The organism is Corynebacterium sputi DSM 45148 (assembly GCF_000427865.1).
Lineage (GTDB): Bacteria > Actinomycetota > Actinomycetes > Mycobacteriales > Mycobacteriaceae > Corynebacterium > Corynebacterium sputi.
On record NZ_ATYV01000005.1, the window covers coordinates 115344 to 171997 of the forward strand.

Annotated in this window: 46 protein-coding genes, 1 tRNA gene, 1 pseudogene and 1 riboswitch (1 of these 49 only partly in view); of the genes and pseudogenes, 35 read left to right on the top strand and 13 right to left on the bottom strand. The window is 61.3% G+C overall.

Annotated elements, in window-relative coordinates:
* The 7 genes from YWU_RS0104405 to YWU_RS0104435 form a co-directional block, all read left to right on the top strand.
* Window positions 1–260 carry the 3' portion of an electron transfer flavoprotein subunit alpha/FixB family protein gene (locus YWU_RS0104405; RefSeq protein WP_027019509.1) on the top strand. 685 nt of this gene lie to the left of the window's left edge, so 260 of the gene's 945 nt are visible here — the last part of the coding sequence; its start codon lies off the left edge, out of view; it ends in the stop codon at window positions 258–260.
* Window positions 261–480: 220 nt separating this feature from the next.
* Window positions 481–1686 carry a cysteine desulfurase family protein gene (locus tag YWU_RS0104410; protein WP_084141780.1) on the top strand — a complete coding sequence of 402 codons (1206 nt, stop codon included), beginning with the start codon at window positions 481–483 and terminating at the stop codon, window positions 1684–1686.
* Between the two features lie 19 nt (window positions 1687–1705).
* Window positions 1706–2818, top strand: a complete 1113-nt coding sequence (mnmA, locus tag YWU_RS0104415) for a tRNA 2-thiouridine(34) synthase MnmA (RefSeq protein ID WP_027019511.1) — start codon at window positions 1706–1708, stop codon at window positions 2816–2818.
* A complete protein-coding gene (locus YWU_RS17420; RefSeq protein WP_156892711.1) occupies window positions 2815–3852 on the top strand; it encodes a uroporphyrinogen decarboxylase/cobalamine-independent methonine synthase family protein in 1038 nt (345 codons plus the stop codon). Before mnmA ends, YWU_RS17420 begins: the two co-directional genes overlap by 4 nt.
* Before the next feature lie 100 nt (window positions 3853–3952).
* A riboswitch (cobalamin riboswitch) is annotated at window positions 3953–4118 on the top strand.
* A 49-nt stretch (window positions 4119–4167) separates the two neighbouring features.
* Window positions 4168–5241 carry an ABC transporter substrate-binding protein gene (locus YWU_RS0104425; protein WP_027019512.1) on the top strand — a complete coding sequence of 358 codons (1074 nt, stop codon included), beginning with the start codon at window positions 4168–4170 and terminating at the stop codon, window positions 5239–5241.
* Between the two features lie 9 nt (window positions 5242–5250).
* Window positions 5251–6291: a FecCD family ABC transporter permease gene (locus YWU_RS0104430; protein ID WP_027019513.1), complete on the top strand. Its 1041-nt coding sequence runs from the start codon at window positions 5251–5253 to the stop codon at window positions 6289–6291.
* Window positions 6288–7052 carry an ABC transporter ATP-binding protein gene (locus YWU_RS0104435; protein WP_027019514.1) on the top strand — a complete coding sequence of 255 codons (765 nt, stop codon included), beginning with the start codon at window positions 6288–6290 and terminating at the stop codon, window positions 7050–7052. The genes YWU_RS0104430 and YWU_RS0104435 overlap by 4 nt, the downstream gene beginning before the upstream one ends.
* On the opposite strand, the gene YWU_RS0104440 is transcribed toward YWU_RS0104435, so the two are convergent.
* On the bottom strand, window positions 7049–7726 hold the full coding sequence (locus YWU_RS0104440; RefSeq protein WP_027019515.1) for a 3'-5' exonuclease: 678 nt from the start codon (window positions 7724–7726) through the stop codon (window positions 7049–7051). The genes YWU_RS0104435 and YWU_RS0104440 overlap by 4 nt on opposite strands.
* A 94-nt stretch (window positions 7727–7820) precedes the next feature.
* Between YWU_RS0104440 and ligA the strand changes: the two genes are divergently transcribed.
* Complete coding sequence (gene ligA / locus YWU_RS0104445; RefSeq protein ID WP_027019516.1) at window positions 7821–9911, top strand: NAD-dependent DNA ligase LigA; 2091 nt, start codon at window positions 7821–7823, stop codon at window positions 9909–9911.
* Window positions 9912–9969: 58 nt separating this feature from the next.
* On the opposite strand, the gene YWU_RS0104450 is transcribed toward ligA, so the two are convergent.
* Window positions 9970–10629 carry an ACT domain-containing protein gene (locus tag YWU_RS0104450; protein ID WP_027019517.1) on the bottom strand — a complete coding sequence of 220 codons (660 nt, stop codon included), beginning with the start codon at window positions 10627–10629 and terminating at the stop codon, window positions 9970–9972.
* A 184-nt stretch (window positions 10630–10813) separates the two neighbouring features.
* Between YWU_RS0104450 and gatC the strand changes: the two genes are divergently transcribed.
* The 4 genes from gatC to YWU_RS0104470 are packed head-to-tail and all read left to right on the top strand — an operon-like array spanning window position 10814 to window position 15145.
* On the top strand, window positions 10814–11113 hold the full coding sequence (gatC, locus tag YWU_RS0104455) for an Asp-tRNA(Asn)/Glu-tRNA(Gln) amidotransferase subunit GatC (protein ID WP_027019518.1): 300 nt from the start codon (window positions 10814–10816) through the stop codon (window positions 11111–11113).
* A 2-nt stretch (window positions 11114–11115) separates the two neighbouring features.
* Window positions 11116–12615 carry an Asp-tRNA(Asn)/Glu-tRNA(Gln) amidotransferase subunit GatA gene (gene gatA / locus YWU_RS0104460; RefSeq protein WP_027019519.1) on the top strand — a complete coding sequence of 500 codons (1500 nt, stop codon included), beginning with the start codon at window positions 11116–11118 and terminating at the stop codon, window positions 12613–12615.
* Window positions 12616–12666: 51 nt separating this feature from the next.
* On the top strand, window positions 12667–14103 hold the full coding sequence (locus YWU_RS15170) for an MFS transporter (protein ID WP_034647039.1): 1437 nt from the start codon (window positions 12667–12669) through the stop codon (window positions 14101–14103).
* A gap of 10 nt (window positions 14104–14113) precedes the next feature.
* Window positions 14114–15145, top strand: coding sequence for a 6-phosphofructokinase (locus YWU_RS0104470; RefSeq protein ID WP_027019520.1), 1032 nt, complete (start codon window positions 14114–14116; stop codon window positions 15143–15145).
* Window positions 15146–15175: 30 nt separating this feature from the next.
* Here the strand turns inward: YWU_RS0104470 and YWU_RS0104475 are convergent, their stop codons facing one another.
* Together YWU_RS0104475 and YWU_RS0104480 are read right to left on the bottom strand one after the other, a co-directional pair.
* Window positions 15176–15871, bottom strand: a complete 696-nt coding sequence (locus YWU_RS0104475) for a hypothetical protein (protein ID WP_156892712.1) — start codon at window positions 15869–15871, stop codon at window positions 15176–15178.
* Between the two features lie 427 nt (window positions 15872–16298).
* Window positions 16299–17021, bottom strand: a complete 723-nt coding sequence (locus YWU_RS0104480; protein WP_156892713.1) for a hypothetical protein — start codon at window positions 17019–17021, stop codon at window positions 16299–16301.
* Window positions 17022–17161: 140 nt separating this feature from the next.
* On the opposite strand from YWU_RS0104480, the gene gatB reads away from it, so the two are divergent.
* Both gatB and YWU_RS0104490 read left to right on the top strand, forming a co-directional pair.
* Window positions 17162–18670, top strand: a complete 1509-nt coding sequence (gene gatB, locus YWU_RS0104485; protein ID WP_027019523.1) for an Asp-tRNA(Asn)/Glu-tRNA(Gln) amidotransferase subunit GatB — start codon at window positions 17162–17164, stop codon at window positions 18668–18670.
* Between the two features lie 58 nt (window positions 18671–18728).
* Entirely contained in the window at window positions 18729–20678 is a 1950-nt protein-coding gene (locus YWU_RS0104490; protein WP_027019524.1) for an arabinofuranosyltransferase, read from the top strand.
* Here the strand turns inward: YWU_RS0104490 and YWU_RS0104495 are convergent.
* Window positions 20675–21433 carry a siderophore-interacting protein gene (locus YWU_RS0104495; protein ID WP_027019525.1) on the bottom strand — a complete coding sequence of 253 codons (759 nt, stop codon included), beginning with the start codon at window positions 21431–21433 and terminating at the stop codon, window positions 20675–20677. The genes YWU_RS0104490 and YWU_RS0104495 overlap by 4 nt on opposite strands.
* 49 nt (window positions 21434–21482) lie before the next feature.
* Window positions 21483–22541, bottom strand: a complete 1059-nt coding sequence (locus tag YWU_RS15175) for a hypothetical protein (RefSeq protein ID WP_051260027.1) — start codon at window positions 22539–22541, stop codon at window positions 21483–21485.
* A gap of 80 nt (window positions 22542–22621) precedes the next feature.
* On the opposite strand from YWU_RS15175, the gene YWU_RS17425 reads away from it, so the two are divergent.
* A complete protein-coding gene (locus YWU_RS17425) occupies window positions 22622–23704 on the top strand; it encodes a DoxX family protein (RefSeq protein ID WP_169718877.1) in 1083 nt (360 codons plus the stop codon).
* Window positions 23705–23801: 97 nt separating this feature from the next.
* On the opposite strand, the gene ilvD is transcribed toward YWU_RS17425, so the two are convergent.
* The 3 genes from ilvD to YWU_RS15190 form a co-directional block, all read right to left on the bottom strand.
* The gene (ilvD, locus tag YWU_RS0104510) at window positions 23802–25649 is read right to left on the bottom strand and encodes a dihydroxy-acid dehydratase (protein WP_027019526.1); all 1848 of its coding nucleotides are present in this window, start codon (window positions 25647–25649) and stop codon (window positions 23802–23804) included.
* A 127-nt stretch (window positions 25650–25776) separates the two neighbouring features.
* Window positions 25777–26355 (bottom strand): PH domain-containing protein, encoded by a 579-nt coding sequence (locus YWU_RS15185; RefSeq protein ID WP_051260029.1) that lies wholly within the window; start codon window positions 26353–26355, stop codon window positions 25777–25779.
* Window positions 26356–26388: 33 nt separating this feature from the next.
* Entirely contained in the window at window positions 26389–28047 is a 1659-nt protein-coding gene (locus tag YWU_RS15190) for a mechanosensitive ion channel family protein (RefSeq protein ID WP_156892714.1), read from the bottom strand.
* Between the two features lie 309 nt (window positions 28048–28356).
* On the opposite strand from YWU_RS15190, the gene YWU_RS0104525 reads away from it, so the two are divergent.
* The 4 genes from YWU_RS0104525 (at window position 28357) to YWU_RS0104540 (ending at window position 33769) form a co-directional block, all read left to right on the top strand.
* Window positions 28357–30243: an acetolactate synthase large subunit gene (locus YWU_RS0104525; RefSeq protein ID WP_027019527.1), complete on the top strand. Its 1887-nt coding sequence runs from the start codon at window positions 28357–28359 to the stop codon at window positions 30241–30243.
* A gap of 28 nt (window positions 30244–30271) precedes the next feature.
* On the top strand, window positions 30272–30778 hold the full coding sequence (gene ilvN, locus YWU_RS0104530) for an acetolactate synthase small subunit (RefSeq protein WP_027019528.1): 507 nt from the start codon (window positions 30272–30274) through the stop codon (window positions 30776–30778).
* A 97-nt stretch (window positions 30779–30875) separates the two neighbouring features.
* Window positions 30876–31889: a ketol-acid reductoisomerase gene (gene ilvC / locus YWU_RS0104535; protein ID WP_027019529.1), complete on the top strand. Its 1014-nt coding sequence runs from the start codon at window positions 30876–30878 to the stop codon at window positions 31887–31889.
* A gap of 269 nt (window positions 31890–32158) precedes the next feature.
* Window positions 32159–33769: a hypothetical protein gene (locus YWU_RS0104540; protein ID WP_051260031.1), complete on the top strand. Its 1611-nt coding sequence runs from the start codon at window positions 32159–32161 to the stop codon at window positions 33767–33769.
* 455 nt (window positions 33770–34224) lie between these two features.
* Here the strand turns inward: YWU_RS0104540 and YWU_RS0104545 are convergent, their stop codons facing one another.
* The gene (locus tag YWU_RS0104545; protein WP_027019531.1) at window positions 34225–35577 is read right to left on the bottom strand and encodes a CitMHS family transporter; all 1353 of its coding nucleotides are present in this window, start codon (window positions 35575–35577) and stop codon (window positions 34225–34227) included.
* Between the two features lie 333 nt (window positions 35578–35910).
* On the opposite strand from YWU_RS0104545, the gene serA reads away from it, so the two are divergent.
* From serA to YWU_RS0104560, 3 genes are all read left to right on the top strand, one after another.
* The gene (gene serA / locus YWU_RS0104550; RefSeq protein ID WP_027019532.1) at window positions 35911–37506 is read left to right on the top strand and encodes a phosphoglycerate dehydrogenase; all 1596 of its coding nucleotides are present in this window, start codon (window positions 35911–35913) and stop codon (window positions 37504–37506) included.
* 194 nt (window positions 37507–37700) lie between these two features.
* The gene (locus YWU_RS15195; protein WP_169718878.1) at window positions 37701–39290 is read left to right on the top strand and encodes an ABC transporter transmembrane domain-containing protein; all 1590 of its coding nucleotides are present in this window, start codon (window positions 37701–37703) and stop codon (window positions 39288–39290) included.
* Window positions 39287–41101, top strand: coding sequence for an ABC transporter ATP-binding protein (locus YWU_RS0104560; RefSeq protein WP_240484051.1), 1815 nt, complete (start codon window positions 39287–39289; stop codon window positions 41099–41101). Before YWU_RS15195 ends, YWU_RS0104560 begins: the two co-directional genes overlap by 4 nt.
* A 100-nt stretch (window positions 41102–41201) precedes the next feature.
* Here YWU_RS0104560 and YWU_RS0104565 read toward each other — a convergent pair whose 3' ends face one another.
* Window positions 41202–42713 carry an acetyl-CoA hydrolase/transferase family protein gene (locus YWU_RS0104565; RefSeq protein ID WP_027019534.1) on the bottom strand — a complete coding sequence of 504 codons (1512 nt, stop codon included), beginning with the start codon at window positions 42711–42713 and terminating at the stop codon, window positions 41202–41204.
* A gap of 332 nt (window positions 42714–43045) precedes the next feature.
* Between YWU_RS0104565 and YWU_RS0104570 the strand changes: the two genes are divergently transcribed.
* From YWU_RS0104570 to YWU_RS0104585, 4 genes are all read left to right on the top strand, one after another.
* Complete coding sequence (locus YWU_RS0104570; RefSeq protein ID WP_027019535.1) at window positions 43046–44065, top strand: 3-isopropylmalate dehydrogenase; 1020 nt, start codon at window positions 43046–43048, stop codon at window positions 44063–44065.
* 108 nt (window positions 44066–44173) lie between these two features.
* On the top strand, window positions 44174–46060 hold the full coding sequence (locus tag YWU_RS0104575) for a DUF294 nucleotidyltransferase-like domain-containing protein (protein ID WP_027019536.1): 1887 nt from the start codon (window positions 44174–44176) through the stop codon (window positions 46058–46060).
* A gap of 25 nt (window positions 46061–46085) precedes the next feature.
* Window positions 46086–46712 (top strand): 3'-5' exonuclease, encoded by a 627-nt coding sequence (locus YWU_RS0104580; protein ID WP_240484052.1) that lies wholly within the window; start codon window positions 46086–46088, stop codon window positions 46710–46712.
* A 57-nt stretch (window positions 46713–46769) separates the two neighbouring features.
* Window positions 46770–47558 (top strand): fumarylacetoacetate hydrolase family protein, encoded by a 789-nt coding sequence (locus YWU_RS0104585; RefSeq protein ID WP_027019538.1) that lies wholly within the window; start codon window positions 46770–46772, stop codon window positions 47556–47558.
* An 80-nt stretch (window positions 47559–47638) separates the two neighbouring features.
* Here the strand turns inward: YWU_RS0104585 and YWU_RS15200 are convergent, their stop codons facing one another.
* Window positions 47639–48799, bottom strand: coding sequence for an isochorismate synthase (locus YWU_RS15200; protein WP_051260042.1), 1161 nt, complete (start codon window positions 48797–48799; stop codon window positions 47639–47641).
* A 264-nt stretch (window positions 48800–49063) separates the two neighbouring features.
* Between YWU_RS15200 and YWU_RS15205 the strand changes: the two are divergent.
* The 6 genes and pseudogenes from YWU_RS15205 to YWU_RS15220 all read left to right on the top strand — a co-directional run bounded on the left by YWU_RS15205 (window position 49064) and on the right by YWU_RS15220 (window position 53321).
* A pseudogene (locus tag YWU_RS15205) lies at window positions 49064–50326 on the top strand (alkane 1-monooxygenase).
* 4 nt (window positions 50327–50330) lie between these two features.
* On the top strand, window positions 50331–50693 hold the full coding sequence (locus YWU_RS15210; RefSeq protein ID WP_034647046.1) for a hypothetical protein: 363 nt from the start codon (window positions 50331–50333) through the stop codon (window positions 50691–50693).
* Window positions 50694–50707: 14 nt separating this feature from the next.
* Window positions 50708–50875: a rubredoxin gene (locus YWU_RS0104605; RefSeq protein ID WP_027019539.1), complete on the top strand. Its 168-nt coding sequence runs from the start codon at window positions 50708–50710 to the stop codon at window positions 50873–50875.
* A 114-nt stretch (window positions 50876–50989) separates the two neighbouring features.
* Window positions 50990–51166, top strand: coding sequence for a rubredoxin (locus tag YWU_RS0104610; RefSeq protein WP_027019540.1), 177 nt, complete (start codon window positions 50990–50992; stop codon window positions 51164–51166).
* Window positions 51167–51234: 68 nt separating this feature from the next.
* Window positions 51235–52443 carry an NAD(P)/FAD-dependent oxidoreductase gene (locus YWU_RS15215; RefSeq protein ID WP_051260033.1) on the top strand — a complete coding sequence of 403 codons (1209 nt, stop codon included), beginning with the start codon at window positions 51235–51237 and terminating at the stop codon, window positions 52441–52443.
* A 32-nt stretch (window positions 52444–52475) separates the two neighbouring features.
* Window positions 52476–53321 (top strand): PaaI family thioesterase, encoded by an 846-nt coding sequence (locus YWU_RS15220; protein ID WP_051260034.1) that lies wholly within the window; start codon window positions 52476–52478, stop codon window positions 53319–53321.
* Here the strand turns inward: YWU_RS15220 and YWU_RS0104625 are convergent.
* Window positions 53305–54063 carry an SDR family oxidoreductase gene (locus tag YWU_RS0104625; protein WP_027019541.1) on the bottom strand — a complete coding sequence of 253 codons (759 nt, stop codon included), beginning with the start codon at window positions 54061–54063 and terminating at the stop codon, window positions 53305–53307. The two genes, YWU_RS15220 and YWU_RS0104625, sit on opposite strands and share 17 nt — an antisense overlap.
* A 40-nt stretch (window positions 54064–54103) precedes the next feature.
* On the opposite strand from YWU_RS0104625, the gene YWU_RS0104630 reads away from it, so the two are divergent.
* The 3 genes from YWU_RS0104630 (at window position 54104) to YWU_RS0104640 (ending at window position 56631) form a co-directional block, all read left to right on the top strand.
* Complete coding sequence (locus YWU_RS0104630) at window positions 54104–54850, top strand: TIM barrel protein (RefSeq protein ID WP_027019542.1); 747 nt, start codon at window positions 54104–54106, stop codon at window positions 54848–54850.
* A 64-nt stretch (window positions 54851–54914) separates the two neighbouring features.
* Entirely contained in the window at window positions 54915–56402 is a 1488-nt protein-coding gene (gene gltX / locus YWU_RS0104635) for a glutamate--tRNA ligase (RefSeq protein ID WP_027019543.1), read from the top strand.
* 157 nt (window positions 56403–56559) lie between these two features.
* Window positions 56560–56631, top strand: a tRNA-Gln gene (locus YWU_RS0104640).
* Window positions 56632–56654: the final 23 nt, after the last annotated feature.

A 56654-nucleotide genomic window follows, 5' to 3' on the forward strand; every position in this document is an offset into this window, starting at 1 on the left:
GTGCTTCCCGTGCAGCTGTCGACGCCGGTTACTACCCGGGCCAGTTCCAGGTTGGTCAGACCGGTAAGGTCGTCTCCCCGGATCTGTACATTGCCCTGGGTATTTCCGGAGCAATCCAGCACAAGGCTGGTATGCAGACCTCCAAGACCGTCATCGCGGTCAACAAGGATGAAGAGGCTCCGATCTTCGAGATCGCTGACCTCGGCATCATCGGCGACCTCTTCGATGTCGCCCCGGCCGTCACCGACGCACTGAAGTAAATCTTCGGCTAACTGACGCCACGTAAAGCGGCGGGTTCCCCAGTGGAACTCGCCGCTTTACGCGTGCCCGGACCTCCGTACGGACCGCTACCTCTCTCAAGTGACCCCGATCGGTGATATTGGCTTAATCTGAACTGGGGAAATGCAAATTTTCGTTATCGAATGGGGGCACCGGTGGCCGGGTTCTGATCCGACGATGAACCCGACTAACCTCACATCCATGTCCAACACCTTCTCCGCCGCCACCGGCCAGCGTTCGGCGAGACCCTCCGCACTGGAGGCTCTCCGTGCGCGGGCGCAGAAGCCCCGCCATTACCTGGACCATGCAGCGACATCTCCGCTTCTTACGGAAGCACGCGACGCCATGGTCGAGGCATATAGTCTGGGTAATCCCGGTGGTCAGTATGACTCTGGCCGTCGGGCACGGCAGGCGTTAGAGGATGCCCGGGAGACCGTGGCGCGGATCCTTGGCTGCGAGCCGATCGAGGTGATTTTTACCTCTGGCGGCACCGAGGCAGACAACCTCGGAATCCAAGGATTGTACCTGGGTCTGGGGGCGCCAGGCACGATCGCACTTGCACCTATCGAGCATGATGCGGTTCTGAAATCCGCCGCGTTCTGCCGGGATCGACTCGGCGCTACGCTGCTGGATCTGCCGGTCACTCCGGAAGGGAGGGGCGACGCTTCCGCTCTGCCAGCGATCACCGGACCGGCGATGCTGACCTGCATGTGGGCCAACAATGAGACCGGCGCGATTCAACCGATCAAGGAACTGACCGATCTTGGGCTGCCGACGCACATTGATGCAGTGCAAGCCGTCGGACATGAGGATATCAACTTCCACGCCACTGGAGCGGCCACGCTTGCATTGTCGGCGCATAAGTTCGGTGGTCCCCGTGGCGTCGGGGTTCTGCTGGCCAGGCGTGACGCGAAAGTCATTTCCCATGTCAATGGTGGCGGCCAGGAGCGGGGATTGCGCTCTGGAACCGTTGACGTTGCCGCAGCAGTCGGACTAGCTGCTGCTCTCCAAGCGGCAACTACAGACATGGAAGCGGAGAACGCTCGGTTGGCTCGTCTGCGGGACCGGTTGTGGGAAGGAATTCGTGGGGAGGCTGGGGACGTCGTGAAGCATACGAGTGAACCGGCCCTGCCAGGGCACCTCCACATCAGCGTGCCTGGCGCGGAAGGCGACAGCCTGATCATGCTTCTCGACGCCGCCGGCATCGAATGCTCCACCGGCTCCGCATGCAATGCCGGCGTCAATCGACCTAGCCACGTGTTGCTGGCAATGGGCGTTCCGGAGGACGTAGCGCGTGGCGCGGTGCGATTCAGCCTCGGACATGCGACGACAGAGCAGGACGTGGATGCGGTTCTGGCCGTGGTCGGTGATACCGTCGCACGAGCGAAGGCTGCGGGGATGGCCTAGGGAGTATGGAGGAAATGTCATGAGGGTTCTGGCGGCGATGAGCGGCGGGGTCGACTCGTCGGTTGCTGCGGCACGTGCGATCGCGGCGGGGCATGACGTCACCGGCGTGCACCTGGCGTTGTCGAAGGACCCGGAGACATTGCGTGCCGGCTCGCGCGGCTGCTGTTCCCTGGAGGATTCCGGAGATGCTCGCCGAGTCTGTGACGCGTTGGGGATCCCGTTCTACGTGTGGGATTTCTCAGAGCGATTCCGCGAGGAAGTTATCGGCGACTTCACCGAGTCCTACGCACGCGGCGAGACCCCCAACCCGTGCCTGCGATGCAATGAACGAATCAAATTCCAGGCTCTGCTCGAGCGTGCTTTGGCGCTCGGTTTCGATGCCGTTGTCACCGGGCATTATGCGGTCTTGGACGAGGCGGGCCGGCTGCGTCGCTCCTCCGACGAGCAGAAGGACCAGTCCTACGTGCTGGGCGTGCTGGACCGTGAGCAGATGGCCAAGTCCTTGTTCCTCTGCGGCGACACTGACAAGCCGCAGATCCGCGAGGAAGCTCGAGAACTCGGCCTGACCACGGCGAACAAGCCAGATAGCTACGACATCTGCTTCATCCCTGACGGCAACACTCAGGCATTTCTCGGTCGCTCCATTGGTATGCGACCCGGCGCGGTCAAGGACGGCGTGACAGGCGAGGAACTCGCTACCCACGAGGGCGTGCACCAGTTCACCATCGGTCAGCGCAAGGGCCTCGGTCTGCCGGGCCCGGCCAAGGACGGTCAGCCGCGCTATGTCACCGGCATCGATGCTGAGTCGGGTGTGGTGACTGTCGGCCGTGCTGAGGATCTCAACATCCACACCCTGGAGGTTGACCGTGCGATCTGGCTGGAGGACCCTGCGGTCATCGCGGATGGCCCGTTGCAGGTCCAGGTCCGCGCCCATGGCAAGGCGCATCCCTGCCGCATCGAGATCCTAGAGGGCCCGACGAATTCGGAAACCGGTCGCGGTGGTGCATTCCGACTGCTTCTCGACGTCCCCTTCCGCGGCGTTGCCCCCGGCCAGGCCGCAGTCCTTTATCGTCCGGATGCTGAAGGCGACATTGTGCTTGGCTCCGGCACGATCCGGGACACCGGAGCATGACCGGTTTTAGCGGTCTCGGGTCGATGCCGGGGACGGATATGGCTGTTGCCGCTGATGTGATCGGCGGGGAGTCCACCGATGGTGAGGTCATCATCCCGTTGCTGCCGGCGCGTGGTCTTGGCGCGGATGCGGTTGGCCGTACCGGAGTGGTGCTGCAAGACGTGGTCCTTGATCGAGGACCACGTAGCTGGCGCATTGCTGACGGTCCCTCGCGGGTAACGTGGCAGGCCCGAGATCTGCTGACTCGGGATCTCGATGTCTGCGAGGAGCTGTGGAACGGCGCTGCGGAGACGATTCGTTTTTCAGTGGTCGGTCCGTGGAGCTTGGGCGCGTCGGTGGAACTTCCCGGCGGGCATCGGATGCTTACCGATCATGGTTCGGTGCGGTTCTTGGCGGAGTCATTGTCGGCAGGTCTCGACCGGCTCCTTGATGATCTGGATCGCCGCTTCAGCGGCGCTCGCTACACCGTTCAGATTGACGAGCATCTGCTTCCCGACGTTCACCTCGGCCGAGTTCCCGACGCCGTCGGCACCAGATTCCTCCGTCCAGTGGGCCATCGCGAGTTGTCCGACATGTGGCGCCGGATCACGGAGCCGCTGGCTGCGCGTGGTGTTCGCGTTGTGGTGCGCCCCGGCGGGAAGGTCTCGGAATTGTCGATGGAGGCGGTACGCGACTCCGGTGCGAACGCTCTGGCTGTTCGCGCGGATGCTGTGGTCGGCTCGACGGCCCTGGACACCCTTGGCGCCCTCATCGCCGATGGTATTGATCTGGATCTCGGTGTTGTCCCCTCCGTACCGGACCGGGGAACTGACGATCACTCCGGAGCGTGGATCACCCCGGACGAGCGAACCGCTGCCAAGCGGGCCGCTCGGCTGTGGGATGAGTTGAGTTTCCCCCGAGTCGACATGATCGAGCGGATAAACCTCACACCGATGTCCGGCTTCGACCGCTCACCATTGAAATGGCCGGCGCCAGCCTTGCGGTGTGGGCGTTTGGCGGCTGACCTCGTGAATCGAGCCGCAGGCGACCTGTAGCCGACTCTTTTGCTGGCCGGATGCTCATCCGCGAGTCCCTGCCTGGCCAGGAGTACTTCTTGGATTAGAAGTAAATTCCTATCAATTGACCTGATAAAGTGCTGAGTGCACAAGGATCGGTGCAAGGGAATCCGGTGAAAATCCGGAACTGGCGCGCAGCGGTGAGAAGGGACCGACCCCACACGAGGCCACTGGATCACTCCGGGAAGGCGTGGGCGAGGGACTGACCTTCAAGTCCGAAGACCTACCGATTCATAGTCCACGTCATCGTCTCGCGCACAGACACTGACGGATCTCCACGAAGGTGGATTCCCCATGCTTAAGAACAAGCGGTTCCTCGCGTCCACAGCCCTTACCGCCACCGCAGCCCTGGTCCTGACCGGATGCTCAAACACTGACACTGCGGCGACCTCCGCAGACGGAGAACTCACCGTCGAGAACTGTGGTGAAGAAGTCACCTTTGAGTCCGAGTCATCATTGCTGGCCTACGACGGCGGCATCATCGCCATCGCACTTGCCGCCGGGGCACAGGACAACATCATAGCCGTGTCGAGCGTTGGTGATGACCGAGACACCTTGGCCGCGAAGTACGGGGCCGACGTGATCGACTCCTACGAAAGCGTTAGTGACCGGGCGCCGTCCCTGGAGCAGATCATTGCCCTCCAGCCGGACTACTACTTCGCAGGCTGGAACTACGGTATGTCTGACACCAACGGAGTCGACCCGACTCTCCTTGGCGACCGAGGCATCGGTTCTTACATCCTCAGCGAATCCTGCAGGCAGGACGGCACTACACAGCGAGGTGTCATGGACCCGTGGGAGGCCTTGGATGAGGACCTTCGCAACATCGGTCAGATCTCCGGCGACCCAGATATCGCCGAGTCAGTAATTGAGGACCAGAACGAACGCCTGGCAGCATTGGCGGACGCAGCGCAGCCGGAGGAGGCCCCTAACCTCTTCCTCTACGACTCCGGCACAGACGCACTGTTCACCTCCGGCAAGTTCGGAGCCCCCGAGGTCATCATCCAGGCCGCTGGCGCCCGTAACCATGCCGACGGGATCGATGACACGTGGGTTCAGGTCGGCTGGGAGACCCTTGCTGCAGATTCTCCCGACGCCTTCGTCTTTGTCGACTACCCCGGTCAGTCTTTCGAGGAAAAGGTCGAACAGCTTAAGAACCACCCGGTGACCCGTGATCTGCCGGCGGTCCAAGAGGAGCGGTTCATCAACTTGCCGTACGCAATGTGGGTTTCTTCGCCCCTGAACGTTGACGCCGCTGAGATTCTCCGCAAGGCACTCGAGGAGTATGGCCTGGCCCCGGAGAGCGAGATCCAGCCTGAATTCGAATTGCCTGCCAGCGTCCCGGGCCAGGAATACCTGACCAAGTAGGCCCCGCATATGCTCAGAAAAGCAGGAACCCCGCTCTTATTAGTGGTGTTGCTGTGCGCACTGGCGGCGAGCTTCGTCATTTCGTTGACGTTTGGCTCGGTGTCGTATCCAGCCGGCGAGGTGTGGCAGGTTGTCCTGGCACACCTCTCTGGCGGGGAGTACCACGACCGCGCAATCAATGACATCGTCTGGGAACTGCGCGCTCCTCGAGGACTGATCGCGATGATCGTGGGAGCCGGTCTGGCTCTGGCGGGCGTTGCGATGCAGACACTCGTCCGTAACCCACTGGCGGACCCGTATCTGCTCGGCATTTCCTCCGGCGCGAGCGTCGGTGCCACCGCCGTCATTACCTTCGGAGTCTTCTCCGGCTTTGGGGTGTGGGCACTCTCTGGTGGCGCGATGATTGGTGCGCTGGTGGCCACGGCCGTCGTCTACTTCGTCACAGTCATGCAAGGAGGCATCACACCACTTCGCCTGATTCTCTCTGGCGTAGTGCTCTCCTCGGCGTTTTCAGCAGTCGCAAGTCTCTTGGTCTTCCGAGCGCCGGATTCCCGAGCCGCCCAGGGCGTGATGTTCTGGATGCTCGGATCAGTCTCAGGAGCGCAATGGAACCGGGTATTGCTTCCGTTCGTGGTCGTGATTCTGTGCGGCGTCATCCTGTTCCTCATCAGCACGCGCATGGACGCCCTGTCCGCAGGGCCCGATACCGCAGCTGCACTCGGAGTAAGAGTTGGACTGCTGCGCAAACTCCTGTTTTTCCTGCAGGCAGTTCTCGTCGGCGCGATGGTCGCCGTCGCCGGAGGCATCGGCTTCGTCGGTCTAGTCATCCCGCACCTGGCACGCATGATGGTCGGATCACTGCATCGACGACTCATCCCCATCGCCGCGCTATCGGGAGCGCTATTCCTCCTGTGGGTCGATGTCCTCGCCCGTCTGATCGCACCTCCGCAGGAAATTCCGCTCGGAGTCGTTACAGGAGTCATCGGAGCGCCTGTATTCCTCCTACTGATGGGCAGAAAACGCTACCGATTCGGAGGTCAGTCTTCATGAAAAGGTTTGAGGTGAATGGGGTGGGGGTGAACGTCGGGAAGCGAAAGCTTTTGACCGACGTCACCTTCACCGCCGAACCCGGAACGCTGACCGCCGTGGTGGGCATCAATGGCGTGGGCAAGTCGACGCTGATGCGCGCGCTGGCCGGCATCACCAAACCGGCTGAAGGGCACGTGCTTTACGACGCCCACAACCTCCACTCCCTCCGTCCTAGACTCCGTGCCCGACGCGTTAGTTACGTGGGACAGGAGGAGCGACCACCAGGGGAGCTGACCGTCGCGGAGTTTGTCGCTCTTGGTCGAATGCCGCATACAAGCGCGTGGGATCTTGGCGGTCATGACGGCGACACTGAGGTTGCTCGAGCCCTCACCATGCTCGACATCCAGCAACATGCGGATTCGATGTGTGACCAACTCTCCGGAGGCCAATCGCGCCGGGTAGTGCTCGCACGTGGCTTGGCGCAGGAGGCGGAAGTGCTGCTTCTCGACGAGCCGACGAATCACCTCGACATCCACCACCAGTTGCATCTGCTCGATGTACTGCGTGCCTCTGGGCGGACGGTGATCGTGAATATTCACGACCTGGATCTAGCGATGTCCCACTTCGATCAAGTGGTGCTTCTCCACAACGGAACTGCCTCCAGCGTGGGCGCCCCAGAAGAGGTGCTGATCCCAGAGACCCTGCGCGAGGCGTTTAAGGTGCAGGCGCTGATCGCCAGGGTGGGGGAGCGACCGCACCTGATTATCGACTCAGTGAGTTAGTACATCGGCCACGTCTGAGGCAAATCGAAGTCGGAGACATCCCGACCCTTCTTCTCGAAATAATCCTTGAGGCTCTTGCGATCCTCGTAGTACGAGATGGCCTGCAATTCCATGAGCTCATCGCCGTCCATCTCGGCGATCTCCGGCCACTTCTTCGCCTGCATCCAAGCTAGGCGGGCCGCTGCGAGGGCGTCCTCAGTGGCATCGTGCGCGGCGTCCAGACGCACGTTGTAGTGCTCGCAGACACTGCCCAATGTGCGCTTGCCCCCGCGGTACTTATCGAACTTCTTGTCAATGACGAAGGGATCCACCACCAGTCCGTCGACGGTGAAGGACGGGTCTTGGGTGTGCAGGACTGATAAGTCATACGCGGCATTGAACGCGATGAGCGTGAATCCTTCGGACCAGCCCTTGCGGATACCAGCGATGGTCTCGGCGAGAACCTGATCGTGCGGAGCACCATCCTTGCGTGCCATCTCGGTGGTGATCCCGTGGACATTGGAGGCAGCCTCCGGGATCTCGACACCAGGATCAGCAAGGCGCAGCTCCTTCACCGGCTGCTGCCCCGAACGGAGGCTGACCAGCGCTGACGTCACGATCTTGCATTCTTTGGGATTGGTTCCGGTGGTCTCGAGGTCGAAGGCCATCATGGCACCCACATCAAATCGGCTCATGGCGGTAACTCTAGCGACCAGCCTCAAGCGCGGTGTCAGGGTCAGCGGTTGATTGTGGAAGAACTACGGAATGGGGACAACTACACTTGGCTAAGTGACTGACTTCGATGACATCCGTAGGCAATGGCAGGAACTCGCCGAGCAGCTCCGGGAGAACTCATCTCGGTACTACACCGGTCAACCGGTGATCTCCGATGCCGACTATGACGAGATGTTCCGCGCGATCCAGGACCTGGAAGAGCGGTACCCCGAACTGGCTGTGCCGGAATCGCCCACCCAAAACGTGGGCGCGAATATCGAGGCACCTGCCGATGGCGTGACGTTCGAAGCGGTCGAGCACATCGAACGCATGATGTCCCTGGACAACGTCTTCAGTGAAGAAGAACTCCGCGAATGGCTGGCTCGAACCCCAGCGCAGGCGTACCTGACCGAACTCAAGATCGACGGACTGTCGATTGATCTTGTGTACCGCGGCGGAAAACTGGTTCGGGCGGCGACCCGTGGTGACGGTCGCGTTGGTGAAAATGTCACCGCCAATGCGAGGACCATTTCCGATATCCCGCAGGAGATTACCGGAACCGATATACCGGCTCTGTTGGAAGTTAGGGGAGAGGTTTACCTCTCGCTGGAGGAGTTCGCGCGCATTAATGCAGAGCGCGCTGAAGAGGGCAAGGCCACCTTCGCGAACCCGAGGAACTCCGCAGCAGGTTCGCTTCGGCAGAAGAACCCGGAGGAGACCGCCAAGCGCAGGCTCTCGATGATCTGTCACGGCATCGGCGCCATCGATGGGTGGCGACCGGGCAGCCAGCATGAGGCATACGAGGCGCTGAAGAAATGGGGTTTCTCGGTCTCGCCGTACACAAAGAAGGCCCATTCGGCGGACGAGGTCGTGGAGCAGGTGGCCTACTGGGGCGAGCACCGTCACGACGCCATCCACGAGATGGACGGCCTGGTCGTTAAGGTCGACTCACTGACCGAACAGCGTGGTCTCGGATCGACATCGCGGGCACCACGCTGGGCAATTGCCTATAAGTACCCGCCGGAAGAGGTCACCACCGACCTGCTGGACATCCGAGTTTCCATTGGACGTACCGGTCGCGCCACTCCGTACGCAGTGATGACCCCAGTGACCGTGGCTGGCTCCACTGTCGAGATGGCCACCCTGCATAACCCGACCGAGGTGAAACGCAAAGGCATCCTAATCGGTGACCGAGTCACTATCCGCAAAGCCGGCGACGTGATCCCTGAGGTCCTGGGCCCGGTGGCGGACCTGCGGGACGGCTCTGAGCGGGAATACATCTACCCGACGCTGTGCCCTGAATGCGGCACAGTCCTGGCTCCGGCCAAGGAAGACGACGCTGACTGGCGATGCCCCAACACACGCTATTGCCCAGGTCAGCTCCAGCGACGAGTGGAATTCCTGGCCTCCCGAGGTGGTTTCGACATTGAGCACCTTGGTGAGCGAGCTGCCGCAGATCTCATTCACCGAGGTGTGCTTCCCGACGAAGGCGAGCTCTTCAATCTCGGCACCGACGACCTCGCCCGCACAGCCGTATACACCACCGCCGCGAAGTGGAGGGAAGGCGAGGATGGAATCGAACGGGGCACCGTCAACGCCAATGGCAAGAAGTTCCTCGAGGCACTGGAAGCGGCCAAGGACCGTGAACTCTGGCGAGTGCTGGTGAGTCTGTCGATTCGGCATGTCGGGCCGACAGCGGCGCGTTCCCTGGCACAGAAATTCGGATCCATGGATGCGATCCGGGAGGCCTCACGAGAGGATCTCGCGGAAACAGACGGTGTCGGCGGGATCATTGCGGACTCGGTCATCGCCTGGTTTGAGGTCGACTGGCACCGCGAAGTCGTGCAGAAGTGGGCTGATGCTGGCGTTCGGATGGCAGATGAGGTCTCCGACCGACCAGACCAGGTCCTGGAGGGCCTCACCATTGTCGTCACCGGCTCATTGGAGGACTTCACCCGCGACACCGCAAAGGAAGCGATCCTCACCCGTGGGGGCAAGGCCGCCGGCTCCGTGTCGAAAAAGACCTCAGTCCTCGTCGCTGGTGAAAATGCCGGCTCGAAGGCAACGAAGGCGGAAGATCTCGGTGTTCCGATCCTCGACGAGGCAGGGTTCCATCGGCTCCTTGAGATCGGTGCCGATGCAATTCCCGGAGGATCGGCAGAGTAGCAAGTACGACAAAACCCGCCGCAGGACCCAGGAGTCTGGCGGCGGGCGCAGTTGCTGGCTAGTTAACGATCGCTCCAACGATGTCGCCGATCCGACCAAGATGTTCGACCTCAGTGGCCAGGAAATCAGGTCCGCCCGGGCGACCCATGATCAGCGTGTACCACTGGCCCATCGGGGCGGCCGCGAGAGACGACTCCATCACGGTCCAGGAATCCGGCAGCCAGTCATCGGTGTCCAATTCGAGGACGCGGGCGGAATCAACCGGGGAACTGTGCAGCACTCGGCCATCGTCCTCCGGAGCGGCATCGGAAGCGACGAGGCGACGGGAACCGTCACGGCCGTTCTCCAGGACCAAGGCCCAACCAGCCGTCATCGTCCCAGGCAAGCCGTCGACGAGCCCCTGGAAAGCCTGAGTCGCCTTCTTTGCCTTCGCGAGCTTCGCCAACATCCGAATCTGACCGCGTCGGTCGACGGTTCCAGAGAAAGGCCGGATCGAATCAACCTCAACGTCGTCGAGGGATTGGGCGGCGGTGATCAGTGCGTCGGGAAGTGTGTCGTGAGGGATATCGACGACCAGGTCGTCGATGACAGTGCCATCGGTGCCGTAGTCGACGACGTCGACGCTGCGGATGTCTCCGTTGACTTCACCGAGCGCAGCAGCAAGATAACCCAGGGAACCCGGGATATCGGGGAGCTGAACCCGTAGCAGGTAAGTCATCAGTGTCACCGTGGGAACCTTTCGAAGAAAATGGGCGAAGCCGCCCGATTAGCGACTCCAGGTTACATGCGGGGCTGACAAAAGCAGACAGCCCCAGGGAGGTTTGCCCCGATGCCCCGTCCAGAGGCAGCCGCGACTACCCTATGGGACGTACCCATACTGGATAAACGGAAAGGGGTCCCGCGTGCCCGCCATCTCGCGCGACGAGGTTGCACACCTCGCACGACTGTCCCGTCTGGCGTTGACAGACACCGAAATCGAAGGATTCTCGGATCAGATCGACGACATCATCAACCACGTGCGGCAGGTGCAGGAAGTCCCGACCGAGGGTGTGGAGCCGATGAGCCACCCGTCCTCGTCGGCCGGTGTCATGCGCGAGGACGAGGTTCGTCCGACCCTCACCGCAGAGCAGGCCCTGGACCAGGCACCCGCATCGCAGGACCAGAAGTTCGAGGTTCCGCAGATCCTCGGTGAAGAGGAGTGAGCGTGACCGACAACAAGTACTTGGCCTCTGCCGTCGCAGACGATGCGATCCTCGGCCTCACCGCCGCGGAACTGGCAGAGAAGATCCACTCCCGCGAGCTGACCTCTGTCGAGGTCACCGAGGCGTTCCTGGCCCGGATCGCGGATGTTGACGGAGACGTCAACGCATTCCTGCACGTCGGCGGCGAAGAGGCCCTCGCGGCGGCTAAGGCCGTTGACGAGTCCCTCGATCGCGGCGAAGCACCCGCTTCCGCACTGGCCGGTGTTCCGCTGGCATTGAAGGACACCTTCACCACTGTGGATGCTCCGACCACCTGTGCGTCGAAGATCCTCGAGGGCTACATGAGCCCGTATGACGCCACCGTCACCCGCAAGCTCCGCGAAGCCGGAATCCCCATCCTGGGCAAGACCAACATGGATGAGTTCGCAATGGGCTCCTCCACGGAAAACTCCGCGTACGGCCCGACCCACAACCCGTGGGACTTGGACCGCACCCCGGGCGGCTCCGGCGGCGGCTCCTCCGCAGCTTTGGCTTCGGCGATGGCTCCGTTGGCTATTGGCACCGACACCGGCGGTTCCATCCGCCAGCCGGCCGCACTGACCAACACCGTTGGTGTGAAGCCGACCTACGGCACCGTCTCCCGTCAGGGCCTCGTTGCCTGCGCGTCTTCCCTGGATCAGGGCGGCCCGACCGCTCGCACCGTCCTGGACACCGCGCTGCTGCACGAGGTCATCGCAGGACACGACGAGGGTGATTCCACCTCGACCAAGCACGACATCGCCGATGTTGTCACCGCAGCACGCGAAGGGTCCTCTGGGGATTTGACGGGTGTGAAGGTGGGCGTCGTGAAGCAGTTTGATCGGGAGGGCTACCAGGACGGCGTCCTGGAGCAGTTCCGCGCCTCTGTCGACGCAATGCGTGAAGCCGGCGCCGAGATCGTCGAGGTCGATTGCCCGAACTTCGACCACGCGCTGTCCGCCTACTACCTGATCCTCCCGTGTGAGGTGTCCTCCAACCTCGCTCGCTTCGACGGCATGCGTTACGGCATGCGCGAAGACGATGACGGAGAGCACTCGGCCGATCAGGTCATGGCCGCTACCCGCGCCGCCGGCTTCGGCGACGAGGTCAAGCGACGCATCATCATCGGCACCTACGCCCTGTCGGTCGGTTACTACGACGCGTACTACATCCAGGCGCAGCGCGTACGTACCCTCATCCAGCAGGACTTCGACAAGGCCTTCGAGCAGGTCGACGTCCTCGTCTCCCCGACGACGCCCACCACAGCGTTCAAGCTCGGCGAGAAGAACGACGACCCGCTGGCGATGTACATGTTCGACCTCTGCACCCTGCCGCTGAACCTTGCCGGCATGTGCGGCATGTCCGTCCCGTCCGGCCTCGCGTCGGACACCGGCCTGCCCACCGGTCTGCAGATCATGGGCCCGCGCCACGGAGATGACCGCCTGTACCGCGTCGGCGCCGCCTTCGAGAAGATCCGCGGCTAACTTCCCGGGTCCATGCCCGTGCCCCTCGGCGGTGGGGGTACGGTACCCGGCATGACCACCGCCTCTACCGAGCCCGATTACCTGCCCAAGCGGCAGGCCTGGCTCGCGATGATCCCCCTGTGCATCGGGTTCTTCATGAACCTGCTCGACCAGTCGATCGTCTCGGTTGCGACCCCGGATATTCAGGATTCCTTCGGGGTCGACTACAACGCCCTCATCTGGGTTAACTCCTCGTTCTTCCTCGCGTATGCGATCCCGCTGCTGGTCACCGGCAGGCTTGGCGATCAGCTAGGGCAAAAACGGGTGTTCCAGGTGGGCATCTTTGTCTTTACGGTCGCTTCTTTGTGGTGTGGCATGGCTGGCAGCATCGAGTCGCTGATCGCGGCTCGTGCCCTGCAGGGAATCGGTGCGGCGCTGATCGCGCCCCAGACCCTCAGCGTCATCACTCGCATCTTCGCGCCGGACCATCGCGGCACTGCAATGGGGCTGTGGGGAACCGTTGCGGGCTTAGCGACGCTTACCGGCCCTGTCCTCGGCGGCCTGATCGTCGATGTCGCCGGTTGGAGTTGGATCTTCTACATCAACGTGCCGGTGGGCATCGCCTGCATGATTCTCGCTGCGATGTGGGTGCCGGATCTGCCGTCGACCTCCCGTAGCTTCGACATCCCCAGCATCACCGTCTCGATCCTGGCAATGACATTCCTGGTCGTAGGTATCCAGCAGGGTGAGTCCGCTGGTTGGACCCTGTGGATCTGGGGCCTGCTGGCGGCGGCCGCGGCTCTGATCGTGCTCTTCGTGCGCTTGCAGAAGTCGGCGGAGCCTAGGGGAGTGGAGGCGCTGGTGCCGCTGGACCTGTTCTCCCGGCTGAACTTCTCCCGAGGCACCTTCTCGATCATGGCGATGGGCTTTGCGGTGGCCTCTAACGCGGTGCCGATCATGCTGTACATGCAGCGGTACGAGAACATCGACCCGTTGATGGCCGGACTCATGATTGCCCCGATGGCGATTGTCTCGGGAGTGCTCGCGCCTTTTGTCGGCTCGTGGATCGGAAAAATCGCACCGAGGACGCTATCGATGATCGGTTTCGGCATGATGATCGTTGGTCAGGTGCTGATGTTCGCGGTGATGCGACCCGAGCTTCCGGTGTGGTGGATCGCGGTGGCCTCCATCGCCCTTGGTGTCGGCAATGGCTTTGTGTGGGCGCCGAACTCCACCACCACGATGTACTCGATCCCTCCGTCCTCGGCCGGCGCCGCCTCAGGTGTCTACAACACCTCACGCCAGGTGGGCGCGGTGATTGGCTCTGCTGCTACTGCCGCCTTCATCCAATTTCGAACCGCACAAGACGCTGGTGCCTACGTCTTCGGCGAAGTCTTGCTGATGCAGGCCGCCGTTTTGGTGCTCGGGTTCATCGCGGTGATGGGCTTCACTAGACCTGGTTCGCCGACACCTAAACAGGGACAGGCAGGTTCCTCGAACGGGGTCTAGTGTTGAACTCATGAGAATTGCGACCCTTACTTCCGGTGGAGACTGTCCAGGACTGAATGCCGTGATCCGGTCCGTGGTCCGAACCAGTTCCGCAGAGTACGGTTCCACCGTCGTTGGGTATGAGGACGGCTGGGTAGGTCTGTTGGAGGACCGCCGCGTCCAGCTTTACGACGACGAGGGGATCGACCGCCTCCTCATCCGCGGCGGCACCATCCTCGGTACCGGTCGAATGAAGACCGAGGTCTTCAAAGAGGGCATCGACCGAATTAAAGAGAACCTCGCAGACGCGAACATCGACGCATTGATTCCCATCGGCGGCGAAGGAACCCTCAAGGGTGCCAAGTTCCTCGCGGACAACGGAGTGCCGGTCGTCGGTGTGCCCAAGACTATTGACAATGACGTCAACAACACCGACTACACCTTCGGATTCGATACCGCCGTGGCTGTGGCCACTGATGCGGTGGACCGTCTGCACACCACCGCTGAGTCCCATAACCGTGTCATGATCGTTGAAGTCATGGGCCGCCACGTCGGCTGGATCGCACTGCATTCGGGAATGGCCGGCGGTGCGCACTACATCGTCATCCCTGAAGAGCCCTTCGACATCAATGAGATTGTGAAGTCGATGGAACGACGCTTCCAGATGGGCGAGAAGTACGGCATCATCGTCGTCGCCGAGGGCGCCAAGCCCAAGGACGGAACGATGGAGCTCGAGGACCGGGGCACCGACGTCTTCGGACACAAGATCTTCGCTGGCATTGGCGAGATGATCGGCAAGGAATTCACCCGTCGCACGGATTATGACGTCCGCACGACCGTCCTCGGACACATTCAGCGTGGCGGAACACCGACCGCGTTCGACCGAGTGCTGGCTACCCGCTATGGAGTCCACGCTACTCGCGCGGTCCACGAGGGCGACTTCGGTAGCGCCGTGGCCCTTCAGTCCGGAGAAGTTGTGCGCATTCCTCTGTCTGAGGCAGTCGGGCAGCTCAAGACTGTCCCGCCGGGCCGTTACCGTACAGCGAAGGCACTCTTCGGTTAAGCCCGTGGCCACGGACTTTCCGTGACCTCGTTAGCGGTTCAAGCCCATGGCTCGGACTAGCGCATCGACATCGTCAGGATCGATGCCTGTTGCTCCATAAACCCCTAAGAGTGAGTCTTCGATCTGATAGATGCTGGTGGGAGAATTCGCTTCCTGCAGCACTCGCACCACTCGGTTCTCAGGAATTGTCGTGCCGAGCGGCACTTCATTGGGAATGAGTGGTGCCGCTGCCATGTAGTCGACCACATCCGGGTCACTGTAAAAGTAGGCACCATAGACTCGGAAGGCCTGCCCACTGTCGTCATCAGTGAGGCGTTCGCTGATCCTGCAGTGGATTTGCTCGACGACGTCCCCGCTAGAGTTCACGAAATCATTCTTGGAAGTGCATTCCTCGACAGCATTGGCTATTTCGTCCGGAACCATGTCGGGTAGAAGTTCATCCCTCGATGAGGCGAGGTACGACCGCGCTACAAGTGCCGCGACCGTTACCACGGCGATCGCCACAATCGCGATGACGATGATGAGAATCGGCGACATTTTCTTCTTCGTTGCCGTGCTGCTGGTGCTCGCCTGGGACGATGGTACTTCTGAAGGTTTCTCGTGATGGCCGAACGGAGATGATGGCTGTTCAGCGACCAGCTTCCAATCTCCGTCCGGAAAGGCACTCGCGGGTTCGGCAGTGGTGGTCTCTGCTCCGGCAGAAGAGGCTGTGGTTTCAATCGTCACTGACTCTGGATGGACGCCATACTGAGCGAAAGCCAGCGCAATTGCCTGACTGTTGGGCGGGGAAGGCGGAATAGGGGTTTTGATTGTCGCCGATAGTGGAGGGCGAGACTGCCCACACACAGCGAGACATCCCCACATCGTCGAAGTGAGCAGTTCTTCCGCGGCTACTGTGGTCCCGTCTCGGATGGTCACATAGCGCTCAGTCAGAGCGAAACGGCGGGAATCCATTTCATTCTGTATAGGACGAGTGGTTGTGCCGTCTGAGACCGTCAGCGCGGTCTCGGTGATGTCGATGGTGAGGTGCCAGGGCTCGGACATCGTCTTTCCCATCGGACAAGTGGTTTCACCACTGAAATAGTATGGGTTCAGATTATCGGTTTTTCTCTGGGAGGGTCATGACAAGTTGGGCTGGCTTTGCGTCAGCGCCTTAGTTGATAAGTCCAACCGACTGGAGGAATGGCTCGGCGTCGTCGGGCGTCGCGTTGTAGACGCTGTAGCGGACGAGTCCTTCGTCCTGAATGTCATAGATGGCTAGTGATGAGGTGTGCTCGAAAGCGCGGATCTCGTGCCCGGACTGCGTCGGAGTGCCGTTGATGGTGATCTCTTCGACATTGCGGGGAGGCAGCACCGCAGCCTGACTGGCGACCTCAGAGTCGCCGACGATGTCTGCTGCATAGACGTCAAAGGGGATACCTGTGCCTGGGTGTTCGACGTCATCGAGGAAGACGCAGTTGAGGATGTCCTGGTTCTCCTCGTGCAAGCCGTCGAAGTCGTACAGGGGGATAACCATTACGGCGCAATTATCGGCCATCGACTCCCTGACTGCGGGTGCAGCAAGGTCCCTCATCCAGTCCTCCGTGTCCACGCGTTCGTTGTCGCCACCGGATCCGGAAATCGAGGTGGGTGCGCGGTCGAAGAAGCTCGGACCTCCATTGAGGAACGTCGTCAGGCTGACCGCTGCGGCGCCGATAAGGCCCACCACAACGACTGCAAGAACAATGAATATCGCTACGACCTTGCCGGTGGATGTTCCGCCGGTATGCCTCTGCATCGGGTCGTCCGAGGAGGAGAACGTGGTGTCACAGTCAGAGAAGGAGCTAGGGACTGGTTGCTCCGGCAGTGGTTCGGAGTGCATGGTTTCGTCAGACACATGGTCCTCTCTGGTCATTGCTCCGAATGACGGTGGTTGTGGGGCCGTGTGGACAGTGTGTATCCAGGTTAGCGAACATGGCCGACGGTGACCTGTGCCCAACGGCGGCGCGGTGGCGGTGAAGCGTTAGAATGACCGGCATGACCGCCGCTTACGCAGATGACCTGATGGACTATGACGAAGTCCTGACCCGCTTCGACCCCGTCATGGGACTGGAAGTTCACGTTGAGCTGTCGACGAAGACGAAGATGTTCTCGTCTTCCTCCGCCAACTTCGGGGCATCCCCGAACAGCAACGTCGATCCGTGCAGCCTTGGTCTGCCGGGCGCGCTGCCGGTCGTCAACGGCACCGCAGTGGCGTGGGCCATCAAGATTGGCCTGGCTCTCAATTGTGAGATCGCCGAGTACTCCCGCTTTGCCCGGAAGAACTACTTCTACCCGGACCAGCCGAAGAACTACCAGATCTCGCAGTACGACGAGCCCATCGCGTTCAACGGCTACCTCGACGTCGTTCTGGAAGACGGCACTCCGTGGCGCATTGACATTGAGCGTGTTCACATGGAGGAAGACACCGGCAAGCTCACCCACCTCGGTGGTACAACCGGGCGTATCCACGGCGCGACTCGGTCCCTGGTGGACTGCAACCGTGCTGGCGTGCCGCTGATCGAGATCGTCACCAAGCCGATCATCGGCGCCGGCGAGCGTGCTCCGGAAGTTGCCCGTGCTTACGTCTCGGCCCTGCGTGACCTGGTCGCCGCGCTGGAGGTCTCTGACGCACGCATGGATCAGGGTTCGATGCGAGTTGACTCGAACCTGTCCCTGCGTCCGATCGGCCAGGAAGAGTTCGGTACCCGTACCGAGACCAAGAACATCAACTCGCTGAAGTCCGTGGAGCAAGCGGTGCGTTACGAGATGATGCGTCAGGCGGCCGTGATCACCGATGGTGGTTCCATTCGCCAGGAGACCCGCCACTACCAGGAGACCGATGGCTCCACCTCTGCCGGTCGTATCAAGGAGACGGCGGAAGACTACCGCTACTTCAATGACCCGGACCTGCCGCCGGTCCTCGCACCGGCTGAGTGGGTCGAGGAGATCCGTGCGACGTTGCCGGAGCTGCCGTGGATCCGCCGCGCTCGCATCCAGGAGGAGTGGAATCTCAAGGATGAGGAGATGCGCGACCTGGTCAACGCAGGTGCCCTCGACCTGATTATCGAGACCGTCGAGGCCGGCACCACCCCGGACGAGGCACGTGCGTGGTGGGTTGCCTACCTCTCGCAGAAGGCCAATGAGTCCGGAGTTGAGCTCCGGGCACTGGCAATCACTCCGGGCGAGGTTGCCCATGTTGTGAAACTCATCAAGGACGGCAAGCTCACCAACAAGCTCGCCCGTCAGGCAGTCGATGGAGTGCTCGCCGGCGAAGGCACTGTCGATGAGGTCATCGCAGCCCGCGGACTTGAGGTCGTGCGTGACGACGGCGCCATCGAGAAGGCTGTCGACGAGGCACTCGAGGCCAACCCTGACATCGTGGAGAAGTACCGCGGAGGCAATAAGAAGGTCGTCGGCGCGATCGTCGGTCAGGTCATGAAGGCCACCCGTGGCAAGGCCGACCCGGCGCAGGTCAACCAGTTGATCGCCAAGAAGCTGGGTTAGCCACCCGCTCTGGGTCACCCGTTGGGCGTACCTTCCCCAAGGAACGTAATTTCATTGCGTGACCCAGACCGCCTTACGCACCGCCGCGAATCACCGCGGGCGCCATTCTGTGCCCCGTGGTCCGCGGCGGTTCGTCGTACCTGAGACAGTTCACGTTGCCTGGTGGCGAGTCTTTCTAGGCCGTTCGAGTGAATTTCTCGGGGCGATCATCATCGCGTTTATCGTTTCGACGTTCCTGTCAGGCTCCTTCGACACCATGACGGTTCCGGAGAAATCCACTGTGCTCGCTGCCCGTGGCTCTGCCGTAACCGCTCTGGCGGTGATTGCGGTGGTGGTGGCAGTGGGCGTCGGGAAGCACGTCTTTGCGTGGATCGCAGGTGTCGTCGGAGCCGCAGTGGCGGCGACGGTCCCGTTGGCGGTGTTGCTGTGGGGGTCTCCATTTTATCTGTTTGGCCTCGGCGGCGATCAAAGCTTCCGCGTGGCCTACTTGACCAGGTTCTCTGGGGGAGGAGGCCGCGCCGACGTCTATTACGCCGATGCGCTGTCCTTCTATCCGCCGCTGTGGTTCTGGGCAGGCGGGATCTACACGCGGCTCACCGGCACCGAGGGGTGGCTGGCGTACAAGCCGTTCTCATTGATCACTATGGCTGTCGCGGCAGTGATGGCCTTTGTTATGTGGAGATGGCTGCTGGGAGCTCCGATCGCGGCTGTACTGGCAGTGGGGACGGCCTGCGTCGGCACCTTTTACAATGCCTACGAGCCGTACTCCTGGCTCGTGGTCGCACTGGTGCCGCCGCTGACTGCTTGGTCCGTGGAATTGATGTTTCGCTACGCCTCGACTGGAGCGCTGCCGGCATTGTGGGCCGCGGTACCTCTCGGGGCGGTCGTTGGCGTGTTCTCATTTACCTACACGCTGCTTGCTGTGGTGGCAGCACTGTCTCTAGGGGCCGGCGCTGCGTCAGTGGCCTGGAAACTGCGGAACTTCTCGACGTTGACGTGGCTTGGCCTGGCCGGCACAAGCGCCTTCCTGACCAGTCTCGTGTTTTGGGGCCCCTACCTGTGGGCGCGACTGAGCGGCGAGGAACGGGAGCACAGCGTCGCCGCCGATTTCATGCCCGACGAGTCCCTCTCGGTATTCAGTCCGCTCGGAACATTGACGGCGTTTGGGATAACGGCGCTGGTGGGACTGGTTGCCATGGGCCTGTCGTGGGGGACGGTGCGTGGGCGCCGCAGTTCAATCAGCGCTCCCGGTAGTGGGCATGCAAACTCCGCCTTCATGGCGTGTGCAGTAATTCTGTGTGTCGCAACCGGCTGGTTCGTGGCATCGTTGCTTTTCGCCTTCAACGACACCTCGCTGCTGGCGTTTCGGATCATCCCGTTGATGATGCTTGCTCCGGTGCTCGCAGGACTGCTTGTCCTGGCACAGATGGTCGGTCGCAGGATCCGGAGAGTGTCACTGACACCAGTGGCGGTGTTGGTGTCCTTTTGCCTCCTGATGGGAATGGCGCAGGGGAGCTCAGCAGAAAACGAAGAGTATGCGGAGGCCGCACTAGAGGCGAGGGGAGCGCCGCCGGAGTTGTTAGAGGCGATCGACGCAGCTCAGGCTGAGCACGGTCTGGTCCGCCCCGTGGTTCTCTCCGACACCTCCGCGGTGTTCGCTCAACGGGACTTGTTTTCGTTCCAGGCACCGATGGAGGCGTATGCGACACCATTTGCTCGCTATGGGGAGCGAAATGCAGAGATCGTGGCGTTGTCGGAAGCCCACTCCACGCAGGAACTACTGGGGCTTCTCGACGGTTCCAAGTTCCGTGCGCCGGACATGTTTATTCTGCGGCATGTGGAGGGAGCTTTGGTGGCGCCGGTTCGAGAGAATCACATGCCATCAACCCCCGGGAGCACCTCGACGAACCTCGTCTTTGATCCCGCCTTGTTCGACGAAGAACATTTCCACCGATATCCGGCAGGGGCATACGAGGTGTTCGTTCGGAGCTCAGCCTCTGCGGGCTAGTCCTCGGGCTTATTCTCCCGCTTCCACTCTCGGAAGTTCTCCTCAGAGCGGCCAACTCGCCAGTACCCGGACACCGACAACGCGCGCCGGGACACACCGCGTTCTTTGACAAGAATGGGACGAATCCGCTTCATCACCGCATGTGCCTCGCCATGAACGAACGGCTGGCACACGCCGTCTAACCACTGAAGCTTCTCGACGGCCCCAACCATCGCATCGCCCGGCGTCTCACCGGAGGGGAGCCACTGGATCCGTGTATTGGCAGTAGCGGGCAAGTCCCGCTGGGGGTCAGCCGATTCGATAATGACCTCGACCGGAGGAGTGGAGCCTTCGGCCTCAAGCGCGACGAGGTTCTCCAACGCAGCGGTAACGGCCGGCAGTGCGGTGTCATCGGCAACCAACAGGTGCCAATCCGCCTCCGGTGCCGGCGAGTATCCGCCACCGGGTCCGAAGAACTCGATTTCCTCTCCGACGGAGGCTTGTGCTGCCCACGGTCCAGCAACGCCTTCGTCTCCGTGAACAACGAAGTCTATGGCAGCAGTGGAGTTCTCCGAGTTAATGGAGTGCACTGTGTAGGTGCGAACGACCGGTGCTTCCGGGTCGTCGGTGGGGAACTGCAGCTTCACGTAGGCATCAGTGCTGATGTCCTCGGAAAACCTCCTGAAATCACGGACCTTGAGGTTCAGACGGGTCATGTGCGGCGCCACCTGGGTGGTGCCGACGACGGTGAACAGGTTTGTCTCTCGCGGTGCCATGATCGTCAGGGTAGCCTCACCTGTTGTTTGGTGAGTGAACCGCCCCCAGTTAGTCGGGTGAGCCGCCGGCGGCGCCGTCGAGCGGGAACCGGACGACCCGGTCGTCCGATTCGCCGGGGCCGCCTTCAGCGAGAACGCGATTCGCAGTACCTGCCCACACTTCACCGACGCCTTCAGCATCCACGATCGTGACAGTGGATACGTGCCCGTACATTCCATCGACCAGAACCTCGGGCGAGCCTGCGACGGACCAGAACGCTTCCTCTGAAAGGGTGCCGCTGCCGGAATCTAGTGCGAGCGGAATAGACACCACCCGTTGCGCGCCCGGCACCGCGACGACCACTTCGTCAGCTGAGGCAGCACAGCCGCCGATTGAGTCGTCGAAGTCGACTCCGGTAAGAGGTTCAATCATCATTCCGTAGAACACGACCAGGGTCGGCTGGCCATCCAGGATCACCGACGCAATCGGTGGTGCCCCCTCCGGGGTGTCGCACAATGCCTGCAACTCGATACCTGGGTCATTAATCCGGATGTTCTCTGGCCCTGCTGGACCCGCCACGATCGCGACAGTGTCGCCGGGGCCGCCAGTCTCACGCCAATCGGTCCCTCCTGAAGGAAGGAGGGTAAGACGGTGCAGGGAGCCGTCGTCAAGCAAAACATGAACTTGCCCGTCTTCCTCAACCGAGGACGACGGCAGCAATTGCCGCACCGGGGCCTGTGCCTGAAGCAGAGGCTCCGGCTCATGGCCGGGGCGAATGTCCCACAACGTTCCATCGGAGGTAGCGGTGAGTCCGCGGGAATCGCCCGTCGCGGTCATTGCGGTGACGTCAGGCAAGCATGCGGCGAGGATCTCGTCTGATATGTCGCACGGATGAGACTGCCCCTGCTCGGGCGCGGCACCACCGTTGTCTGGAAGGCTCTCGATCTCAGCGTCTGGTGGTGCGATTGGATGAATATCGCCCTCTACCTCGGCAAACGGCTGCTGCAGGCCTTGATCCTGTGCGCAAGCGACCGACGTTGCCCCGAGGAGAGCCACCGCAGCAGACAGCGCGACCGAACGCCACACCGGGAAAGTGCGGCAACGGCGGAGGAGCGGTGAATCGGACACGGCACCCAGGATAGGGAATCGGTCGACATGCGCGTCAGATGGGCGGCATTGAGTTGTGGAAGTCAACTAGTGTGAAAGCTGTGAGTGAGAAACGGGCAACTCGACACGGTTCAGCCACCGGCGACGATTCCGCCGTGCCCATCTACCGCACTCGGGCGCCTGAACAGGCTCCGGATCCAACGCCTGACAGAAATCCGCAGCACGAAAAGACTGTGGACGACGTCCTGCACCAAATGTACGAGGCAGCCGGGCGGGCAGAACCCCGAACGGTCGGTGGACACCGCGACACCTCTGGCTCTGACAGTGAAACGACCCAGATGGCGCCTATCGTGGTTTCAGAAGACAACATTCCCGATGACAATCCTGCTCCAGAAGAGGTGGACCTCGTGAAGAACAACGATGATAAGTACAACGACCCGATGGAGACCGAGCGCGATGCGGTGACCGCCAGTACCGGTTCAATCGACAACGAATACGCATTCAGCGGCACGAACCCGGATGTGGCAGAGACCGAGTACTTCGCCACTGGGACGCCAGCGGAAACCGACTTGTTTGCCGCAGGTCCGGCTGGGGCTGGACTGGCCGGACCAGTCGTCACCGAAGAAACGCTCGTCGAGGAAGTTCCCGAGCATCGTCGCGGTACTACTGATCTCGGACTGCTGTTCCTGCGCATCGGCGTCGGAGGACTGCTGATTCTCCATGGTCTGGCGACCTTCATCGGATTCGGTGGCGGCCCTAGCCTGACTCAATTGCAGGATCAGTACATTTCGATGGGCTGGAGCTTCGCCGTAGTTGTGGCCGTGGCACTGCCTGCCATTGAGATCATCGCTGGCGTACTGCTGCTGGTAGGCCTGGCGACACCGCTCGGCGCCGCATTGGCGCTCGTGGCTACGTCCTTCCAGATGATGACTGCAGCAGCCGAGAACAGCACCGGCTGGAATTTCCTTGATGGGGACAACGGTGGCCTGCTGCAGCTCTATCTCATCCTGACTATCGCCGCGCTGGCCATCCAGTTCACCGGCCCAGGAATGTACGGGCTGGACTTCTCGCGTACTTGGTCGCGCCGTCCGCTGGCCAGTTCGTGGATCTTCGTCATCGTCGCTGTCGGCGTCGCGATCGGTGCATGGTGGTTGGTAACCGGTTCGCTGCCAGTCGCTTTCTAGAGATCTACTGACGTAGAAGGCATGAAAAATGGCCCGGGCTGATGCCCGGGCCTTTCTCATGTGTGGCGGAGGGTGCCCGCCTGATCAATTGAGGTGCTCAGTCCACGATTCGGATCGCGCCGAGGTCTGCGGACGATGCCATCTTGGCGTACGCCTTCAGTGCCTTGGTGATCTTGCGTGGGCGGATCTTGACCGGGCTGAACGGCTTGTCGCGCTTTAGTTCTTCCGCACGGCGGTCGTCGAGCTCCTCGTCAGAGACGAGAATCTCCAGGCGTCGCTCTCCGACGTCGATGTACACCGGGTCTCCATTGCGAACCAGACCGATTGCACCACCGGCGGCGGCCTCGGGGGAGACGTGACCGATGGAAAGTCCGGACGAGCCACCGGAGAAGCGGCCGTCAGTGACCAATGCACAAACCTTGCCCAGGCCGGCGCCCTTGATGAAGGCCGTCGGGTGCAGCATTTCCTGCATACCCGGGCCACCTGCCGGGCCCTCGTACCGCACGAACAGAACCTCGCCCGGCTGCAGGATGCGCTTGAGGATGACGTGGACCGCCTCCTCCTGACTCTCCACAACGCGGGCGGTGCCCTCGAAGTGGAACTGCTCTTCATCGATGCCGGCGGTTTTGAGGACTGCACCGTTCTGAGCGATGTTTCCGCGCAGCACACACAGTCCACCTTCGACCGTGTACGCGTGCTCGACGGAGTGGATACAGCCATCCTCAGCGTCGGTGTCTAGCGACTCCCAGCGGTTGTCCGTAGAGAACGGCTCAGTGGTTCGGACGCCACCCGGGGCAGCGTGGAACAGCTCAATGGCCTCGTCGGTGGCCTTGCCTCCGCGGATGTCCCAGTCGTCGAGATGCTTCTCCATGGTCGGGGCGTGGACCGAACGCACGTTGGTGTTCAGTAGTCCGCCGCGTCGCAGCTCACCGAGGATGGCGGGGATTCCGCCGGCACGGTGCACGTGCTCCATGTAGTAGTCCGGGGAGTTCGGAGCGACCTTCGCCAGGCACGGCACGTTCCGCGAAATGCGGTCGATGTCCTCGAGGTCGAAGTCGATTTCGCCCTCTAGCGCGGCTGCGAGGATGTGCAGAACCGTGTTGGTGGAACCACCCATGGCGACGTCGAGGGCCATGGCATTCTCGAAGGCCTCGCGCGTCGCGATGTTGCGGGGCAGAACCGACTCGTCGCCCTCGTCGTAGTACTTCTTGGCGATATCGACGATGGTCTCGCCAGCCTTGAGGAACAGGTTGCGGCGAGCGACCTGGGTGGCCAGCGTTGAACCGTTGCCCGGCAGCGAAAGGCCGAGAGCCTCGGTGAGGCAGTTCATCGAATTGGCGGTGAACATACCGGAGCAGGAACCGCAGGTCGGGCAGGCGGCTTGCTCGATCTCCAACAGCTGCTTGTCGTTGACATTCTCGTCCGCGGAAGCAGAGATGGCGGAGATGAGGTCCGAACCGGGCTTGACCACTCCGTTAATGACGACGGACTCACCGGATTCCATCGGGCCGCCGGAGACGAATACAACCGGGATGTTAAGGCGCATCGCAGCATTGAGCATGCCCGGGGTGATCTTGTCGCAGTTAGAGATGCAGACCAGCGCGTCAGCGGTGTGCGCGTTGACCATGTACTCCACCGAGTCCGCGATGATTTCACGGGAGGGGAGGGAATAGAGCATGCCGTCGTGACCCATCGCGATGCCGTCATCGACCGCGATGGTGTTGAATTCGCGCGGGACGCCGCCTGCTTCGACGACGGCCTCGGCGACAATGTCACCGACATCTTTGAGATGCACGTGTCCGGGAACGAACTGGGTGTAGGAGTTCGCAATGGCGATGATCGGCTTGCCGAAGTCGGAGTCGATCATACCGGTTGCGCGCCACAAGGACCGTGCACCGGCCGCGTTGCGACCGGACGTGGTGACCTTTGAGCGAAGGGGGATCATGGGCTGCCCTTCCTTGTTGTTGGTCGATGGGTTACCCCAACAGGGGATCACGTCAATAATAACGTCTATCCCACAACATGGACAATGGTGTCCACGTTATGGGATAGGGGAGAGGGTCGTGTGCCGGCTACTCGGAGCGGCCAGGAGCCTCCGGGCGCTTTACGTGTTCGGTGTAGACCTGGGTCGAATCGACCTCGGACTTGTCCTTCAACACGGAGTAGCCCTCGCGGTCGAAGACCTCGACCTGTTCGTCCCTGGCGTCAATGCCTGCGGTGATTGGATCCGGGATCCGGCCGCCGGTGACCTTGCTCAACTCGGGAAGCGAGTTGAATGACACCGCCGGGAGAGCGAACCTCGTGGCCTTGTCCGGGTCCTCGTCGTCCTTGGAGACAGCGATGCCCCGACCACGCTTGTCGAACAGGATGCCCCGGAAGTCATCCCAGGACATGAACTTCTCGGGACGGAACAGATACGTCGCTGAAATACCGGAATCGGAGATGGTAGTCCGCACCCGTTCAATCCACACGATGTAAAGGAGCGGAACCAGTGGAGTCCAGTACAGCCACGGGGTGGAGAACCCGAGCGCGATGAACACGAGAAGGAAAAGAAAAGCCACGCCCAGGTAATGGATCTTCTGGGGTCGGATCCTCGTCGGGGTGATACTTCCGTCGTGTGCAACGGCTGACGGGCTGGTCTCAGAGCTCATGGTGTCCAATCGTATTGCATCGGCCTTAGGCCGTTACAGCGAGTCTTCCTGTGGCTCCGCACCCTCCTGCGGAGCCGCGTTGCCTTCCTGATCAGGCTGCGGTTCCTGGGTGTTATTCTGGCCGGTCTGACCCGGCTGTGCAGGCTGATTGGGCTGATTCGGCTGGTTCGTCTGGCCCTGCTGGTTGTTCTGGTTGCCGTCGACGCCAGGTTGGTTCGTCTGGTCAGGGTTCGCGGTTTCCGTACCGGTCTGGTCGGTGAAGTTCGAGTTTTCCGTAACTTCAGTCGTAGTCTCTTCGGTGGTGGTCTCGCTACCGGCAAACCGGCTCGGAGCGAGCCAACCGGACGGGTTATCCGAGCCTTCTTCCTGCTCCATCGACATTACGTTCAGTGCTGAGAAGAGGAAGAAGAGAATGATCAGTACGACAGTTGACTGACGGGCCCGACCGCCTGCAGAAAGTACCTCGCGGAGCTTCCGCTTGGGCACGGCTAGGCTATCGGGCTTCTTTTCGGCAGTGTCATCCTCGGCTGCGTACACGGCCGTCTCATCTGAGACGGCTTCATGTACTGCAGTTGCCTCCGTGTCATCGACAAGAAGACCTTCGGCCTCTCCGCCGTATTCCTCTGCGACCGCGGCGATATTCTCCGCTCGCTTCTTTCCGTCACCGGCAGGGTCATCGGCTCGTGCGGCATCGACTTCTGCCTCGGTGGGCAGGCGGCGCCCGGAGGCTGGGTCGGTGTCATTCGACCAGGCCTGCTCGTTCGTCGACGTGCCCGCAATGCTCTGCTGGGCCGAGTTGTCCGAGCCCATGTAGGAGAGCACTTGATCGCGGTTAGGCATCAGCGCGGTCGGCATGCGCTCGCCATAGTCCTCCCACCACGTGTCGATGATGGCGGAACGAACGGCGCGCTCAACCTTCCACTGGTCGCCCGGGTCAGTGTCAATGATCATGCGCAGGTTTACAGTCCAAGACTGGCCTGCTGCTGTCGGGGGATTCAGTGACGTAGAGGACTGGATGCTCAGGTCAGAGCGCAGGGAGCCGCGAACGTCTTCCTTGTCGACAGCATCTTCAGCGGCTGCCAGAGTGCGGCGCTCCAGTTCAGACATCGATCCACCGGAGGTCAGCGGTACCGGGATGTCGATGACGGCACGTGACCAGCGGGAGGAGTAGTTGACGCTCATCTTCGCGTCACCATTCGGGATGATCACTTCTTCGCCGTTGAGCGTACGAATCGTGCTGGCACGCAGAGTCAGGTTCACAACCTCACCCTGAACAGTGCCGGACGGAGTGTGGAACTCAACCCAGTCGCCGACTCCGTACTGCTTCTCGACGATGATGAACACACCACCGAGTAGGTCCTTCACTAGGTCCTGGCCACCGAAACCAAGGGCAGCGGACACGATGGTCGCGGGGACAACGGCGGCACCGATCGATATGCCGAGTGTCTCGAGAAGATTAATGACCAGGACGAAGTAAGCGACAAGTTCAATCGCGTAAACGATGGCGCCGATGAGCGCCTTTTGTCCCTTCTTGTCTTCTGGATCACCGTGGAGTCTTCGCGAGACCACCGCAATGATGTACCGCCGGATCCTGGGTATCAGGAGGAGTAGTACTACCAGGGCCGCAGCGCCGAAACCGGTCGTCGCGATCCATACCCAGATGCCGCGCAGTAAGTAGAAGAGGAAATCCATGCCCGCGACCGTATCGAAGATTTCTGAGAGCTGTGCACGCCGATTCGTAAACAACGGGGCGTGTTTCCTAAGGAAATCTGAGTGAGGGGGCGCGGGTTAGGGGTCCCCATGTTCAACCAGTGAGATTGACTGTCCACTATGTGGACACTAAGGTTTCACTCATGTGACGGGCTTAACTGTCGTGAAGGGAAAATTCGGGGCCCCGGCCTCCGGATCCTCTCTAGACTGCAAGCTCGAACAAGCGGGAACCGGCTCCCATGAACCGTCAACCGCGCGGCCACCTTCACCCGAAACGAGGAGCGCATCAGCATGACCGCCGCCCCCGGCAAATCCCCATCCCCAGCTACAGTCGCCGCCCAGGCCCGACGCAGTGCCCCGGAGCGCCTCACCGGCGCCCAGGCGATCGTTCGGAGCCTCGAGGAGCTTGACGCCGATCTGGTGTTCGGTATCCCGGGAGGCGCGATTTTGCCCCTCTACGATCCGCTCTTCGATTCCAAGAAAGTTCGCCACGTCCTCGTGCGCCACGAGCAAGGTGCCGGCCACGCCGCCACCGGTTACGCACAGGTCTGCGGCAAGGTCGGCGTCTGCATCGCTACTTCCGGCCCCGGCGCTACCAACCTGGTGACCCCACTTGCGGACGCCCAGATGGATTCGGTCCCGGTCGTCGCGATCACCGGTCAGGTCGGCCGACCGCTGCTGGGCTCTGATGCTTTCCAGGAAGCGGATATCCGTGGCGTGACCATGCCGATCACGAAGCACAACTTCATGGTCACCGAGGCTGAGGACATCCCGCGCACGATCGCAGCAGCATTCCACCTCGCGTCCTCCGGGCGACCGGGTCCTGTTCTGGTCGACATCCCCAAGGATCTGCAGTCCGCTGAGATTGACTTCAGCTGGCCGCCGGCAGTGGACCTGCCTGGTTACCGCCCGGTCCGTACCCCGCACGCTCGTCAGATCGAGGAAGCGGTTCGGATGATCTCCGAGGCCGAGCGCCCGGTCCTTTACATCGGTGGCGGCGTTATCAAAGCTGACGCTTCCGCTGAGCTCCGTGCCTTCGCTGAGTACACCGGGGTTCCGGTTGTCACCACTTTGATGGCCCGTGGTTCTTTCCCGGACAGCCATGAGCTGCACATGGGAATGCCGGGCATGCACGGCCGTGTTTCCGCGGTCGCCGCGCTGCAGAAGTCGGACCTGCTCATTACCATCGGCGCCCGTTTCGACGACCGCGTCACCGGCAAGCTCGACTCCTTCGCACCGAACGCCAAGGTCATTCACGCTGACATCGATCCGGCTGAAATCGGCAAGATTCGCGAAGCTGATGTCCCGATCGTCGGTGACGCCCGTGAGGTTCTATCTTCGCTTCTCGACGTCTACTCCGACCTCGACCTTCCCCTTCCTTCGATGAAGGAGTGGAAGCGCGATCTTGGAGAGCTCAAAGAGAAGTTCGAGCTCGGATGGGAAGAACAGGCCGATGGCTCGCTGTCTCCGCAGTTCGTCCTGCAGCAGCTCTCGCAGATCGCCGGACCGGAGGCCATTTACGCCGCCGGTGTCGGTCAGCACCAGATGTGGGCCGCACAGTTCATCGATTACGAGAACCCGCGTACGTGGTTGAACTCCGGTGGACTCGGAACCATGGGCTACGCCGTCCCGGCAGCTCTCGGTGCGAAGGCTGCAGATCCCTCCAAGGAGGTTTGGGCTATCGATGGTGACGGTTGCTTCCAGATGACCAACCAGGAGCTGACCACTGCCGCAGTCGAAGGTTTCCCGATCAAGGTGGCCCTGATTAACAACGGCAACCTCGGCATGGTCCGTCAGTGGCAGACCCTGTTCTATGACCAGCGCTACTCGAACACCAAGCTGCGCCCCCAGGACAATTCCTATGTCCCGGACTTCGTTCAGCTGTCCGAGGGACTCGGTTGCGTGGCCTTCCGCGTGACCAAGCCGGAGGAGGTGGCGCCGGCGATTGAGCGGGCCCGCCAGATCAACGACCGCCCGGTCGTCATCGACTTCATCGTCGGTGAAGATGCCCAGGTGTGGCCGATGGTCGCCGCCGGTGTCTCGAACGACGAGATCCAGCACGTTCTCGGTATGCGTCCGCTCTTTGACGAGGAAATGTCCGCCGCCGATGAGCCTGCAGACATCCACGAGGCTGTCTCAGACCTGGATGCGGCAAATCCGAATACCCAGAGCCGCTGAAGCTCGCGACAAGAGGAAGGAAACCACAATGGCAGACTTGCACACCCTGTCGGTGCTGACGCTCGATGAGCCCGGCATCCTGGTCCGAATCGCCGGAATGTTCACCCGTCGCGGGTTCAGCATCCAGTCGATTACGTCCGGTCAGACTGAGGTTGATGGCGTCAACCGCATCACCCTGGTCGTGGAGACCGACGAGATGCCCATCGAGCAGATCACGAAGCAGCTCAATAAGCTGATTCCCGTTCTGAAGGTCGTCCGTCAGCCGGACGAGCAGTCCGTCTCTCGGGCCCTGCTGATGGTGAAGGTCTCCGCAGACGCGGCTGACCGTCCCCAGGTCGTTGACGCTGCAGCCCTATTCCGGGCCCGCGTCGTTGACGTCTCGCCGGACTCTGTCGTTATCGAGGCGACCGGACAGCCCTCCAAGCTGCAGGCTCTTCTGGAGGTGCTCGAGCCTTTCGGCATCCGCGAGCTAATCGAGTCCGGTGTCGTCGCAATGTCTCGCGGCCCGAAGCCGATGCTCTCCAACCGAGCCTGACGGCAACACTCCGTAGTTTCGGGTCTATAATCGATCGCGACTGCTACGGCTTTCACGCACAATTTTCGACCGCTTTTTGAAAGGCGAAAGAACCCCTATGGCTATTGAAGTTTTCTACGAAGCCGACGCTGACCTGTCGATCATCCAGAACCGTAAGGTCGCCGTCCTCGGTTACGGTTCCCAGGGCCACGCACACGCCCAGAACCTGCGCGATTCCGGTGTCGAGGTTGTCATCGGCCTGCGCGAGGGCTCCAAGTCCGCAGAGAAGGCCAAGGAGGCCGGCTTCGAGGTCAAGAGCAACGCTGAGGCAGCCGCATGGGCAGACGTCCTCATGGTCCTGGTCCCGGACACCACCCAGGCTCAGGTCTACAAGGAAGACATCGCACCGAACCTGGAGGACGGCAACGCACTGTTCTTCGGCCACGGTCTGAACGTCCACTTCGGTCTGATCGAGCCGGCAGATAACATCACCGTCGGCATGGTTGCCCCGAAGGGCCCGGGCCACCTGGTCCGCCGTCAGTTCGTCGACGGCAAGGGCGTGCCCTGCCTGATCGCCATCGACCAGGACCCGAAGGGCGAGGGCCGCGACCTGGCTCTGTCCTACGCGGCAGCTATCGGTGGTGCTCGCGCCGGCGTCATCCCGACCACCTTCGAGGCCGAGACCGTCACCGACCTGTTCGGTGAGCAGGCTGTTCTCTGTGGCGGCACCGAGGAGCTCGTCAAGACCGGCTTCGAGGTTCTGGTTGAGGCCGGCTACGAGCCGGAGATGGCCTACTTCGAGTGCCTCCACGAGCTCAAGCTCATCGTTGACCTCATGTTCGAGGGCGGCATCGCCAACATGAACTACTCGGTGTCTGACACCGCTGAGTTCGGTGGATACATCTCCGGCCCGCGCGTCATCGACGCCGACACCAAGGTCCGCATGGAGGGCATCCTCAAGGACATCCAGGATGGCACCTTCACCAAGCGCCTGATCGCCAACGTTGAGGGTGGCAACAAGGAGCTCGAGGGCCTGCGTGAGGACTACGCTAAGCACCCGATCGAGGTCACCGGAACCAAGCTTCGCGACCTCATGTCCTGGGTCAAGAACCCGCTGGACGCAACCGCGTAATCTGATCTGATCAGATCGACATCCCACCCGGAGCATGTGCTCCGGGTGGATTTTTCGTACTCTATCCCTGGAACGGGTGACTCGTAAGATAGCGTTGCCAAGGAACATACCGTGCATTTCAGCATTCGGAGGGAACCTTGGCAGTCACAGCCACCCGCGGAAGTTTACGTACCAGGCTTACGAAACTTACCGCGTTAGTCGGAGCCGCAATTCTGGGATCGACCGCTCTCGTAGCGTGCGGAACCGATGAAGAGGGTGTCTCGAAGGCAATGACGCCGTCCGAGCCCACTGTCGTCGACAATCCGGGCGATGCAACTCGCGCTTTCCTCAACGAGTCCAACCTGATGGTCGTGTCGACTGCAGGTCCGGAAAACGAGCACCGGGCGGCCGCGATTGCAGTCGCAGCCGGTGCCCCCATGTTGCTCTTGCAGAATGAAGAGACTGACGCCTTCGCGCAGCAGCGCATCGATGAACTTAGCGAAGTTGATCCGCTGGAATCTGTTCAGGAGGCGCAGGCAGAGAGCGATGAGCTCCATTACTGGACCAACGCAGACCTTGGCGAATCCGCGGAGGACATCCGCGAAGAGCTCGACCGGTTGTCGACCACGCACGTCATCACTGTTGGGGACGTCGATGCAGAAGCATTGGGCGACCGCACCGTCGTGGCTGATGACGGCACCAATGATGGGGCTACCCAGCTGACTGGCACGGACTTCTCCACTGCCGAGACGTCCGTGAACTTGGCCCGGGATATCTCTGAGATGGATCGCGACAAGCCCTCGGCACCGGAGATCGACGGCGCAGGCTCTGGCGATGACGAGGTTGATATCCCGTCCCTGAGCGTGACCGGCCACGACGACATCGTTGTATTCGCCTCTGCTGAGACATCCGTGAGCACCATTGCTACTGCACGCGCGGCGGGACAGGACGTCATGTACCTGGCCACCCCGGATCCCCGTGCGACCAGTGAGTCAATCGCTGCAGTTCGCGAAGGCCGCGCTGTCATCGCGCTGGGCAGCGCATTCGGTGATGAAGAGCGCCTCAAGCGCCACATTGACCTCGCCGCTGACGAGTCGATCCCTGAGCTCGACATTGCCGGTGGCGGACAGATGTTGTTCCCCGGTCGTCGCATGGTTGCGGTGTACGGACACCCCGGAGCGCCAGTTCTCGGCGTGATGGGTGAGGAATCTCCGGAAGAGGCCGTCGCTGACGCGACCGCACGTGCTGAGGCATACGGTGAATTCGTCGATGAGCCGGTTGTGCCGATGTTTGAGGTCATTACCTCGATCGCGCACTCTGAGCCCGGCGACGATGGCACATACTCCGGAATTGCAGACTCGCAGACGCTGGAGCCGTACATCGATGCAATCACGGAGGCCGGCGGTTACGTCGTCCTTGACCTTCAGCCCGGACACGCCACGTTCTTGGATCAGGCCAAGCAGATCGAGGATCTGCTTAAGCGCCCGAACGTCGGCCTCGCTCTGGATCCTGAATGGCGGATGCCAAATGGCGAAGCACCCGGCCAGGTGATCGGTCACGTTGAAGCTGACGAGATCAATGAGGTCTCCGAGTGGTTGGCGGAGCTCACCCGGGAGAACAACCTCCCGCAGAAGATGTTCCTGCTGCACCAGTTCCGCATCGACATGATTCCTGACCGAGATCGCGTCAACGTGGATCATCCGGAGCTGTCTTTCGTCCTGCATGCGGACGGCCACGGAACTCCGAGCGAAAAGCTCGCGACGTGGAACCTCCTCGTCGACGATCTGCCTCCGGAGATGTTCCCGGCCTGGAAGAACTTCATTGATGAGGATCAGCCGATGTTCACGCCGGAGGAGACCGCGGACGTCTACCCGACTCCATGGGTGGTCACCTACCAGTAAGTAGCGTCTGTCGCCCCAGCCGCATCCGGTAAAGTCGCTGGCTATAGGGCTCTAACCGCATTGCACGGGAACCTCCTGGTGTGGAGGTGTCGTAAGTACGGCACGGCACACCGGGAGGTTTTCTTATGCCCAAGTGTCAGTGACGGGTTGAGGGACGAAACCCGGTGGGAGCATTGCCCTGTGTGCGTGCGGCGAGAACCTTTAGTCGTTGCTTATCCGCGTTCGCTGTGCAGGGTCTGCCGGGTGTTCGCGCTACGCGGAAAGGTTGTCCCCATGGGGAGTTGTCTATCGAGATCTTGTGCGCTGTTGGCCGCATCTCCACCAGTTTCACTCCTCGTGACCTCGATCAGATAATTGGCAACGGCCGCGTGTAGATACAGGGGGTTATGCAAATAGCGGGCCCCTCACCAGTGATCGGTGAGGGGCCCGCAGCTCTGTGCGTCAGAGTAGGTACATCAGGCGGTGAGGCCGAAGAGCATGGCCAGCAGGACCAGGAGTGCACCGAAGACCCATGCGATGGGGAAGGTGACCTTGATGTGCTTGCCGATGCTGGCGCCGGACAGTCCGATGGCCAGCCACAGGGCGGGGGAGAACGGGCTGACGAAGGTACCGATGATGTTGCCGAGGATCAGCGCCGAGGCTGCTCCGGTACCGGTTACGCCGTAGGTAGCCACGGTCTCCTGGACCACGGGCAGCAAGGAGAAGTAGTAGGCGTCAGTGGACGTCAACAGATCCAGCGGAACACCGAGCAAACCCACGATGATGTGGAGCTGCGCGCCGACAGCCGCAGGCAAGACTGCGATCAAGCTCAGGGAGATCTGTTCCAGCATGCCCGTCTCGTTGAGGACACCCAAGAACATTGCCGCCGCGAGAATGACGCCAGCCATGGACAGAGCATTCGGCGCGTGGCGCTTCATGGTGTCGGCCTGCTCGCTGGACTGCGGGAAGTTCACAATGAGGGCAATAGCAGTACCGATCAGGAAGACTGGGCCGGGCTCCATGGCACCGCTCATCAGAATGACCAGCATGATCATCGACAACACGATGTTGAAGATGGTGACCCAGCGACCCTTGCGAATCGTGATCCCCAGTTCGGCGATCTTCTTCTTCTCGCGCTCAGCGAAGTCCTCGGCGATGGCGTTCACGTTTACGTCGCCGGTGCCGATGAAGTCGGGTGATTGGCGAAGCTTCGCGATGCGTCGCTGTTCCTGCCAACCGAGGAAGGCAGCGATAAAGAACACGAGGATCAGGGCGACACCCTGCATCGGCAGAATATTCAGCCACAGCTCGACCGGGGTCTGGTCGATGACTGAGGATGCACGTCCGACCGGACCAGCCCACGGCACCATATTCATCACACTGGCAGCCAGTGCGATGATCGCCAGAAGGATGTACCGGCTCATGTGCATGGCCTTGTAGAGAGGCAACAGAGCCGGGATCGTGATCAGGAATGTCGTTGCGCCGGCACCATCGAGGTGGACGACGGTTCCGATTGCTGCGGTGCCAAGCGCGACCAAGATCGGGTTTCCGCGGGTGGCGATGATCAGTCCGCGCACTAGTGGAGTGAAGAGACCGGTATCGCTGAGAATGCCGAAGTAGATGATCGCAAAGATGAACATCACGACGACGCTCATCACCGAGCCAAGGCCCGAGCCGAAGAAGTCACTGACATCGGCAAGGCTGTAACCGGCGACAAGCGCACCGAGGACTGGGACGAGGGACATCACCACCGTGGGATTGGATTTTCCTCGGAGCAGAATACCGACGGTGACGACGATAATTCCGAGGCCGATGATCGTCAGACCCACTGGGGTCTGAAACGATTCAGCAAGGGGGGTGCATGAACTCTCCTGATCGTGGTGGAAATCGGCCGTGACACTCGGACAGCTAACGGAGTAAGCACGGAGTGACGCACGTTACTGCAATTCTGATATGCATAACAAACTGTCTGCGTACAGTGTTCTCTTGATTCTTTATGGGAGTTGATGGGTCAGCGGAGTAAGAACGTACTAAGCTGTCCACTGTCGTACGCCACCTCGCATGCCCTTCTCCGGGCCCGCGCGCAGGAAAGGCGTGGGCCCAGGCTTTTCGGCGCGGTCGTGTTGAATTGTCCTGGAACTTCACATTTGTCAGGAGAACTCGTGAGTCAGAATTCCCGTCCCGTCGTCCTCATCGCCGACAAGCTCGCACAGTCCACCGTGGATGCCCTCGGTGATTCGGTTGAGGTTCGCTGGGTGGACGGTCCGAACCGTCCGGAACTTCTCGAGGCCGTGAAGGACGCCGACGCCCTGCTGGTGCGCTCCGCCACCACCGTGGACGCCGAGGTCCTGGAGGCCGCGCCTCAGCTTCGTATCGTTGGTCGCGCAGGTGTCGGCCTGGACAACGTCGACATTGAGACCGCCACCAAGCGCGGAGTGATGGTGGCTAACGCCCCGACTTCCAACATTCACTCGGCCTGTGAGCTCGCGATCTCGCTGCTGCTCTCCGCAGCACGTCAGATCCCGCAGGCTGACGCGACCCTGCGTGACGGCGAGTGGAAGCGCTCCTCCTTCAAGGGTGTTGAGATCTTCGGCAAGACCGTCGGCATCGTCGGCTTCGGCCACATCGGGCAGCTCTTCGCACAGCGACTGGCAGCCTTCGAGACCGAGATCATCGCCTACGACCCGTACGCGAACCCGGCTCGCGCCGCACAGATGGGTGTCGAGCTCGTTGAGCTCGATGAGCTGATGGGTCGCTCTGACTTCGTCACCATTCATCTGCCGAAGACCGCAGAGACCGCTGGCATGTTCGACGCCGAGATGCTCGCTAAGTCCAAGAAGGGCCAGATCATCATTAACGCCGCCCGCGGTGGCCTCGTCGACGAGCAGGCACTGGCTGACGCGATCAAGGCCGGCAATATCTGGGGCGCAGGCTTCGACGTTTACGAGACCGAACCGTGCACCGACTCCCCGCTGTTCGAGCTTCCGCAGGTTGTCTCCACCCCGCACCTGGGTGCTTCCACTGCTGAGGCACAGGATCGCGCCGGCACCGATGTCGCCAAGTCCGTTCTCCTGGCTCTGGCTGGCGAATTCGTGCCCGAGGCCGTCAACGTCACCGGTGGTGCCGTTGGCGAAGAGGTCTCCCTGTGGATGGAGCTCTCCCGTGAGCTCGGCATCCTCGCCGGTGGACTGCTTGAGGGCCCGCCGGTTTCCCTAGAGGTCGTCGCTCGCGGTGAGCTCTCCACTGAGGACGTTGAGATCCTCGGTATGGCCGCCGCCCGTGGCCTGTTCTCCGCAGTCGTGGATGAGCCGGTGACCTTCGTCAACGCTCCGGCAATCGCCGAGTCCCGCGGCCTGGAGATCTCCGTCTCCACCGAGCCGGAGTCCGTCTCCCACCGCTCGCTGCTGGAGGTGAACCTCGTCGCCTCCAACGGTGCGAAGGCCACCGTCGCCGGAACCCTGTCGGGTCTGGACCGCGTGGAGAAGATCGTCCGCATCAACGGTCGTGGCCTGGACATGCGCTCTGAGGGCCGTAACCTGTTCCTCACCTACACCGACCAGCCGGGCGCACTCGGCAAGGTTGGCCTGGCACTGGGCAAGAACGGCATCAACATCGAAGCCGCCGCCCTGTCCCAGGAGTCTGACGGCGAGAACGCCATGCTGGTGCTGCGCGTCGACAGCGAGGTCTCGGAGGAGATCCTCGAGGAGCTCGGCAACGCCATCGAGGCAGAGCGCACCCTGCAGCTCAACTTCGCGTAGGCACTAAGCCCCGGTTCAACACACGCCGGCCGTTCCCCTTGCGGGGGCGGTCGGCGTTGTGCGTGAGGGGGCCTTCGGGAAGCGGGGGTTGCGCAGGTACCTGACCTAACTAAGGGTATGGTTAGCGAGTTGACGAAACCATGACGGAAGGTCACCAATTGCCCCTGATAACCGCTCCGCCGAGACCACCGGTGATGGCAGCCCCCAGGTACGGCGCGACAACCACGCCCAATCGATACCAACTGAGGGTGATGTTTGGCCGACCACAGTTATCGGTGCCCGCGATGTTCCTGATGATCGGGCACCAGGTTTGTGAGGCTCTGGTGCCGGTGATCGCCGGTCGAACCGTCGATACTGCGATTAGTACCGGCAACAGCGGCCAGTTGTGGACGTGGATCGGCATTCTCGCCGGCGTATTTTTGGTGCTGGACATCGTCGCTCGGTTCGGCGGGCGCCTCGGAGCGTTGGCAATGCTGGAGGTCGATCACACGCTCCGTATGCAGTTGACAGACCGAATTATCGATCGCCGCGGTTTCAAGGACAACACCAGGCCGCCCGGGACACTATTAGCGATCTCGACGATCGACTCGCAGAACACAGCCCGCGCCGTCATGCTCGGACTGCGCCCCATTGCTGAGATCGCTGCGCTGATCTTCGCCTCGATCATCCTGCTCTGGGTTTCGGTGCCGGTGGGACTGTCTGTTCTTATTGGTGGATTCCTTATTACTTGGGGCTCCATGGCCGCCGGTCGACCGCTGCGGAAGAAGGTCGGAGTACGTCAGGCCGCAGTGGCGAAGGCAGCAGCAAGTGCCACTGACCTGGTCACCGGTTTCCGTACGCTGGCAGGTCTTGGTGCCAGGAGGACGGCGTCGGGACGCTATCGGGGTAGGTCTCAGGATGCGCTGGGAGCGACACTCAAGGCTGTCGATTCCGAGTCGAAGCTGATTGGTTCGGTTGAGGTCCTCGGTGGACTGTTCGTGACCGCCGTCGCCGTTGGATCCGGTGTCGCTGCGCTGCAAGGCCACCTCACCATCGGTGAGCTCATCACGGTGGTTGGCCTGGCTCAGTTCATCATCGATCCGATGACCGCTCTTGGCCGCAACGCTTCCGCGCTGTGGGCCTCGTCGGTCGCCTCTGCGGAGCGCGTCCTTGGCCTGCTTCGCGAGCCGTACGCAGTGGAAGAGGATGGGCTGCGCCTCCCGCAGGGAAGTGACGTGCTTATCGACGGCACCGTCGTCCCCGCTGGCTCTCACACCGTCATGAAAATGGATGCCGGTACAGCGGCATTGGTCTGCAAGAACCTGACCCTGTCCACCAGGCCGGATCCGGGACACTACCGCATCGCCGGAGTGGATCTGCATGACGCGGACCTAGACCAGGTCATTGAACGGATGATCGTGGCGCCGCACACCGCAGATCTCTTTGACGGAACGGTTATCGAGAATCTGCTGGCTGTGGATCCGGAAGCCTCCGGTGCACAGATCGACGCTGCATTGGTGGCATCTGGCTGTGCCGACGTCATCGAGGTACTGCCGGACGGCATGGACACTCGTATCGGTGATGCCGGAGTCATGCTCTCTGGCGGACAGCGTCAGAGACTGGCTTTAGCTCGGGCATTGCTGGCAAACCCAGAGGTTCTCGTGTTGTCTGACCCCACGACCGCGGTTGACTCTGTCACGGAACAGCAGGTTGCACACGGCGTGTCGAAGTACCGCCAGGGACAGACAACGGTCGTACTCACCTCGGCACCGGCATGGGCCGCTGAAATGGAGGTAGCAAGGTGAAGCCACCGACGAATACTTTCGCAAAGCTACGCCCCTCATTTTTGGAGGACACCCGCTCTGCCGAGACAGCTGCGGACCGCTTCCCGGTGGCCGGTGCAGGAGAGACCCTCCGCGAATTGCGTCACCTCATGCGTGGCCGGGGCCGGATGTTGTGGGCCACGGTAGCCGTACTTATCGCCGCCGCATGGTGCGGAGTCCTCGTGCCGAGGTACATGGGCCAGGTGGTCGACGTAGTCAATGAACACGGCACCACCGGGGACCTCTGGAATTTGGCTGCTCGTATGGTCGCTGCCGTGGTCGTTGGCGCAATCCTTTCTGCCGTTGGCTTCGTGATGGCCGCCCGTCTGGCAGAGAGCGCGATCGCTGAGATCCGCGAGGACATGGTGTCCACCACCCTTGGTCTCCCGGTGGAACGTGTTGAGCGGGCCGGTACCGGTGATGTGGTCTCTCGTGGCACCGACGATGTCGCGCAGGTCTCCGAGGCAGTGACCTCAATTCTGCCGATCGCGGCTGGTGCGTTCTTCACGGTTCTGGTCTCCATCGTCGGCGTTGGTACCGTCAACCCCTGGTTCATGCTGGCATTCCTGTTTGTGTTCCCGGTGCAGTACCTCGCGGTACGGAGTTACCTGAAGTACGCGCCAGCGGTGTACGCGGCAGAGCGCGCAGCGATGGCTGAGCGCGCCCGAGTTCTGTTGTCAACAATTCAGGGCTTGCCTGCTGTTCGGGCATTTCGCCTGGAGAAGCTCCGTCGCATCGGGGTGGTCGAGTGGAGCTGGAAGGTCGTCCGCCATGGCGTCGACGTGCGAATTACCTCCAACATGATCATGGCCCGCATGCACTTCGCCGAGTTCCTCGGAATGGCCGTTACCCTGGTGATCGGGTTCTACCTGGTTCGCGCAGATCTCACGACCGTCGGTGGCGCTACAGCCGCGATGTTGCTCTTCATGCGACTCTTTGGACCGATGACTCGGATGGTGATGTCCCTGGACATCGCCCAGTCCGGCGCTACTTCTCTGACCCGAATCGTCGGTGTGCTCCGTGAGAAACCCCAACATCCGGGGGAGGTTGTCCCGGAGCCAGATAAAGGCGTCGTGCTTGACGACGTCTCCTTCTCCTATGGCCGCGGATCTGCAGTGACAGACGTGAACCTTCGAATCGAGCCGGGAACGACTGTCGCACTTGTGGGAGCTTCCGGTGCTGGCAAGTCCACTCTGGCGGCGATCATCGCGGGCCTGCGGGTCGCTGATTCGGGGAGTGTCCGAGTCGCTGGTGCAGACATGACCGAAGAGACAGAGGGCGCCCGCGGCAAGGCGGTGGCCTTGGTGACCCAGGAGGTATACGTCTTTGACGGCACTCTTCGAGAAGATCTGACCCTGGCGAATCCTGATGCTTCGGAGGCGGATATCACCGAGTCTATGGAGCGGGTCGGGGCAACCGAATGGGTCTCACGGCTGGAGGAAGGGCTCGACACCCAGGTAGGTCATGGCGGGCATCGCCTCAACCCCGTCCAGGCTCAACAGGTAGCGCTGGCGCGGTTGTTGCTGTCTGATCCGCCGGTGGTCGTCCTTGACGAAGCCACTGCTGAGGCAGGTTCATCTGGCACAGGTGAGTTAGCGCGTGCTGCGGAGGAAGTTGTCCGAGGCCGCACCGCGCTTGTGGTGGCACACCGGTTGGATCAGGCCTCTCAGTGCGACCGCGTCATAGTGATGGATGACGGCAGGATCGTGGAGAACGGCACCCACGAGGAGCTGGTGAGGGCCGGCGGCCGCTACGCGGGCCTGTGGTCCGCATGGTCGAAGGGACGTGCCTGAGCGAGGGCAGCTCTTTAAATACGAAAAAGGGGGCGGCTCCCGGATTCAATTCCGGAAGCCGCCCCCTTTGTGCTCGGTCAAATCGACCTGGCGGTGAAGACTAGGCCTTCATGGTGCCGGTCTCGACGAAACGCTGGTGCCAGCCCAGGGCCTCACGAAGGTCGTGCGGGGTATGCATGCCGGACTGTCCGCTGGACTCGGCGCGCTCGACGTACTCGAGGAGCGCTGCCTTGTAGTCCGGGTGGGCACAGTTTTCGATGACGACGCGGGAGCGCTGACGCGGAGCCAGACCACGCAGATCTGCCAGGCCCTGCTCGGTGATAATGACCATTGCGTCGTGCTCGTGGTGGTCGACGTGGGAGACCATAGGAACGATCGCCGAGATGTCGCCGCCCTTAGCGGTGGACGGGGATACGAAGGTGGAGATGTAGGCATTGCGGGTGAAGTCACCGGAACCGCCGATGCCGTTCATCATCTTCGTACCCATGATGTGGGTGGAGTTAACGTTGCCGTAGATGTCGGCTTCGATCAGACCGTTGCAGGAGATGACGCCCAGTCGGCGGATGACTTCACCTGCGTTGGAGACCTCCTGCGGGCGCAGAATGATCTTCTTGGCGTAGTCCTCGGCCTTGTCGTTCATGCGCTCTGCGGCGGTGGGGGAGAGCGCGAAGGAGGTAGCCGAGGCGACAGACATGGTGCCGTTGTCGAGCAGGTCCACCATGCCGTCCTGAATGACCTCGGTGTAGGACGTCAGGTTCTCGAACGGGGAGTCCAGCAGACCAGCGAGGACGGCATTAGCGATGTTTCCGACACCGGACTGTAGCGGCAGCAGGTTCTCCGGCAGACGTCCCTGCGTGACCTCGTTGCCGAGGAAATCGATGAGGTGACCTGCGATCATCTTGGAGTCATCATCAAGCGGCTTGAACTCAGAGTTACGGTCCGGTGCGTTGGTGTTGACGATCGCCACGACCTTGTCTGGGTCGATTGCGATGGAGCCGGAACCAATGCGGTCGCCGGAGTTCTCGATCGGCACGATGCTGCGGTTCGGTGCGATGCCGGGCATCCAAATATCATGCATTCCCTCGAGGCCCAGGGACTGCCATTCGTTGATCTCGATGATGATGCGCTTTGCGGCGTCGAGGAAGTTCACTGAGTTGCCGACGGAGGAGGAGGGGACGATGGAGCCGTCTTCACGGATTCGCACAGCCTCGACGATGGCAACGTCGACGTCACCGAAGAAGCCCTGGGACGTCATCTGTCCCGAGTGCGAGAGGTGGATGTCTGAGTAGTAGGAAGTTCCGTCATTGATAGCGCGACGCATGGAAGCGTCACCCTGGTACGGCATGCGCCAGTTGACGCCGCCGGTCTCTGCCAGAACGGCATCCAGCTCCGGTGCGGTTGACGCACCGGTGAGGACGTTGATACGGAACTCTTCACCACGATCCGTTGCCTCAGTGATGCGCTTGGCAATTGCACCCGGCAGGACCTTGGGGTAGCCGGCACCGGTGAATCCGGAGAATCCGATTTGGTCGCCCGGCTTCACGAAGCCTGAAGCTTCGTCTGCGGACATGACCTTTCCGCGCAAACCCTGGTGAGCAATACGTTCCGACATTGGGCCTCCTGTATGGATGGTGTTCAGGCCCGACTGCGACTCGGTGGGAGAGGCGGGGCCCGCATCAGTTGTTGAGTTCTCCGCCGCACGTAGTTGATGTGACGACTACGGGTTACGGTGTTCCCATTGTGTGCCTTGTCCCACAGCTATCGCAAAAGCCAAGTTCGTCACACGTGGTTCGGGTGCCCCCGTCGGGTGTGGCAGGGGGCGCTGGCGGCGCTCTGACGTGGTCGGCAGGTTTCGCGGAGTGCCTTGGTGGGCTTTGTTACACTCACTAAGTCCATATAGTGAGAAAGGTTTCCCATCACATGAGCACCAATGAGAGCGGGACGTTGAAGATCGCCGTTATTCCCGGCGATGGTATCGGTACCGAGGTCACTGCAGAGGCCCTGAAAGTCCTGCGCGCCACCATCGGAGATTTCGACACCACCGAATACGACCTTGGTGGCCGCCGCTACCAGCGCAACGGTGAACTGCTCACCGACGACGACCTTGCCTCCCTGCGCGAGCACGACGCGATCCTGCTCGGTGCCATCGGCGATCCGGCGAAGGTCCCGCCGGGAATCCTCGAGCGCGGCATGCTGCTCAAGATGCGCTTCGCACTCGATCATCACGTGAACCTGCGTCCGTCCCGTCTGTTCCCGGGGGTCGAGTCCCCGCTGAAGAACCCCGGCGAGATCGACTTCGTCGTCGTGCGCGAGGGAACCGAGGGTGCGTACACCGGAAACGGTGGAGCCATCCGCGTCGACACTCCGCAGGAGGTCGCCAACGAGACCTCTGTGAACACCCGCTTCGGTGCTGAGCGTGTCGTCCGCTACGCCTTCGAGCTGGCCATGACCCGCAGCAAGAAGCTGACCCTCGTGCACAAGACTAACGTTTTGGTCTTCGGCGGCAGCCTCTGGCAGCGCACCGTTGATGCCGTTGGAGCTGAGTACCCAGAGGTCGAGGTCGACTACGCGCACATCGATGCTGCGACCATCTACCTTGTCACCGACCCCTCACGTTTCGACGTGATCGTCACCGACAACCTCTTCGGCGACATCATCACGGACGAAGCAGGTGCCATTTCCGGCGGTATTGGTCTGGCGGCCTCCGGCAACATCGATGCCTCTGGCACCAATCCGTCCATGTTCGAGCCGGTCCACGGCTCGGCACCGGACATCGCTGGCAAGGGCATCGCTGACCCGACCGCCGCGATCCTGTCCGCGGCGATGTTGCTACGCCATCTTGGCCGCGAGGACGACGCTGTACGTATCGAAGCTGCAGTCGAGTCAGACCTGTCTTCCCGTGGCAGCGGCGCGATCTCAACTGTCGAGATCGGCGACCGGATCGCAGCCTCGATCAGCGCGTAGTCCAGTCTGCGTCGGGGGATTCGGGGGTGTGGGCGAGAGCCTGCACCCCCTATTAGCTGACTAGTCTCGGAGGCAGCGTTTTGCTTCTCAAACAGTAAAGGCGGCTTCATGTCTGTAGAACTCGACGAGATTCGGCAGTTTCTCGAGGAGACACCGCCCTTCTCTGACCTCCCGGGGAGTGAACTCGCAGGTATCCCTGCGAAGTTAACCGTGCGTTATGCGCGCCGTGGCGAGGAGATCGTCACCCTCGGCCGACCCAACGATGACGTATTCGTGGTGCGGTCAGGCCTGGTTGACCTCTTCGACGACACCGGGACGATCCTGGACCGTCGCGATGTCGGAGACCACTTTGGGTACTCGACCCTGATGTCCCATGAACCGTCGCTCTACACGATGACGGCAGTAGAAGACTCACTCCTGCTGGTGATGCACTCAGACGTTTTCACCGATTTATGTGGACGGTACGTCGAGGTCGCACGGTTCTACGGCGGCGAAAACTCCAGGATTCGAGCTGTTGCCTCATCTTTGCGGTCTACTGCGGCGACTAGTGCGCTGCGGACCCAGGTCTCCGACCTCATGTCTGATCGAGTGGTCATGTCGTCGCCGGAGACCAGCATTCGGGACGCAGCCCAGTTGATGACAGACCGCAACGTGTCCTCGCTCCTCATTGTTCGAGGAGCTGAGGGAGACGGACCTCCTCCCGATGTCGGACTCGTGGGAATCATCACCGACCGTGACCTTCGTCGGCGAGTCATAGCTGCCGGCGTAGACACCTCCCTGCCAGTGTCAGAGGTGATGACTCCGGACCCACAATCGGTCACCCTTGGACTGCTCGCCTTCGAAGCGATGCTGCTGATGTCCGAACGCGGATACCACCATCTGCCCGTGACCGGTGATGGCAAGGTGCAAGGAATGGTCGTGATTGGCGACCTCCTGCGCAGCCTCCAGACTGATCCGGTCTACGCTACGGCGCTACTGTCCAGGAAGACTGAGATCGCCGACATCGCGCAGACCGCTGCGAACGCCAGAAGAATCATCGGCGGATTCGTCGACCGAGGCTTTGGCCCGGATGAGATTTCCCGGCTGCTCACCAGCACTGCCGATGCAGTCACCCGCAGACTGCTTGTGCTTGCAGAGGAGAAGTTTGGACCTGCGCCGGTGCCGTATGCGTTTGTAGTGATTGGCTCACAGGGGCGCCGGGAAATGGGTCTGGCCTCGGACCAGGACAACGGCATTGTCCTCGACAATTCATATGACGAAGCCCAGCATGGAGACTACTTCCGGCAGTTGTCTGAGTTCGTGTGCGACAACCTCGCCGAGTGCGGATACCGGCTCTGCCCAGGCGACATGATGGCGAAGAACCCGCAATGGCGGATGACCTTGTACCAGTGGGAACTGACGTACAACCGGTGGGTGGCCGCACCGGACCCGGATGCGCTGCTCCACGCCCAGACGTTTTTCGACATCCGCGGAGTTCATGGACCGCAAGATCTAGTCGATGAGCTCAGAGCCTCCTACGTGCCGATCGCATCCAACAGCCGCCGACTCCACGCCCATCTGGCCAAACTTGCCGCGTATCGTGAACCGCCCCTTGGACTGTTCCGTGGATTAGTCCTCGAAAAGGGCGGTACACACGCCAATACTCTCGACGTTAAAAAGGGCGGAATCGCAGCAGTTGTCCAGATGGCTCGCTTGTTTGCGGTGGTCGGAGCGCTTCCTCAGATCGGAACTCGGGAGCGGCTTCGTGCTGCCGCCGGTTCTGGCACTGTCTCCCGGAAAGGCGCCGCTAACCTCATTGACGCATTCGACTTCCTAGCCTCAGTCAACATGAAAAACCAAGGCAGAGAGGTCAATGCCGGGCATGAGCCGAACAATAAAGTGGACCCTGACACGCTCTCGAAACTTGAGCGGACTCACTTGCGTGACGCCTTCACAGTCATCCGATCGATGCAGCAAGCGTTGCAGTCCAAGTATCCGATCCACAGCATGTCATGACCGAGAGCGGCCCAAGGAGTAGATCGTGAGCGTTAGTGGGGTGTTGCGGAGGAGACTTAACCGTCGTAAAGCAACAGGTCCTTTAGCCGATCTGTATGACACGTCTGTTCAGCCACGGCGGTGGCTCTCGGTCGATGTGGAGACGACTGGCCTGGACCCGGCGAAGGATCGCCTGCTGTCGATCGGATGGGTGCCCGTCGACGATAACGAGATCGTCCTCGCTGGCGCCGGTCACGTAATTCTGTGGAACGACAGTAATGAGTCAGTGGGGGAGTCAGCCACGGTTCATGGCATCACTGATGACGTGATCGCGATGGGGACGGATCCCCAAGACGCGGTCGGGCAGGTCCTGGAGGCGCTGAAGGGCAGAGCCCTCTTGGCGCACTACGCGAAAATGGAACTCGGTTTTCTCGACAAGGCGTGCCGGCAATACTTCGGAGCAGGTTTCGACGTCCCCGCCGATGACACAATGGACCGCGAGTACCGGGCCATGACGGCGAAGAATCGCGAACCGTCGCGCGAAGGGTTGCGGTTGTGGACGTTGCTGGAGAACTACGGGCTACCGCCCTCAAAAGCACACCACGCGCTTAACGACGCCATCGCCGCCGCAGAGATCTGGCTCGCGCAGAACTCCCACGGGCTGCCGAAGTAGTAAGCACGGCCGGGGCTGTTGTTAGAGCAAAAACAAGGCAGTGTAGCCTTTACTACCATGCGTATTGCTCGGATCGCCCACCCTGAGGGCATTTGTTTCGCGACCGTTGAAGGCGACGGCGACGACGTCAAGTACAACGAGATCGACGGCATCCCCTTCGGCGATTTCACGTCCACCGGACGAGTTTTCACCGCTGAGAACACCCGAGTTCTGTCTCCGGTGCTGCCGTCGAAGATCGTCTCGATCGGCCGTAACTACGCCGACCACGTTAAGGAGGTGTTCAAGACCTCCGGCGAGAAGCTTCCGCCGACGCTGTTCCTGAAGCCGCCGACAGCCGTGGTTGGTCCCGAGGCTGCCATCAAGATCCCGGATTTCGCCACGAAGGTGGAGTTCGAGGGCGAGTTGGCCATCGTCATCGGTAAGCCTTGCAAGAAGGTCTCCCGCGAGAACGCTGAAGACGTCATCCTGGGCTACACCATTGTCAACGACGTTTCATCGCGTGACCTGCAGTTCGCCGACGGCCAGTGGGCCCGTGCGAAGGGCATCGACACCTTCTGCCCGCTCGGACCGTACATCCAGACCGAACTGGACTATGACGATCTGCCGATCAAGGCTCACCTGACGCATGACGGCGTCACCGAGACCAAGCAGGACTCCAACTCGGACCAGATGATCTGGGACATCCCGAAGATCATCGAATTCATCACCGCGTCAATCACCCTGCTCCCGGGCGACGTCATCTGCACGGGCTCCCCGGCCGGCACCGCAGAGATGTTCCCTGGCGACCGCATTGCGATCGAGATCCCGGGTATCGGCACCTTGGCTAACCCGGTCGAGCGTGCCTGACCGGTAGATCAGTGAATCAGTACAGCCGGCATCTTCCCTGGTGGGAGGTGCCGGCTGTCGTTTGTTTGGTGGCGTCTCGACTAGAGGTTCATCGCGCGGAGTACGGTCCGTAGCTTGGCCGTAGTTTCGGCGACTTCTTCCTCGGAATTGGAGTCGGTGACGATTCCGCCACCACCCCAAGCCCGCGCGGCAGTGCCATCTGATGCGATTTCCGTGCACCTAATGGAGACAACGAACTCCCCATCGCCGTCACTGTTACACCAGCCGACGGCGCCAGCGTAGAAACCGCGGTCCTCTTCGCATGCCTTGATGACGCCCATGGCGGACTCGGTGGGCGTGCCGCAGATCGCTGGGGTTGGATGCACTGCCAGAGCCAGGTCGAGCGCGGAGATCACTGGGTCTTTCAGCGTGCCGCGGATGGGCGTTCCCAGGTGGTGCATCTCGGATGTCGACAGCAACTGTGGGAATTCCGGAACGTCTAAGTCGGAACAGAGTCCTTCGAGATTGAAGGCGATGTCGTCGACAACGAACTCGTGCTCTTCGTTGTTCTTTCTCGACTGAAGCAAGCGGTTCGCGGCGGCCTCGTCTTCTGCTCGATCGCGCAGGCGAGGCGCCGAACCTGCAAGTGGGAACGCCTCGACTTCGTTGCCCTTGCGACGCACGAGCATCTCCGGGGAGGACCCGATGAGCAGTTGTCCCTTGTACTTCTCTCCGGCGGGGGAGAGGTCTGCCAGGAACCCATCGCGGTTCGGGGATGCATCGATGAGGCGTGCCGCTAGGAGTAGCGGATCTACTGGCGGATCAAAAGCGATATCTACTGCGCGAGCCAGCACTACCTTGTCCAGTCCGGTCACCGCCATGGTGCGGATGGCCGCATCAATGCGATTCCGGTGGTCTTTTGGGGTAGGAATTTCCGCGACGATCCGTGCAGCGATCTCGGCAGAATTCCAGCGGTAGTGGGCTGGTGGCTCCAGCGGATGGTTGCTGTAAGTGATGTGCCGGGGCACCGTCAACGCAGCCGGAGCGTCCGTATCGAACGGTAATGCGCCCACGACCATCCGGTGGCGACCTCTACGTAGGTGCTCCGCTGCGAGCCATGGATCGGTGTAGGTCTCCAAGGTGCCCTGAGTGCGGACAGAGCCGTGGGACCTCGAAAGGAGAAAGTCTGGAGCGGTCTCGGGACGGCCGTCGAACGACCGCCGTTGTGGCTCAGGGGCGCCCGGATTGAACTTCTGGCTCATGAGCACACCGCCCTTCGTCATTCCGTGGGTACTTCTCAATCATAGCGATCCGGGTATCCCTGCCCGAATCATGCCTGGCACAACGGATCTAAGAAGCTGTCACGACATAAACCAGAAAGGAATAACCCTAAAGCTGTGTTTTTTTAACCAAATAGGTTGGATTTTGGATATAAAAGTCATACGATGTGACCGCGATCACGACGTGACAGCTGTACAGGTTGTTCTCGCGCTCAGTGGGAACTCGTAAGAGAAGGGGAATTCACAATGACTACACGTGAACGTCCAGGATCAAGCGGCTCAGCTGTTTCCGGCTCTGAGGGCGCCGCAGCGCTGCCTAAAGAGTGGACCGACCGCAAGAAGTACGCATGGCTCCTCAGTATGGTGCCCGCGGCCATTCCGCTCATCATCTGGGGACTGAACTCTTGGTTCACCGCCATTGAAACATGGGCGTGGATGATTCACGCTATGTGGTGGGTCGGACCCATCGCAGTTTTCGTTCTGATTCCGATCGGCGACTTCGTTCTCGGCCGCGACGGTGAGAACGTTCCGGAGGAATTCGTCCCGTGGTTGGAAGAGACGAAGTTCTACCGCATCGTCAGTTTCCTCTACTTCCCGCTGATGTTCGCCAGCCTGATCCTTAGCGCGTACCTGTGGACTTCTAGCAACCCGATCGGTGTCGCTGAACTGACGGTCTACGACAAGATCGGCCTCGCTTGGTCGATGGGTATGACCTCCGGCATCGGCATCGTCGCTGCCCACGAGCTCGGCCACAAGAAGGCAGAGCTGGAGCGTTGGCTCGGAAAGCTCACCCTGGCAGTGCCCGCATACGGTCACTTCCTCATCGAGCACAACAAGGGCCACCACGTGCAGGTTGCTACCCCGGAGGATCCGGTGAGCTCCCGTATGGGCGAGAACGTTTACTCCTACCTGATCCGTTCCATCCCTTACCAGATCCCCCGTGCATGGAACATCGAGAAGAAGCGCCTGGCCCGTCAGGGCAAGTCCCAGTGGAGCCTGAGCAATGATGTTCTGAACGCATGGCTCGTCACCGTCGGTCTCTGGGCCGTAATCCTGATTGTCTTCGGCATTGGCGCCCTGCCGTACATGCTGATCCAGGCTGTCCTGGGAATCATGCTCCTGGAGGTCGTTAACTACCTCGAGCACTACGGTCTTCTTCGTCAGAAGATGCCGAACGGTCGCTACGAGCGTTGTGGCCCGGAGCACTCCTGGAACTCTGACAACTTCGTCACCAACATCTTCCTGTACCAGCTCCAGCGTCACTCGGACCACCACGCGAACCCGACCCGCCGCTACCAGTCGCTCCGCTCGGACGTCTACGCCCCGGAGTTGCCTGCCGGCTACGCGACGATGATCGCTACAGCCATGGTGCCGCCGCTCTGGTTCGCCGTCATGGACAAGCGACTGATGTAGCACTACCGCGGTGACATCGAGCGCGCCAACGTTCAGCCGTCCAAGGTTGAGAAGATGCGCGCAAAGTGGGCCGGCGCCGCTCAGAACGGAGCATAGAGTCATGACTTCCACCAAGAATGTGCAGCTCGATGAGGCTGTCGCAGCACATAAGCAGACCAACCCGAAGGCGCACTACACCTGGTGCACCATCTCTCTGGTTGTCGGACTCATCCCCTTGGTCCTCGGACTTATCGGTTACGCTGGCCTGCTTGGCTGGTTTGGATCGGCTGAAAGCTGGATGGCTTTGGCATCTCCGATTTTGGCCTTCGCCAGCCTGTTCTTCATCCTTCCGGGACTAGTCGGACTGATCCGTGGACCGGGAGCACCCTCGACCCATGAGATTCCTCGCCCGAACAACCGCTACAAGGGCGAGGACGGCGAATGGGTCAAGTTCGAAACCTTCACTGACACTCTGAAGCGATAAGCGAGATACACCACATGGCGAAGTACGACTGCCCCCTCTGTGATTACAGCCTCGACACCTCAGTCGGCGATCCGGCCGAAGGTTTCAAGCCAGGCCTCGACTGGGACACCGACGTTCCGGAAGACTGGTTCTGCCCTGACTGTGGAGTCCGTGACAAGGCTGACTTTGTGATCGTCTTGTAGGAGCCCCGGGCAGGCTCCCTGAGTTGGGTGACTCGTGCAAAAGTGCACGGGTCACCCAATTTTGATGTTTAGATAGTTATGAGTCACTAAGAAGTATCGCTCGAAAGGACACACATGGACTACAAGGTTTGGGAATGCGCTCAGTGCGGCTACATCTACGACGAGGCCTTGGGGGACGCTGAAGAAGGTTTCGAGCCCGGCACCCGTTGGGACGACATCCCTGATGACTGGGAGTGCCCGGACTGTGGTGCCAAGAAGGCTGACTTCGACATGGTCGAGATCAAGCGCTAATCAATACAGCTCCCCTCAGCAGGGGACGCAAGCGTCCTAGGGCGTTAAACGAAAGGCAACCAGGAGAGATGGTCCAGAAAATCGCGATCGTCGGCGGCGGAGTTGCAGCACACTCAGTGCTGTCAGCATTGACCTCCGCACTCGGGGAGAAGGACGAGCTCACTGTCGACGTCTACTCGGCTGAGCGGCACCGTCCGTACCGCCGTCCGGCGGTGAACAAGGACATCCTGATCGACGGCAAGTCAGCGGACGACGTCCAGCACAAGGCAACGCCGTTCGGCCACCCCGGAGTGACGTTCCACGCTGCGACCCCTGTGGCCGCATTGAACCTCGAGCGCCGTGAGGTCCAGCTCGAGGACGGTGCCACTGAGGTTTACGACGCAGTGGTTCTGGCCACCGGCGCCCGCCCCAGGGTCATTGATGCCCCGTACTTCGCAGGCCGCGACGTGCGCTACGTGCGTGAGCCCGATGACGCTATTGCAGTACGTGAGGTCCTGTCGGGCCTCTCCGCAGACGACAACGTCGTCGTAATCGGCGGCGGACTCCTCGGGCTGGAAGCTGCAGCGGCTTCCCGTTCGGTCTCCGAGGCTTCGGTGACCGTGCTCGAGCGCGAGAAGACTGTTTGCAGCCGCGTGCTGCCGAAGGCTGCGTCTGCGTGGTTGGTTGAGCGGCACACCGGTGAGGGCGTCGCGATCCTCTCGGGCCTGGATGATTCGGACATGACCGCAGCGATCGAGGAGCTCGATCCGAAGCTCGTCATCGTCGCAGTCGGTGTTGAGCGCAACACCTCTCTCGCCGAGAAGGCTGGCATCGACGTGAACCGCGGTGTCCTGGTGGACGACCGTGGTCGCACCTCCGCTGAGGGATTCTTCGCTGTCGGTGACTGCGTGGAATTCGGTGCTGCTGATGCTGCAGTGCCATTGATCGAAGACGAAGGGTCAGCGCGTCGTCTCGGCGATATCGTGGGCACCCTGCTCGCTGGTGGCGAAACCGGTAGCTTCCACGCTGAACCGGTTCGCGGCTGGTCCCGTCAGCTCGGCGCAATGATCAACATCGCCGGATTCAGTGGTGTCGGTGAGGGTCGGAAGGAACTCGTCGTGAAGCAGGATGGAGACGAACTCATCGTCTTCACCCTCGGTGGAGTCACTGGTAACGATTCTGTCGTTGGTGTTACCACCGTCGGCCGTAGTCCTGAGGTGCGAAAGGCGAAATCCGCTCTTGGATGGGATCTCGCTCAGATCGAGGAAGAGTTCTTTGCGGAGCAGCCCAACCCGTAACCGGGCCGCAGGTACGAAAGGAAAGCCGACTCATGGCAGGAAAAATTTCGGACTATCTGTTTAAGAGGTTCGCGCGGAGTCCGAAGATGCTCGCCTTCGGAATGACTCTGTTCCCCCCGCTAGGCAGCGCTGGAGTGCGTGTCCGCAACATCAGCGATGACTGGTCGCACGCGGAGGCGCACCTCAACCTGCAGTTCTTTAACCGGAACATGCATGGCGCAGCGTTCGGCGGCACCTTGTTCTCCATGACCGATGCGATCTTCGGCACCTTGGTGATGAAGCGCCTCGGACCGCAGTACGAGGCATGGACGAGGACCGGTACCTTCCAGTACCTCAACCCTGGCCGCTCCGGTGCCAAGGCAATCGTGGATATTGATGACGAGATCATCGAGCAGATCCGCGAAGAGATTGAGACCGACGGATTCAGCAACATCCCGTTCACCACTGTCATTGAGAACATTGACGGTTCAATCGCCGGTATTGGGCAGCAGTCCCTGCACTGCCGTAAGCGTAAGTCTCGGGAGGCGAACCGGTCCCACGCTGAACAGGCGACCGGCAGTTCCCGTCCGCGTCGGGTCCGTGGTGGCATCTCGGTGCGCGAGCCGCGCGGTATCGCACTTGCCGCGATTGCCACTGCATTGGTCTGGCGCGCTCTTGGTGAAGACCCAAATCGTCTCACCGAGATCCTCAGTGAGAAGCGCAGGATTCCTTTGCCCGAGGATCAAGCAGCGTTCGTCGCCGATGTGCTGATCACCGGCGGACACCTCACCCGCGAGGAAGTGCTGGAGGCGAAGATCCCAGAGAGTCTTCTGCCGGCGGACACCGGTCAGGATCTCGCCACAGAGGCTGAGCCCTCTGAGATCAGCCGCGCCCGATAAAGGGCATGCCGGAGGCGCTCACTGTTAGTTCGTCGACAGTGGCCTCCGGCGGCAGTGATGCCATGAAGGCAATTGCCTTTGCGGCGTCGTCCACGTCGCAGGTCGGCTCGACGAGCCTGGAGCCGTTCGCCTGTAGGGCACCCTCGCCCACGCCGAAACCGGCGAGTAGTTCGGTTGCAGCATTGCCGATGTCGATACGCCCGCAGGTGATGCCGTTAGCGCGTCCGTCGAGTGACAGCACCTTCGTGAGTCCCACCAGGGCGGACTTAGTGGACGCGTACGCCACAGACCGAGGACGGGGCACCTGCGCCGCGATCGATGCATTGACGATGATCCGGCCGCCACCAGCGATTTTCATACGTCGGAAAGCCTCTCTGCACGTCAAGAATGTTCCGGTGAGGTTCACGTCCACAGTGGTGCGGTACTGCTCTACGTCCACGTCCCCGAATTCCTCGGTGGGTCCGGGCATTCCTGCGTTGGCGACAACGAGGTCGATGTGGCCGTTGCGCTCGAGGGAGAAGTCGAAAAGCGAGGCGATAGCGGCCTCGTCAGTGATGTCGCAGACGGCCCAGTCAACAGCGCCGGCAGCGCGTGGATCAGCGGCCGTTTCGGCCAAGGCTTCTTCACCTCGGCCGCAGACAGTCACCGTCCAACCGTCGCGAACGAGGGCGTAGGCGGCAGCGCGGCCGATGCCCGCACTTCCTCCGGTGATGATGGCGTGGGGCTTCGCAGTGTCGTTCATGTTCCCATCCAAGCATGTGGGCGGACGATAGAATTCAGCCATGGAAAATTCGCAGCGCACGCTGATGACGGATGTCGCCAACTGCTCCACTCTGTACCCGGGCACCGCGCCGTTTGAGGCCGCTCGTGCGGCCCGCGATGCCGGGTACCGGAATGTGGAGTATTGGTGGCCCTTCCGTACTCCGGTGCCCACGCGAGCGGAGGTGGATGCGTTTCTTCAGGCGCTTGACGACGCCTCCTTATCCCTCATCGCCCTCAACCTCTGGGGAGGCGATATGGCGGCAGGCGAGAGGGGCGTTCTCCATCGGGAGGAATTGCAAGCGGGACATCTAGATACAGTCGCCAGGATCGCAGAGGCCACTGGGACCTTGCGGTTCTGCAATACGTTGCCCGGGGCCGGCGGGCCGGAACTGCTGCCACAGCAGGTCGATCGATTGGGGGCAATCGTCACCCGGCTTGGGCAAAACGGGGTGCTGCCATTGATTGAACCGCTGTCGGGAAATCCTGATCTGCCGGTGCGGGACCCGTGGACTGCTGTGGAGCTTTCCGACGCAACCGGCGTCGGAGTGCTCGCCGACTTTTTCCATTTCGCCGCACTAGAGGTAGACGTGGAGAAGTGGCTTGGAGACGTCGAGAAGCGAATCGTTCCCCTGCCGGACCACGTGCAAATCGCAGACTTCCCAGGCCGAGGGGCGCCAGGCACAGGAGATGCTCCCTTAGAGAAGTGGATCCATTCGCTCTTCGCCAGCGGCTACAACGCCCACGTATCGGCGGAGTGGATGGGCTAGCGGGCTCGGGCGAACGCTGACCTTGCGAGGTGGGACAGGGGTGGTGCGGGTATCGTCGGAAAGCATGTCTGACGTTCGCGTACGCTTTTGCCCTTCGCCCACCGGAACGCCCCACGTGGGCTTGATCCGAACCGCTTTGTTCAACTGGGCCTACGCCCGCCACACCGGTGGAAAGCTGGTGTTCCGCATCGAGGACACCGACGCTGCCCGTGACTCTGAGGAGTCCTACCAGGCGATCATTGACGCCCTGGGGTGGCTCGGCCTGGATTGGGACGAGGGAATCAACGTTGGCGGTCCGCACGAGCCGTACCGTCAGTCGCAGCGCAAAGACCTGTACCAGGACGTTCTGTCGAAGCTCCTAGAAGCAGGCGAGGCGTACGAGGACTTCTCCACCAAGGAAGAGGTCGAAGAGCGCCGCAAGGCAAAGGGTGAGAGCACGCAGCTCGGCTACGACAACTTCGACCGCGACCTCACCGAAGAGCAGAAGGAAGCGTTCCGTGCAGAAGGCCGCAAGCCTGTCATCCGCGTGCGCATGCCAGATCACGACATCGCTTTCGAAGACCTTGTCCGTGGACGCGTCGAGTTCAAGGCTGGTTCAGTTCCGGACTTCGTCATCGCCCGTTCCAATGGTGAGCCGCTGTACACGCTGGTAAACCCGGTCGACGACGCCCTGATGGAGATCACCCACGTCCTGCGCGGCGAAGATCTGCTGTCCTCCACCCCTCGCCAGATCGCACTGTATGAAGCACTCGTGCGCATCGGTGTCGCCAAGGAAGTGCCCCAGTTCGGACACCTTCCGTTCGTCATGGGTGAGGGCAACAAGAAGCTCTCCAAGCGTGACCCGGAGTCGGATCTCTTCATCCACCGCGACAACGGCTTCATCCCCGAGGGCCTGCTGAACTACCTGGCGCTGCTCGGTTGGTCGATCTCCGCAGATAACGAGATCTTCTCGATGGACGAGATGGTGAAGGCCTTCGATATCCACGACGTGAATTCCAACCCGGCCCGCTTCGACCAGAAGAAGGCCGACGCGATCAATGCCGATCACATCCGACTGCTGGAACCGGCTGACTTCGCAGCCCGTCTGCGGACCTACCTGGAGACCTACCGCGAATTCCCGACCGACTACCCGCAGAAGGACTTCGCCTTCGCTGCGGACCTGGTGCAGACCCGAATCAAGACCCTCGGCGACGCATGGGATCTGCTGAAGTTCCTCGTTATCGACGAGTCCGAGTTCTCCCTCGACGAGAAGGCTGCACGCAAGAACCTTAAGGAAGATGCTGTCCCGGTTCTGGACTCTTCCATTGCCGTTGTCGAAGGCATCGACGAGGACTCCTTCGTCACCGCCACGATCGAGGAAGGCCTCACCAAGGCTCTTATCGAGGACATGGAACTGAAGCCGCGCAAGGCCTTCGGCGCTGTGCGAGTGGCTGTTTCCGGCGCGCAGGTCTCCCCGCCGCTGTTCGAGTCCATGGAGCTGTTGGGCAAGGAGCGGACGCTGTCCCGCCTGCGTGCCGCCCGTGAGGTCACACCCTTCCCGGCTGCCCAGTAAGACTCGGGGAGTGCAGGAGCCCGGAACCTGAATAAGGAACCGGGATTCCGGGCGGTTTAGGGCTCTGACATGCGGATTTGTGCGTGAGCCTCGAATCGACTTATAGTTACTCCCGTTGCACGGAGCGGTGCGCAGACGTACACTGCTCCATCTGCGATGGCCTATGGTGTAATTGGCAACACAGCGGTTTCTGGTACCGTCGTTCTAGGTTCGAGTCCTGGTAGGCCAGCGAACTTCCGGTTTTCCGGTAGT

Excerpts from the sequence above, each read along its gene's own strand:
- YWU_RS0104410 (WP_084141780.1), top strand. The coding sequence starts at position 481 with ATGTCCAACACCTTCTCCGCCGCCACCGGCCAGCGTTCGGCGAGACCC.
- mnmA (WP_027019511.1), top strand. The coding sequence starts at position 1,706 with ATGAGGGTTCTGGCGGCGATGAGCGGCGGGGTCGACTCGTCGGTTGCT.
- YWU_RS17420 (WP_156892711.1), top strand. The coding sequence starts at position 2,815 with ATGACCGGTTTTAGCGGTCTCGGGTCGATGCCGGGGACGGATATGGCT.
- YWU_RS0104425 (WP_027019512.1), top strand. The coding sequence starts at position 4,168 with ATGCTTAAGAACAAGCGGTTCCTCGCGTCCACAGCCCTTACCGCCACC.
- YWU_RS0104430 (WP_027019513.1), top strand. The coding sequence starts at position 5,251 with ATGCTCAGAAAAGCAGGAACCCCGCTCTTATTAGTGGTGTTGCTGTGC.
- YWU_RS0104435 (WP_027019514.1), top strand. The coding sequence starts at position 6,288 with ATGAAAAGGTTTGAGGTGAATGGGGTGGGGGTGAACGTCGGGAAGCGA.
- YWU_RS0104440 (WP_027019515.1), bottom strand. The coding sequence starts at position 7,726 with ATGAGCCGATTTGATGTGGGTGCCATGATGGCCTTCGACCTCGAGACC.
- YWU_RS0104450 (WP_027019517.1), bottom strand. The coding sequence starts at position 10,629 with ATGACTTACCTGCTACGGGTTCAGCTCCCCGATATCCCGGGTTCCCTG.
- YWU_RS15170 (WP_034647039.1), top strand. The coding sequence starts at position 12,667 with ATGACCACCGCCTCTACCGAGCCCGATTACCTGCCCAAGCGGCAGGCC.
- YWU_RS0104470 (WP_027019520.1), top strand. The coding sequence starts at position 14,114 with ATGAGAATTGCGACCCTTACTTCCGGTGGAGACTGTCCAGGACTGAAT.
- gatB (WP_027019523.1), top strand. The coding sequence starts at position 17,162 with ATGACCGCCGCTTACGCAGATGACCTGATGGACTATGACGAAGTCCTG.
- YWU_RS0104495 (WP_027019525.1), bottom strand. The coding sequence starts at position 21,433 with ATGGCACCGCGAGAGACAAACCTGTTCACCGTCGTCGGCACCACCCAG.
- ilvD (WP_027019526.1), bottom strand. The coding sequence starts at position 25,649 with ATGATCCCCCTTCGCTCAAAGGTCACCACGTCCGGTCGCAACGCGGCC.
- YWU_RS15185 (WP_051260029.1), bottom strand. The coding sequence starts at position 26,355 with ATGAGCTCTGAGACCAGCCCGTCAGCCGTTGCACACGACGGAAGTATC.
- YWU_RS15190 (WP_156892714.1), bottom strand. The coding sequence starts at position 28,047 with ATGGATTTCCTCTTCTACTTACTGCGCGGCATCTGGGTATGGATCGCG.
- YWU_RS0104525 (WP_027019527.1), top strand. The coding sequence starts at position 28,357 with ATGACCGCCGCCCCCGGCAAATCCCCATCCCCAGCTACAGTCGCCGCC.
- ilvN (WP_027019528.1), top strand. The coding sequence starts at position 30,272 with ATGGCAGACTTGCACACCCTGTCGGTGCTGACGCTCGATGAGCCCGGC.
- ilvC (WP_027019529.1), top strand. The coding sequence starts at position 30,876 with ATGGCTATTGAAGTTTTCTACGAAGCCGACGCTGACCTGTCGATCATC.
- YWU_RS0104540 (WP_051260031.1), top strand. The coding sequence starts at position 32,159 with ATGACGCCGTCCGAGCCCACTGTCGTCGACAATCCGGGCGATGCAACT.
- YWU_RS15195 (WP_169718878.1), top strand. The coding sequence starts at position 37,701 with ATGGCAGCCCCCAGGTACGGCGCGACAACCACGCCCAATCGATACCAA.
- YWU_RS0104565 (WP_027019534.1), bottom strand. The coding sequence starts at position 42,713 with ATGTCGGAACGTATTGCTCACCAGGGTTTGCGCGGAAAGGTCATGTCC.
- YWU_RS0104575 (WP_027019536.1), top strand. The coding sequence starts at position 44,174 with ATGTCTGTAGAACTCGACGAGATTCGGCAGTTTCTCGAGGAGACACCG.
- YWU_RS0104585 (WP_027019538.1), top strand. The coding sequence starts at position 46,770 with ATGCGTATTGCTCGGATCGCCCACCCTGAGGGCATTTGTTTCGCGACC.
- YWU_RS15200 (WP_051260042.1), bottom strand. The coding sequence starts at position 48,799 with ATGAGCCAGAAGTTCAATCCGGGCGCCCCTGAGCCACAACGGCGGTCG.
- YWU_RS15210 (WP_034647046.1), top strand. The coding sequence starts at position 50,331 with ATGACTTCCACCAAGAATGTGCAGCTCGATGAGGCTGTCGCAGCACAT.
- YWU_RS0104605 (WP_027019539.1), top strand. The coding sequence starts at position 50,708 with ATGGCGAAGTACGACTGCCCCCTCTGTGATTACAGCCTCGACACCTCA.
- YWU_RS0104610 (WP_027019540.1), top strand. The coding sequence starts at position 50,990 with ATGGACTACAAGGTTTGGGAATGCGCTCAGTGCGGCTACATCTACGAC.
- YWU_RS15215 (WP_051260033.1), top strand. The coding sequence starts at position 51,235 with ATGGTCCAGAAAATCGCGATCGTCGGCGGCGGAGTTGCAGCACACTCA.
- YWU_RS15220 (WP_051260034.1), top strand. The coding sequence starts at position 52,476 with ATGGCAGGAAAAATTTCGGACTATCTGTTTAAGAGGTTCGCGCGGAGT.
- YWU_RS0104625 (WP_027019541.1), bottom strand. The coding sequence starts at position 54,063 with ATGAACGACACTGCGAAGCCCCACGCCATCATCACCGGAGGAAGTGCG.
- YWU_RS0104630 (WP_027019542.1), top strand. The coding sequence starts at position 54,104 with ATGGAAAATTCGCAGCGCACGCTGATGACGGATGTCGCCAACTGCTCC.
- gltX (WP_027019543.1), top strand. The coding sequence starts at position 54,915 with ATGTCTGACGTTCGCGTACGCTTTTGCCCTTCGCCCACCGGAACGCCC.